Genomic DNA, 43,258 nt, shown 5'->3' on the forward strand with positions numbered 1-43,258 from the left:
CTGCTTTCTTTGGTGACTTTCTTTGCAGCAGCAAAGAAAGTTACCCCCGCCCCGGGGAGGGGCAGTGCTAATAGACCGACAACAAATCAAGTTCCACCCAAAACAAAAACCAAAAACCAAAAACCCTTCACCCCGCCGGCAGCGCCAAAACCTCCCTCTCCGCCAACAACCCATGAATCTGCGAAACCACCGCCGCGCCTTCCCCGACCGCCGCCGCGACGCGCTTAGTCGACCCCGACCTCACATCGCCGATAGCAAACACCCCCGGCACACTCGTTTCGAGCGCAAGCACGCCTTCCGTGCGTCCCTCATGCGCTTCAGGACCCGTCAACACAAACCCCTTCCCATCAACATTCACATTGCAATTACGCAGCCAGTCCGTATTAGGATCCGCACCGGTAAAGAGAAACAGATGCCGCGATTCGATCGTAAGCGGCCCCTCGGGCGTCTTGCAATTGACAGCAGTCAGTGCACGGCCATCGCCATCGAGCGAGGTAATCTGCGTATGCGTGCGCACCGTCACGTTCGGCAACGAGCCGATGCGCTCCACCAGATAATGCGACATGCTCGCCGAAAGCCCCGCGCCGCGAATCAGCACGTGCACATGCTTCGCATGCGAGGCGAGATACACGACCGCCTGCCCCGCCGAATTGCCGCCGCCGACAAGCACGACTTCCGAGTTCTTGCATAGCTTCGCCTCGACCGGCGACGCCCAGTAATACGTCCCGTGCCCCTCGTAACGGTCGAGACCCGCGATATCCGGCCGCCGGTACGCCGCGCCCGACGCGATCACGACCGTCTGCGTCGTCACGCGCGTGCCGTTTTCAAGCTCGATCTGAATCGGGTTGCAGTCGCAATGCAGCGCCTTGATCTTCGTCGGAATCGCGATATGCGCGCCGAACTTCTGGGCCTGCACGAACGCGCGCCCGGCGAGCGCCTGGCCGGAAATACCGGTCGGAAAGCCGAGATAGTTTTCGATGCGCGAGCTCGCGCCCGCCTGCCCGCCCGGCGCGCGGCAATCGAACACCGCCACCGACAAGCCTTCGGACGCCGCATACACCGCCGTCGCAAGACCGGCCGGCCCGGCGCCGACGATCGCGACATCGTAGATGTGCGCCGGATCGAACTCGGGCAGCCAGCCAAGCTGCGTCGCCACCTGATTCTCGTTGGGCGCGCGCAGCACGGTGCCGTCCGGGCAAATGACCAGCGGAAAATCGGAGGTCGAGGCCGAAATGCGTTCGAGCAGCGAAATGGCGTCCGGATCGGTGCAGGCGTCGATCACCGTGTGCGGATAACCGTTGCGCCGCAAAAAGCCCTGCAGCGACACGAGACGGCCATCGTCCGACTGGCCGAGCAGCACCGGCCCGCTGCCTTTTTCGATCAGACCGACGCGCCGCAGGATCAGCGCGCGCATGATGCGCTCGCCCAGTTCCGCTTCCGCGACGAGCAGCGCGCGCAGGCGCTCCGGCGGAATCACGATGCCCTCGACATCCTCGGCGGCCAGGCCATCGACGAGACAGGGCTTGCCCGAAAGCTGCGCCACCTCGGCCAGAAAGTGCCCCGGCCCGTGCTCGACGACGAGATGCTCCTGCCCGAGCGCATTGCGCCGCGTCACGCGCACGAGCCCGGCGAGCACGATCACCATGCCGCGCCCGGTTTCGCCCATGCGGAACATCCACTCGCCGCGACGCCACCGCGACACGGTGCCGAAACGGCTCATGCGCTCGATTTCGTTGTCCGTCAGGCGCGGGAACATCTGGTGCGCGCGCGTTTCGAGCGGCGAAAACGGCGCGCTGTCGTCGGCCGCGACGGGTGCGGCGGAGGGCGTCGGCACGACATTCGGATTCTCGATCGGCTCGCGCGCACTCCAGGGGACGACATTGGGCATGCTCTGTCCGTACTCGCCATTCGGGGTGGTGCTCATGCGCGATCTCCGTGTGGAAAACCAGCTTCATGCAAAGATGCCGGGGCGGCCGCCGATGCCCCCGCCGACGACGCCTTCACCGGCCACGGGCACATCGCCGCCATTTCCGCGACTTCCTCGGGCGTGGTGGCGACGAGGTCGCCGAACTCGGTCAGCGTGGCGACCTCGAAACCGGCGAACCGCCAGGCATCGAGCCCGCCGGTGAGCGGCACGACGTCGCGAAAGCCCGCGGTGCGCATCGTCTTCGCCATCCACGCCGCCGACACCTCGTTCGGGCACGAGCAATAAATCACGACCTTGCGCGACTTGTCGTAGTTTTCGATGATCTTCGCGAGATCGCGCTCGTCGGCAAAGAGCGAACCGGGAATCGTGAACGGATCGAGCATGCGTTTTTCCGGCGAGCGGATGTCGAAGATGACGGGCAGCGGTTCGTCGTTCATCAGCGCATAAAGCTCGTCCACGCTGATGCGCGCCTTCTCCAGCGTCGCCATGAGCGCGCGCCGCCGCCACCAGCGATACACGACATAGACCGCGAGCAGCGCGCCGACGACCATCACCGCCTGACGGCCAAGCTGCGAGATCATCGCGAAAACCATTTCCAGCTGCGCCGCGAAGATCACGCCGACGGTCAGCCCGACCGCGCCCCATAGCGCAATGCCCGCGCCGTCGTGTGCGATGAAACTGCGCAGGCGCACGCCCATCGCGCCCGCGAGCGGCACGGAGACGAGCGACAGACCGGGGATGAATTTCGCGACCAGCAGCACGCGCACGCCCCAGCGGCCGAAGAAGCGCTCGGTTTTCTTCACGCAGGTATCGCGCGAGAGCGAAAGCTTGCAGATGGTTTTGAGCGTCTTGTCGCCGTACCGGCGCCCGCCCTGAAACCAGACGAGATCGCCGAGCACGCCGCCCGCCACCGCGACGCACAGCACGCCGACGAGCGGCGGCCAGAACGCGCCGCCATCCACCGCCATCAGCGCAATGGACGCGCCGACGATGATCATCGTCGGCATCGCGGGCACGGGCAGCCCGAGCGCCGAGCCCATCACGTTGATGAAAACGATCGCCGGGCCGAATCGATCGACTAGCTGATGCAACAACATGGGAATCTCCCGTGCGGGAAAAGGTGTGTTCGCGAAGACGACGGGACGCGCGCCGCCGCAGGGGCGCGGCGCAGCGAAGGCGCAAGAAGCACGAAAGCGAGCGAGATACGAGCTGGCAACCGCTCGTGGTTCAACGCGGTGCACGCGGCGCCGGGCCGACGTTCGTCACATTTAAGGGGTAAGTGTAGCCCGGAAATGCAAATGCAAGCATGACCGGCGCGAGAGACGCGGGCATCGCGCGCGCGATGCCCGGATTGATTTAGCCGCGTTGGTCGGCCATATAGGCGCGGATCACGTCGGCGAAAGTCTTGTCGCCCGTGAGGCCCAGTTGTTCGGCGCGCGCGGTGTTCCACGCGCCCGGCCAACTGCCGACGATCTTCTTGATGCGCTCGTCGCGCTGCCAGTCGATACGCGCGACCGTCTCCTCGCCAGCCACCTCGCGCAGCGCCGCGATCATCTCGTTCACGCTCACCGACAGGCCCGGCAGATTGACGATCGGCCGGTTGCCGAGCTTCTCGCGATCGATCTCGCAGCCCGCGATCAGCGCCTCGACCGCGCTTTTCGGCGAGAGCAGCCACACGCGCGTTTCGCCATCGACGGGACACGTCGAGCGTTCGCCGTTGAGCGGCTCGCGGATGATGCCGCTCGCGAACGACGACGCCGCCGCGTTCGGCTTGCCCGGCCGCACGCTGATGGTCGGCAGGCGCAGCACGCGGCCATCGACGAAACCGCGCCGCGCGTAATCCGAGAGCAGCAGTTCGGCGATCGCCTTCTGCGTACCGTACGACGATTGCGGATTGAGCGCGGTGTCGTCCTGCACGACAGCGGGCAGCGTGCCGCCGTACACCGCGACCGAGCTCGTGAATACGACGCGCGGCTTGTGGCCCGCCGCGCGGCACACTTCGAGCAGCGCGCGCGACGCGTCGAGATTGATCTTCATGCCGAGATCGAAATCCGCTTCGGCCTGGCCCGACACGATCGCGGCGAGATGAAAGACGGCTTCGGTCTGCGTGTCGATATGGCGTTGCAGCACGGCCGGATCGGAAATATCGCCAGTTTCGGCACGCACGCGCTTATCGTTCAGTAGGCGCTCGTCCTGCGGGCGCGCCACGTCGAGCAGCACCAGTTCCGTGACCGGCTTGCCGTTCAGTTCGTTACGCTCCAGGAGGCGCTTCGCGAGACGCTGACCGATGAAACCCGCGCCGCCGGTGATGAGAATCTTCATGTGCGCTTCCTTTCCTTTTTCACAGATAGGGTTTGAGCCAGCCGAGCCCTTCGGAGGTGCCCGCCTTCGGTTTGTATTCGCAGCCGATATAGCCTTCGTAGCCGAGGGAATCGATCAGATCGAACAGATACGGATAGTTGAGCTCGCCGATGCTCGGTTCGTGCCGCTCCGGCACGCCCGCGATCTGGATATGGCCGATGCCCGCGTTCGGGCGTTTCATGTCGCGTTTCAGCTTGATCGCAATGTCGCCTTCGACGATCTGGCAGTGGTAGATGTCGAATTGAACCTGCAGGTTCGGCGCGTTGATTTCGTCGCAGATTTGCTGCGCCTCGTCCTGGCGGTTCAGGAAGAAGCCGGGGATGTCGCGGGTGTTGATCGGCTCGATCACGATGCCGATGTTCGCCTTTTGCGCTTCCTTTGCCGCGTAGTCGAGATTCTTCAGATACGTTTCCCGATGTTTGTCGCGAGGCTGGTCCTGGGCAATCAGGCCGGCCATCACGTGCAGCTTTTTGTTGCCCAGCACGGCGGCGTATTCCAGGCCTTTTTCGACGCTTTTTCTGAACTCGTCTTCACGGCCGGGCAATGAGGCGATGCCGCGCTCGCCCTTCGCCCAATCGCCCGGCGGGGCGTTGAAGAGCGCTTGCGTCAGGTTGTTGTCTTTCAGGCGTTGCGCGATTTCGTTTGCTTCGAAGTCGTAGGGGAACAGGAATTCGACCGCCTTGAAGCCGTCTTTCGATGCCGCGGCGAAACGGTCCAGGAACGCATGTTCCGTGTACATCATCGTCAGGTTTGCTGCGAATTTTGGCATTTTGCTTGGGCTCCTGTGGAATCCTGTTTTCGCGTCGGTCTATTTGCTCTGCCCCTGTGCGGGGCGGCACTCACTTTCTTTGCCGCTGCAAAGAAAGTAAGCAAAGAAAGCAGCTCGTCACGGCCCGCGGTCACACGCAGTTTGACCATGCTTGCCAGCCCGCCGTGACACTCGCCTAAGTGTCGCCCTCAAAGGCCCAATCGGGCTTGGATCGCGCACGGTCTGTCTCGCTTGTCCGGCTTAACTCGCTGGTGCAGCCCTTGCACGCTCCGGCACTGCGCTGCGCGCTGCCGTTGGGCATTCTTCGGTTGCTACCAGCGCGCGCCGAACGTCTTTCGTAAGTCCTCTATCGCCGCTTCCGGTAGCGGGTCGGGGCGCGGCATCGTCGAGAGATAGAGCTGCGCCGTTTCCTCCAGCTCCTCCAGCGCGTAACTCGCCTGCGATACCGTCTTTTCCCATACCACCGGCCCCAGGCGCTCCAGCAGCACCGCGCGCACCTTCGACGCCAACGCCGCCACTTCCTCCGCCACCGCCTCGTCGCCCGGCCGGCGATACGCGATCAACGGCACATGGCCCACTTTCATCACGTAGTACGGGGTGATCGGCGGCAAAACGTCTTCCGTCTTCCAGACGCCCGCCAGCGTCAGCGCGACCAGGTGCGTCGAATGGGTGTGCACGACGCCATTTGCATCCGCATTGTTTTCGTAGATGCGGCGATGCAGCGCCAGCGTCTTCGACGGCCTGCCGCCCGACACATGATTGCCCTGCCGGTCCACCTTCGCGATGTCGTTCGGGTCGAGCCGGCCCAGGCACGCGTCCGTCGGCGTGATCAGCCAGCCGTCGTCCAGCCGTGCGCTGATGTTGCCCGCGCTGCCGACCGTGTAGCGGCGCTCGTACAGACTCCTGCCCGTGACGCAAATCTCTTCGCGGATGCGGTTCTCGTTCGATGCCATCACAGTGCCTTCAACGCCTTCTCGAAGAAATCGGTCGCGCCGAAATTGCCGGATTTCAGCGCCAGGCCAAGCCGGTCTTTCGCGCTTTCGCCAATGGCCTGCGTCGCCGGCACGCCCGGATCGATCTGCGGCCCGATCCGCAGGCTGCGCACATCCAGCGCCTGAACGACCGCGCCCGACGTCTCGCCGCCCGCGACGACGAACTTCGTGCAGCCCTCGTCGCGCAATCTGCGCGCAATCGACGCCAGCGCGTCTTCGACCAGATGCCCCGCCTTCTCGACGCCCAGTTCCTTTTGCACCGCCTTCACTTCGTCCGGCGATGACGTCGCGTAAATCAGCACGGTCTCGTTCTTCGCGAAGTGGTCGCGCGCAAAGGCGACGGCCTCATCGACCACCGGCTCGCCGCGCGACAAGGCCATCGGGTCGATGCGCAAGCTCGGCTTCGATGCGCGCCAGTGCGCCACCTGCGCGTTCGTCGCCTTCGATGCGCTGCCCGCCAGCACCACCGACTTGCCTTCGAGCTTCGGCAGATCCGCGGCGTGTTCCGCGTGCGCGAGCAGATTCGCCGTGCGGAAGTTCTTCGGCAGTCCCAGCGCGATGCCCGAGCCGCCCGTGATCAGCTTCAAGTCGCGGCAAGCTTCGCCGAGCACATACAGGTCTGCATCCGAAACGGCGTCCGCAATGGCCAGACGCACGCCATCCTTCTTCAATTCGCCGATGCGCGCGCGGATCGCTTCCGCACCCTTCGCGATCGTGTCGTAGCGGATCAGGCCGACCTTCGATTTCGTCTGCCGCTGCAAGACGCGCACGAGGTTCGGATCGGTCATCGGCGTGAGCGGATGATGCTCCATGCCCGATTCGTTCAGCAGCACGTCGCCGACGAACAGATTGCCGCGAAAGATCGTGCGGCCGTTCTCGGGAAACGCGGGGCACGCGATCGTGAAGTCGTCGCCGAGTTCGTCGAGCAATGCGTCCGCCACCGGCCCGATGTTGCCCTGGTCGGTCGAATCGAAGGTCGAGCAATACTTGAAGATGAACTGGCGGCAGCCTTGCGCGCGCAGCCATCGAAGCGCGTCGAGCGACTGGCGCACGGCGTCGTCGGCGGGAATGGTGCGCGACTTCAGCGCGACGACGAGCGCGTCCGCTTCGATCTGCGTGCCCGCTGCCGGAACGCCGATGGTCTGCACGGTGCGCATGCCGCCGCGCACGAGCATGTTGGCGAGATCGGTCGCGCCGGTGAAATCGTCGGCGATACAGCCGAGCAGTGCCTGCGCCGCGTGCGTCATGCCTTCGCTCCCTTCGGGACTTCGATGCCCGGAAAAATCTTGATGACCGCGGAATCGTCCTCGCCGCCGTGGCCGGCGGTGGAAGCCATCATGAACATCTGATGCGCCGCCGCCGACAGCGGCAGCGGAAATTTCGACGTGCGCGCCGTATCGAGCACGAGGCCCAGATCCTTCACGAAAATATCGACGGCGGACAGCGGCGTGTAATCGCCGGACAGAATGTGCGGCACGCGGTTCTCGAACATCCACGAATTGCCCGCGCTATGCGTGATGACCTCGTAGAGCGCGTCGGGATCGACGCCTTCGCGCAGGCCCAGCGCCATTGCCTCGGCGGCCGCCGCGATATGCACGCCCGCGAGCAGTTGATTGATGATCTTGACCTTCGAGCCCGCGCCATGCGCGTCGCCCAGCCGATACACCTTGCCCGCGACCGCGTCCAGCACGTCCTCGCACGCGGCGTAGGCGTCGGCGGGACCGGATGTCATCATCGTCATTTCGCCGGAATTGGCCTTTGCCGCGCCGCCGGACAAGGGCGCGTCGAGCATCAGCACGCCCTTTTCGGCGATGCGCGCGCCCAGGTCGGCGGCGAACTGCGGCGACACCGTCGCGCACGCGAGCACGACGCTGCCGCGCTTCATCCCTTCGACGGCGCCGTTCTCGCCGAACAGCACCGCTTCTGTCTGCGCGGCATTGACGACGACCGTCAGCACGACATCGCACTTGCCGCCCAATTCGGCGGGCGTCGCGCACGCGATGCCGCCTTCCGCCGCGAACGCGTCGAGCACGGGCTGGCGCACGTCGCACGCATGCACGGCGAAACCCGCGCGCAGCAACGAACGCGCGACACCCATGCCCATCGCACCCAAGCCGATCACGCCGACGTTTCTAGTCATAACCCAAGTCCTTAGCAGATGCCCGCTTCCGTCAGACGGCGCGCGGCGTTGATGAGATGCGTCTGCGCGGCGGTGCGCGCGGCGGCGGGGTCGCGCGCACGGATCGCCTCGACGATCGCCGCGTGTTCGTCGCGCACCTGGCGCATGAAATCCTCGCGCAGCGCCTCGTTGCCGCGCGTGACGAGGGTGCCGGCTTCGAGATACTGGTTCAGAAAGGTGAGGGTTTTCAGGAAGTATGGATTGCCCGTCGCGTTGGCGATTTCGCGATGAAACGCCACGTCTTCCGCGACGCCGTCCTTGCCCGCACGCACCGCTTCGTCGATGCGGCCGAGCGCGGTTTCGATAGCGGCCAGATGGTCGTCGGTGCGGCGCAGCGCGGCTTCGGACGCGACTTCGGCCTCGATCGCGCGGCGCAGCGCGAGAATCTGCACGACGGCGCCCGGCTCGGCCGCCTGCGCATAATCGATGCGCAACGGCCGAATGCCCGCCCGCTCGACGATGAACACGCCGCTGCCCTGCCGCGGCTCGACCATGCCTTCGTTCTTCAGGCGCGAAATGGCTTCGCGAATGACCGTGCGGCTCACGCCGTATTCCTGCGCGAGCACGGCTTCGGTCGGCAGCTTGCCGGTCGCGGCGAAACTGCCCTTCTCGATCAGCTTCTGTAATTGCTGCGCGACGGTGTCGCTCAAGGCGCGCGGCGGAATCTTCTCGAACATGTGACTCGGCGAGGCTGTATGGTCATCGGGTCATCATACAAATTTTCGCGATAGATTTCGACCAAGGGATTTCCCTTGGTCCCGCGTTACTGCGCGAGCGGTTCGTCGATGAGCGCGAGCGCGTCGCGGATTTCCGAGGCGTCGCCGGGACGCACGAGGCGCGCGACTTCCTTGCCGCCGAGCATGAAGACGAGCGTCGGCCAGAGCTTCACGCGAAACGATCGGCCGAGCGGGCGGCCGGGGCCATCCTCGATCTTCATGTGCTTCACCGCGCCATGATCCTGAAACGCCTGCGCGATCAGCGGCTGCGCGGCGCGGCAGAAGCCGCACCAGTCGGTGCCGAACTCGACGACGGTCGGGCCGCTCAGCGCATCGACTTCCGCGCGCGCGGGCGCGGTCTTCGCGTATTCGATATTCATGCTCATGGCGTTCTTCCCAGCTCCTTTCGTTGCGGTGAAATCAGCAGAAACCTTGCCCGGCGGCATGGGCGGGCCGCATTGCGTCAGGCGCGTGCCCGCCGCGCCTCATACGCCTTCAAATGCGCGTACGCCACTTCCAGCATCGATGCGCCTTCCGGTTTCGTCCGGCGGCGCGCAATCAGATCGCCGACGATGTGATCCGCCTCGATCGCCGCGCCGTTTTCCAGATCGCGCAGCATCGATGCGGTCATCGTCGAGCTTCGATCCGTGAAGAAAGCACGCGCGCGTTCGAGTGCCGCTTCCGCGGGCGGATGATCGTTGTCCGCGGCGATGCCCTGACATTCCGTGAAGAGCCGCCGCAGCACGTCCTCGCCGCCGGGCGCGGCGAGAATGTCGCCGATCGGCGCGCGCATCAGGCAAGTGCCGGTGGCGAGCGTCGCGAGGAACACCCATTTGTCCCACATCGACTGCAGCACGTTTTCGCTGACGGTCAGATCGAAGCCCGCGCCGTCGAGCTGGCCAGCGACGGCGTCGATGCGAGGCGTGCGGCCGCCCGCGCGCTCGCCGAACACGAGCGAATGCAGGCTGCTCATCTGCACGATCTCGCCCTCCGGGTTGAGCGTCGCGGCAATCGAGCACTGGCCGCCGAGCACGTTCGCCGGGTTGAAACGCGCGTCGAGTGCATCGAGATGCGCCATGCCGTTCAGAAGCGGCAGAATCAGCGTGTCTTCGCCGACGGCCGGCGCGAAGGAGTCGATCGCGCCTTGCAGGTCGTAGGCCTTGCAGCTCAGCAGCACGAGATCGTAAGGACGCTCGATGTCTTTCGCGAGCACCATCGGCGGACAGGCGAATTCGAGATCGCCGTCGGGCGTCTTCACTTTCAGCCCGCATTGGCGCAGCCGTTCCGCGCGGCGTTCGCGCACGAGGAAGGTCACGTCACGGCCCGCATCGAGCAGCCGCGCGCCGAAATAACCGCCGATGGCCCCCGCCCCCACTACCAGAATCCGCATGTCTCGCTCCTTGTATCCCTTGTCGCTTGTGTCAGATGCACGGCTTCACGCCTGCCATACGCCATAGCCCGTTTCCCGCAAGCCGATGGCCAGTTCCACTTCCATGTCCCTCGCGCCGTCGTAGGGCATCGGGTTGTACATCTCATACAGATGCGGCAAGAGCCGCAGCCCGAATTCACGCACGAAGCGATTCGATTGAATGCCCGCCTTGTGTTTGTCGAAACGCACGTCCGGATCGATGCCCGTCATGCCGACGTACACGAACGGCATGCCGACCGCGTAGTCCGGATTCGCCCGGCGAAAACGTGCTTCGTTCCAGACCGCGCCGGACAATTCGACCACATAGACGGAGTAGTGATGACTGCGCGCGCGCCGGGAATGCGGCATGTCTTGGCTGGCCTTCGCGGCGTGCTCGATGCGGGCGTTCATTCTAAGGCGGCATCGCGCAAAGCGCTCATCCGGACGGCGCGCGGTCTGCCGATTGCGGCTCAAAGTGGTAAATTCGGGCGGTCTGCGCTCGCGCGAAATTCGCCTCGGCGCCCGGATCACCGACCTGATCCGGAGACGGCTGCACGCGCGGGCGCCGCTCCCATCGACACGTTTTCATCCCGAAGCCGCGCGCCACGAGCCGCGTTCGCTTCGGTCATTCGGAGATCAAGCAATGAGCAAACAAGCTATCGGCGTGGTGGGCCTCGCCGTCATGGGCCGCAATCTGGCCTTGAACATCGAGAGCCGCGGTCACGCCGTTTCGGTCTACAACCGCAGCCGGGCCAAAACCGACGAACTGATTGCCGAACATGCCGACAAGAAGCTCGTGCCCACCTACACGCTCGAAGAGTTCGTGGACTCGCTGGAAAAGCCGCGCCGCATTCTGATGATGGTGAAGGCCGGCGCGGGCACCGACGAGACCATCGCGCAACTGCGCCCGCTGCTGGAAAAGGGCGACATTCTCATCGACGGCGGCAACACGCATTTCACCGACACCATCCGCCGCAATCAGGATCTCGCGAAGTCGGGGCTGCATTTCATCGGCACGGGCGTCTCGGGCGGCGAGGAAGGCGCGCTGAAGGGCCCGTCGATCATGCCGGGCGGACAGAAGGAAGCGTACGAACTCGTCGCGCCGATCCTCACCGAGATCGCCGCGAAAGCGCCGGACGGCGAACCGTGCGTCGCGTACATGGGTCCGGACGGCGCGGGTCACTTCGTGAAGATGGTGCACAACGGCATCGAGTACGGCGACATGCAGTTGATCGCCGAAAGCTATGACGTGCTCAAGCGCGTCGCGGGCTTGTCGAACGAAGAACTCGGCAAGGTGTATGTCGAGTGGAATCAGGGCGAGCTCGATAGCTATCTGATCGAGATCACGTCGAAAATCTTTTCGAAGAAGGATGAAGAGACGGGCAAGGATCTCGTCGATGTCATTCTCGATCGCGCCGCGCAAAAGGGCACGGGCAAGTGGACGAGCCAGAACGCCCTGGATCTCGGCGCGCCGCTGCCGCTGATTACCGAAGCCGTGTTCGCGCGCGTGCTGTCGTCGCTGAAGACGCAGCGCGTGGCGGCGAGCAAAGTATTGAGCGGACCGGCGCCGAAGTTCGACGGCGACCGCGCGGCCTTCGTCGAATCGGTGCGGCGCGCGTTGTATCTGTCGAAGATCGTGTCGTATGCGCAGGGCTTCGCGCAGTTGCGCGCGGCGTCGGAAGAATACAAGTGGGATCTGCATTACGGCGAGATCGCGAAGATCTTCCGGGCGGGCTGTATTATCCGCGCGCGCTTCCTGCAGAAAATCACGGACGCGTATGCGAAGGATGCGCAACTCGCGAATCTGCTGCTCGATCCGTATTTCAGCGATATCGCGGCGAAGTATCAGGACGCATTGCGCGACGTTGTGGTTGCGGCGGTGAAGGCGGGCATTCCGGTGCCGGCGTTCTCGTCGGCGATCGCGTATTTCGATGCGTACCGGTCGGAACGCCTGCCTGCGAATCTCGTGCAGGCGCAGCGGGATTTCTTCGGCGCGCATACGTTCGAGCGGACGGATAAGGAAGGGAGTTTTCACGCGAACTGGGGGTGATCACCTCTGAGTCGATGAAAAAGGGGCGGCTTCGGGCCGCCCCTTTGTTTACCGGTCGTGAACTTCTCTCTTACGCGACCGCCACCCACTCCCCATTCCCCCCACTACTCCTCAACACCGCCTCCACGAACCTCAACCCCGCAACCCCATCCTCGACTGTCGTGAGCCAGTCGTCCCCTTGCGTCGTGCCACTCGCGATGCACGCCGCCGCATCCGTATAAACCTGCGCGAACGCTTCCAGATACCCTTCCGGATGCCCCGCCGGCACGCGCGTCGCGTGCAGCGCTTCCGGACTCTGCACGCGCCCGCGCGTGATGCGCTCCGACGCGCCGCCAATCGGCGTGAACCACAATTCGTTCGGCTTCTGCTGATCGAACGCGATGCCCGCCTTCGTGCCATACACACGCAAGCGCAGCGCATTCTCCTCGCCCGCCGCGACCTGGCTCGCCCACAGCATGCCGCGCGCGCCGCCGGCGTAACGGAACATCGCCTGAACGTGATCGTCCACGCGCCGGTTCGGCACGAACGTCGTCACGTCCGCCGATAACTCCGCCGGCCGCATGCCCGTCACGTATTCCGCAAGCTGATAGGCATGCGTGCCGATATCGCCGAGACAACCCGCTGGCCCCGCAAGAGCAGGGTCCGTGCGCCAGACGGCCTGACGATTCGATTGCGTCTCGACCGGCAAGGAAAGCCAGTCCTGCGCATACTCGACCTGCACGACGCGTATCTCGCCGAGCAAGCCGCGCCGCACCATTCCGCGCGCATGCCGCACGAGCGGATAGCCCGTATAGGTGTACGTCACCGCGAACACGCGATCCTTCTCGCGCGCGAGTTTCGCGAGCGCCTCGCCTTCGGCCAGCGATACCGCGAGCGGCTTGTCGCAGATCACATGGATGCCGGCTTCGAGAAACGCCGTCGCGATCGGCGCGTGCAGATGATTCGGCGTGACGATCGCGACGGCCTCGATGCCATCGGAGCGCCCCGCTTCGATGCGCGCCATCTCGCGATAATCGTCGTAGCTGCGCGCAAGTCCGATAGCCGCCGCGCTCGACGCCGCCCGCCGCGCATCCGACGACAAAGCGCCCGCCACGAGCTCGTAACGATCGTCGAGCCGCGCCGCGATCCGATGCACCGCACCGATGAACGCGCCCTCGCCACCGCCGACCATCCCCAGTCGCACGCGATTCATCGCCCGTCTCCGCCGATACCCAGTACGCCGCGCATGTGCTCGCGGCTCGCGCCGCTGCCGGCGAAGTCATCGAAGGCGCGCTCGGCCACGCGGATGATGTGGTCGCGTATGAACGTCGCGCCCTCGCGCGCGCCGTCTTCCGGATGTTTCAACGCGCATTCCCATTCGAGCACGGCCCAGCCGGGAAAATCGTATTGCGCCATCTTCGAGAAGATCGCCTTGAAGTCGATCTGGCCATCGCCCAGAGAACGGAAACGCCCCGCGCGATCGGCCCAGCCCGAATAGCCGCCGTACACGCCTTGCCGGCCGTTCGGCCGGAACTCCGCGTCCTTCACATGAAACGCCTTGATGCGCGCGTGATAGATATCGATGAACGCGAGGTAATCGAGTTGCTGCAACACGAAATGGCTCGGATCGAACAGGATGTTCGCGCGCGGATGATCGTCCACCGCCGCGAGAAAGCGCTCGAAGGTCACGCCGTCATGCAGGTCTTCGCCGGGGTGCAGTTCGTAACACACGTCGATGCCCGCGCGATCGAACTCATCGAGAATCGGCCGCCAGCGCTGCGCAAGTTCGTCGAATGCGGCTTCGACGAGACCCGCCGGCCGCTGCGGCCACGGATAGATATACGGCCACGCGAGCGCGCCCGAAAACGTCACGTGCGCGCTCAAACCCAGGCGTTTCGACGCCGCCGCCGCGAGCTTCAGTTGCGATATGGCCCATTCGGTGCGCGCCGCGGGATTGCCGCGCACGTGCGGCGCGGCGAAGCCATCGAAGAGCGTGTCGTAGGCCGGATGCACGGCGATCAACTGACCTTGCAGATGCGTCGATAGCTCGGTGATCGCGACACCCGCATCGTCGGCGGTGCGGCGTATGTCATCGCAATACGCATCGCTCGATGCGGCCTTCTCCAGATCGATCAGACGCGGATCGGCGGGAACCTGTATGCCTTTATAGCCGAGCGAGGCCGCCCACTTCGACAGGTTCGCGAGCGTATCGAACGGCGGCTGATCGCCCATGAATTGCGCGAGGAATATCGCGGGGCCCTTGATGGTCTTCATCTTTAGCCTCTGTAATGGCGCCGGTCAGCGCGTGACCGGCCATGCGCTTAGAACGGCGAGTTCGGGAAATAGAACTGCTTGGCGTTGTCCTTCGTGATGAGCACCGACGGGATGATCGTCGTTGCGGGCAGCTTCTCGCCCTTGAGCCGCGCCTCGGCGGTCAGCTTGATCGCGTCGTAGATGAACTTCGGCGAATACGACACATCGGCCTTCACGCGCGCATCGCCGTCGATGATACGCTTGACCGCTTCCTTCGATCCCGCGCCGCCGAACACGATCTTGATGTCGGTGCGCTTCGCCTGATCGATTGCCTTGAGCACGCCGACCATCATGTCGTCGTCGGCGGCCCAGACGGCGTCGATATGCTTGAAGCGCGTCAGATAATCCTGCATCACCTTGAAGGCGTCGTCGCGATTCCAGTTCGCGTACTTTGCATCGAGAATCTTGATGTCGGGATACTGCTTCAACACGCCTTCGAAGGCGGTCCAGCGTTCGTTGTCGAGCGTCGTCGGAATGCCGCGCAGCGCGACGATATCGCCCTTGCCGTTCAACTGCTTCGCGAGATACTCGGCGGGAATCTTGCCGAACGCGGTGTTGTCGCCGGCAACGTAGGCATCCTGCGCGCTGGTGTCGGTGAGGCCGCGATCGACCACCGTCACATACACGCCTTTCTTGTGAACCTGTGCGACCGGTTGCGTGAGCGAGGCCGATTCCTGCGGGAAAATCACGAGCGCATTGATCTTGTTGACGGTCACGAGATCCTGCAGCTGATTCGCCTGCTCCGGCGCGGTGCCCGCCGTTTTCACAATCACTTTCAGATCGGGATTCGCCTTCTCCAGCTCTTTCTTCGCCTCGTTCGCCCACCACACGATGCCGCCCGTGAAACCGTGATCCGCGGTCGGAATGGCGACGCCGAGCACGACCTTGTCGGCGGCGGACGCGGACGACGATGCAACGGCGAACGCACTCGCCGCGAGCGTGAGCGCGCCGAGCGCGCGAAGCATTTTCTTCATGACGTTGTCTCCATTGTCTTCGTTGAATTCCAGTCTATCGACGACCGCGCTGCAAGAATGCTACGAGGATGATCACGGCGCCCTGCACCGCCGCGTTCAGATACACGCTGATGATGCTCGTGAGATTCAGAATGTTGTTGATGACCGAAAGCAGAATCGCGCCGATGACCGTGCCGATCACGCGCCCTTCGCCGCCCTTGAGCGCCGTCCCGCCCACCACCACGGACGCGATCGCTTCGAGCTCCCACAAGAGGCCGGTCGTCGGCGTGGCAGAGCCCAGGCGCGGCACGTACAGAATGGTCGCCACCGCGACGCACATGCCGAGCAATACATACGTGACGATCTTCACGCGATCCACGCGAATCGCGGCATAGCGCGCGACCTGCTCGTTCGATCCGATCGCCTGCACGTGCCGCCCATACACCGTGCGATTCAACACGAGCGCACCGCCCGCCGCGACGATCGCGAACACCCAGATCGGCACCGGTATGTGGAGCAGGCTCGCGTAATACACCGGGCCGTACAGATCGACGAGCGAATTGTCGAGCGTGAGCGCGCCGCCATCGGCGAGCCATGTGAGAAGCGCGCGAAAGATGCCGAGCGTGCCCAGCGTGACGATGAACGGCTCGATGCGCCCTTTCGTCACGAGCACGCCATGCGCGAAGCCGAACAGCGCGCCGAGCACGAGCGCGAGCACGATGCCCAGCGCGATGATCAGAAGCGGCGGCACCGCATGGCCGTGAAAGCCCTGCAAGAGCGCGTTCATCGTGTAGATCATGCTGCCCGCGATCAACGCAGCCATCGAGCCGACCGACAAGTCGATGCCGCCGGAGATGATCACGAACGTCATGCCCACCGCGATGATGCCGATGAACGACGTGCGCGTGAGCACGTTCATCGCGTTGTCGACGGTGGCGAAGTCGCTGTTGAGCAAGGTGCCGCCGATGCACAGCGCAATCAGCCCGATCAGCGGTCCGACGCCGAACAGAAAGCGCGCGACAGTGGAGAGGCGGCTCTCGCTTTCGGTGTCTTCAGTGTGTGCCGGTCGCATGCGCGATCAACCTCTCTTCGGTCAAATGATCCATGCCGAGCGTCGTGACGAGCTCGCCCGCCCGCATCACCGCGACGCGATGACACAAGCCGATGAGTTCGATCAGCTCGGAAGAAATCACGATCACCGCGCGGCCTTCCGCGGCCAGGCGATGAATCAGAAAATAGATATCGCGTTTCGCGCCGACATCGACGCCGCGCGTGGGTTCGTCGAGCACGATCACGCGCGGGTCGGGATGCAGGAACTTCGCGAGCGCGAGCTTCTGCTGATTGCCGCCCGAGAGCATGCGCGCGCGGATCGACACATTGCCCGTGCGAATGCCGAAGTCCTTCACGGCCTGCTTGAGCGCATCGCGTTCCGCGCGCGTATCGACGAGCGGACGGGCGTAGCGTTCGAGCGTCATCATCGTGAGGTTGTCTTTGAGCGCCATGTCCACGTGCAGGCCGCGTCCCTTGCGGTCTTCGCTCAGGTACGTGAGGCCGTGGCGCATCGCATCGCGCGGGCTGTTCAGTCTGAGCGTTTTCGTATCGATGACGACGCGCCCCGCGCTCAATGCACGCAACCCGACGAGCGCCTCGAACAACTCCGTGCGCCCCGCGCCGACGAGCCCCGCGAAGCCGAACACTTCGCCCGCGTGCACCGAAAAACTCACGTCGTGCGCCCAGCCCGGCACCGACGCGCCCTCGACCTTGAACGCAACCGGCGCGTCGTCCGTCAAGGAAGGCTTGGGCGGAAACATGTCGGAGACTTCGCGGCCGACCATCAGATTCGCCATCTGCTGACGCGTGAGCTCGTCCGTCGGCGCGCGCGCGACGAAGCGGCCGTCGCGCATCACGATGACTTCGTCGGTCACGCGCTCCACTTCGTCGAGCTTGTGCGAGATATAGACGATGGTCGTGCCCGCCTCTTTCAGGCGCGCCATCAGCGCGAAAAGACGCTGCGTCTCGGATGGCGTGAGCGTCGCGGTCGGCTCGTCCATGATGAGCAGGCGGGACTTGCGCAGCATCGCCTTCGCGATCTCGACCAGTTGCTTCTCCGCGACGATCAGATCGCGCACGCGCGTGTCCGGATTCTTGTGCAGGCCGACGTCGTTCAACGCCGCGCGGGCGTCGTCGCGCATCGCGGTTTCATCGAGAAAGAAGCCTTTTTTCAGCTCGTGCCCGAGAAACATGTTCTGCGTGATGCTCAGGTGATCCGCGAGATTCAGTTCCTGGTGAATCAGCACGATGCCCGCATGCTCCGCGTCGCGCGAGCTCGTGAAGTCCGCTTCCCGATCGTCGATAAAGAACGCGCCCGCATTGGCGCGCTCGTAGCCCGCGAGGATCTTCATCAACGTCGATTTGCCCGCGCCGTTTTCGCCGAGCAGTCCGACGATGCGCCCCGGCGCGAGATCGAAGGTCACGCCGTGCAGCACGCGCACCGGCCCGAACTGTTTTTCGATTCCCTCGAAGCGCACGGCGAGGCTCATCGTCACGCGCTCCTTCTCTGAATCAGGCGATGCGGCAGCAACACGCCCGGCACGTCCGCGCGCGGATCGCGCAGGCGCTTGAGCAGCAACTCGGCCGCCGTTTCGCCGAGCAGTTGCATCGGCTGCGAGACGGTCGTGAGCGGCGGGTCGACATGCGCGGCCACGGCGATATCGTCGAAGCCGACGACGGCGACATCGTCGGGTACGGCATAGCCCGCGCCGCGAAAACCGTTCATCACACCGATGGCGAGCGTATCGGACACGGCGAACGCGGCGGTCGGCCGCTGATCCCCGAGTGCGGCGAGTTGCGCGGCGGCGCGTTCGCCCGCGTCGTAGTCGAGGCTGTCGAGTTCGATCAGCCACGCGGGATGCGGCTCGATGCCCGCGTCGTTAAGCGCGTCGCGATAGCCCGCGAGCCGCTGGCGTCCGTACAGATAACCCTGCCCCGAGTTGATGAGCGCGATGCGCCGATGCCCCTTGCCAATGAGATAGCGCACGACGTCGCCCGCCGCGAGATGATTGTCGATGCCGACATACGGCACGCCCGCCGATGGATCGAACTCGCAGCATGCGACCCACGGCAGTGTCGAGGCTTCTTCGGCGAGCGCTTTTTGCACGGCGGCGGGGTCGAGACAGATAGCGCCATCGGCGCGGCGTCCGCGCAGCAGATCGAAGTAGCTCCGCTCGCGCAGCGGGTCGGCGCCGGTATCGCACAACAGCATGAAATAGCCGTTCTGGCGCGCGACGCTGTCGATGCCGCGCACGATCGCCGCATAGAACGGATTGCCGAAATCGGGGACCATCGTGAGGAGCAGGCGGCTTTCCGCCGTGCGCAGATTGCGCGCGAGCTCGTTGATGCGATAGCCACTCGCCGCGACCGCCTGAAGCACTTTTTCGCGGGTTGCCTCGCGAACGTTCGTATGCCCGTTGAGCACGCGCGACACCGTGGCGACGGACACGCCCGCGCGTTCGGCGACGTCGGCAATCGATACTTCCTCGCGGGGACGAACCGGGTCTGACATCGGTGAAGTCGCTTGCGGCGATCGAGATGTAATGGATTACATTATTTGATCGGACGAGCGGGAAGGCAACAGTATTCGACTAGGGAAAAACGCCTAAGCATGTGCATGTCGATCTCGTGTCATGTTGCTCGTCGTGGTTGTGAGCGTGCCGATGACGCTCGAAAAATACACGAACTTCAAAGAGCAATCCACATGCGATTCATGATGCTGATGATTCCGCGCGGCTACGAAAGCGCCGAACCGGGCACAATGCCGTCCGCGGACGCCGTCGCCGCGATGATGAAATACAACGAGGAACTGCAAAAGGCGGGCGTGCTGCTTGCGCTCGACGGTCTGCATCCGCCGTCGATGGGGGCGCGCGTCACGTTTGCGGGCGGCAAGCCGCGCGTCACCGACGGGCCGTTCGCCGAGGCGAAGGAAGTGCTCGGCGGTTACTGGATGCTGCAGGTGAAGTCGCGCGAAGAGGCGATCGAGTGGGCGAAGCGTTGCCCGGCCTCGGACAACGAGATGATCGAAGTGCGCCAGGTGATGGAGATGGACGACTTCCCGCCGGACGTGCAGCAGGCCGCGGCGGGGTTCGAGGAGATGCAGAAGAAAGGGTGACGCGTCCGTCGCAGGATACCGAACGATATGCAAATCGATGTGGCGCCTACGCGCCACCCATCACCCGCCCCGCCGCTCAGCGCGGAATACCCGTCAGATAAATCGGCGTCTCGGTCGACAGCGATGCTTTCACCGCGCGCCCGGTTTCATCGACGGTCACTTCTTCCTGATTCCGCTCCACCGCCGCGAGCACTTCGTTCACGACATGCTCCGGCGACGACTTCGGCGCGGTGACTTGCTTCACCATGTCCGTATCGATGTAGCCCGGATGCGCCGACACCACCAGCGTGCCCTGCTCGCGCAGTTCCTCGCGCAGCGCATTGGTGGCCGCCCACGCCGCCGCCTTCGAGATGTGATACGCGCCGCCGGCAGGCAGCGACGCCCAGCTCAGCACCGACAGAATATTGATGACCGCGCCGCCGCCGTTCTTCTTCAAGACGGGCGCAAATGCCTGCGTCAGCGCGATCGGGCCGAACGTGTTGATTTCGAGCAGATCGCGAATGCCCTGGGTCGATGCCGGATCCACAAGCAGCCCGCGCGTCGTCACGCCCGCGTTGTTGACGATCACGTTAACGTCGCCATACGTGGCCGCGGCTTCTGCGATATCCGCGGCGTTGGTCACATCGAGGCGGATGGCTTCGACGCCGGGAATATCGACGCTCTTCGGGTCGCGCGCAGCCGCATAAACCTTCGCCGCGCCCGCTTTCAGCAGCGATTGCGCAAACTGCTTGCCGAGACCGCGATTCGCGCCGGTGACGAGTACCACTTTTCCTTTGATCTGCATGACCTGCTCCGGTTGACTGTGCATATACACTATAATGGCCAAACAAAGGGCCCACGCGATGCGGGCCCGCTGTGATCCGCTCACTCCATCGCCGTCAGTTCGAAGAGGGATTTGCGCAATGCCTTCGCGCGTTTCTCGCCGAACTTCGCGTCGAATTCCGCCTGCGCCGCGCGCCATTGCGCCGACGCCTTCGCGAGCGTGTCCTTGCCCGCCGCCGTGAGACGCAGCCCGACGGCACGCGAAGCGGCCGATTCCTGCGCCGCTTCGACAAGGCCGTCGCGCTGCAAAGGCTTGAGCGCCCGCACGAGCGTCGTGCGGTCCATCACCATGGCGTCGGACAATTCGGCCATCTGCACGCCGGGCTTGCGCCCGATCGCCGCGATGATCGTGAACTGCGCCGCCGTGATGCCGACCGCCGTCAGATGCCGCTCGTACATTTGCGACACGTAACGCGCAGCCTGACGGATCGCGAAACAGTTGCAGTCGAGAGGAGATGAGTTGGAGTTCATGCCCTGAAGGATATTTGTGCATATGCACTTTGTCAATCGGGGAAATTTCAATCGGGCCGATAGGCGCGCGGCGGGCATTGTCGGGAATCGTCGCGGGCGCGCGGGCGGCCAAACGCGCGAAGCCGCGCCCCGCTTGCGATAGCGGCGCGCCCGGGCTATGCCGAAATCCGCATCGCGCGCGCGACTTAACACCAAGACGCGCCGAAATTGGCTCCCTACATTGCGCATGTCCGCTGCCCGTGCCGGGCTTGAGCGCGAAGCGGCTGTTCTCGCCCCATGCATCGTCGGACGTTTGAGGGCAAGCCCGTCTTGCCGGCACGGAACCGGTCGCGTTTCAATCGATTGCAAACCAAAAAAGGAGAGCAAACCATGCGCGTTCGTACCAAACCTCTGGCGTGGCTCGTGGCATGCGCCACGGCGTCGCTCGGCGCGATGCCGCTATCGGCGAGCGCCGATGATCTCGCGGTGAAAGTCGGTTTCGCGGCGCCGCTCACCGGCGCGAATGCGGGCTATGGCAAGGATCTTCAGAACGGCGTGCAACTCGCGCTCGACGAAGCCAACGCGAAAAAGATCGCGATCGGCGGCAAGACCGCCAAGTTCGAAATCTACGCGCAAGACGATCAGGCCGATCCGCGCATCGGCGTGCAGGCGGCGCAGAAGCTCGTCGACGACGGCGTGGCTGTTGTCGTCGGCCACTTCAACTCGGGCACGACGCTACCCGCCTCGCCGATCTACAACACCGCCGGCATCCCGATGATCGATCCCGCCGCGACCAATCCGACCATCACCACGCGCGGTCTGGAAAACGTCTTCACGGTGATTTCGAGCGATGCGCAGAACGCCGGCAACGCGGGCGTCTATGCGGTGACGACGACGAAGGCGAAGCGCATTGCGATCATCGACGACCGCACGGCCTTCGGGCAGGGCGAAGCGGACGAATTCGAAAAGGCGGTGAAAGCCAAAGGCGGCACGATCGTCACGCGCGAATACAGCGACAACCAGACCGTCGATTTCAGCGCGCAGCTCACGCGCATCAAGGCGGCGAATGCGGATCTGATCTTCTTCGGCGGTCTCGATCGCCAGGCGGCCGCGGTCGTCAAGCGAATGAAGCAGCTTGGCATGAACGCGCAATTCGTGGGCGGCGGCGGCGTGATGGATGCCGATTTCCTCAAGCTCGCCGGCGACGCCGCCGAAGGCGCGCAGGCATGGGAGTACGGCAGCCCGCTCGACAAGCTGCCCGACGGCAAAGCCTTCAGCGACAAGTTCCAGAAGCGCTTCGGCGTGGCGATTCTCTCCTACGCGCCGTTCGGCTACGACGCCGCGTGGGCCGCCATCAACGCGATGCAGAAGGCCAATTCCACCGACCCGAAGGTGTACCGGGCGGTGCTGAAGTCGAACAAGTTCGACGGTATCACCGGGCCGATCGCGTTCGACAGCAACGGCGCGCTGAAAAACGCTTCGTCGACGCTGTATCAGGTGAAGAACGGACAGTGGGAATCGGTCGTGACCAAGCACGGCATGTAAAGCTCGATATGCACGGCGCGCCGCGGCGGCGCGCCTTTTTATCCCACTCAAGCCGCATCCGGTTGCTGCGCCCGCACGGCTTCCGCGATGAATTTTTCGAGGCGCTCGTTGCACGCGATCACGTCCGCAAGACGCACCTCGCGCAATTGCCTGTCGTGCTCGTTGACGATGGCGGTCAGCGCCGGCAGACTCGCCTCCGGAATACGCCACTGACCGGTTTGCGCGCCGCCCTCCAGCATCGACAGCATGTCTTCCTCGGCCTCCAGGATGACATCCGGGTCGAGCCTTCCGTAGCCCGTTTCGGACAGTAGCCGCGTGAGCAAAACGGCATGCGCGATGCACTGCGCATCCGTCTGGCTTGCATCACCCTTGCGGATGACCTCCAGCGCGAGACGGCATTGAAGGATGATGGTATCGGCGTCGCTTTGCGGCATCGGCAGCCAGTAGGCTCTCGCGGCGCGCGGCCGGCTACTCTTCGCACACTTCTTCTTTCTGGAATGCGGCATTTCTTTTCCGGAGTGAGATCAGCGCTTCACTGATTCAGAGCAAAACGACGAGCGCGAGCGCGGACGTCAACGCGAGCCACGTATTCAGATGGATGAACCAGGTCGATCTGAGAAACGGAAACATCGATTGCGGCGGCAGGAGCTCGCCCTTTTCGTCGAAGCGCCAAAGGTCCATGTACATCGAAATCATGCTGCAGAACATTGCGAAAGCCGCGCTCGCCAGTACGGCGATGAAGACATACGTGGCCCAGTCCCCGATATAGATTGCCGTGTGCTCCGCGCGCATATCCCCCTCCGTCGAATCGATTGCCGCGTGAATTTCTTTTGTCGAAACGTAGGCGTTTAGCCATCCGAATGAACGCCGACAAGCCCATGCTATCGAATCGAACCCTTCATCGCGCTATCACGGAACAATCGTGTGACTCAGTACTTCTACCCATACGGCGGCGGTGCTCATTCCACACGCGTGCGCAACACGTAGCCCAGGCCGCGCAAGGTCATGATCTGCGCGCGCGAGGATGACAGGTGCTTGCGCAAGCGGTGAAGATAGATATCGATGGCATCGTCGCTCGGCGCGTCGTCGAGGCTGGATATGCTGTCCGCGAGCATCGCCTTCGACACCGTCTTGCCCTGGCGCAACATGAGCGCTTCCAGAATGGCGTGCTCGCGCCGCCGCAACGAAAGCATGTCGCCGTGCAGGAAGAATTCGCGCGTGTCGAACCGGTAGTGAAGATCGCCGCACGCCAGTTCGAGTTCGCGCTGACCGGTCTGACGCCGCACCAGTGCCTTGATGCGCGCGACCAGTTCACGCGCATCGACGGGCTTGACCACGTAGTCGTCGGCGCCTGCGTTGAAGCAATCCACCTTGTCCTCGACGGAACCGTGCGCGGTCAGCATCAGCACCGGCATGTCCTTGCCACGGCGCCGAAGCCGCACGAGCAGATCCTTGCCGCTCATCGATGGCAACCGGATATCGAGCAGCACGACGTCGTAGCCCTGCTGATTGAGCATCACCTCGGCCCGTTCCGCGTCTGGAACGTAGTCGATCACGAAGCCTTCGGTCTTCAGCAGTCTGACGAGCCACTCCGACAGTTCGGCGTTATCGTCGATCAGCAGCAGCTTCATCGCCGGCCCCCTGTCCGCGCGACGCGGGCAATATGACCGTGGCGGTCACTCCCTGACCATCGACGCCCGTGGCCAGGCGCACGTCGCCGCCATGCCGGCGCGCGATTTCCCTCGCGATCGGCAAGCCGAGGCCCGTACCCTCCGTCGATGCAAAACCGCGCACGAAGCGCTCGAAGACGCGTTCGCGGATATCGTCTGGAATGCCCGGCCCGTTGTCCATCACCCGTGACACGATTCGGTCTGCTTCGCGTTTCGCGACTACTGTCACCCGTCCTCCTGTCTGCGTATAACGAATTGCGTTGTCGATGAGGTTGCTCACGAGCGCCATCAATAGCTCCGCATTGCCTTTCACCCATAGTCCGTCGCCGATCTCCGCACCGAGATCGATGTTGCGCTGCTGCGCCGCCGCGAGCCTCTCTTCGAGCGCCGACGCCAGCACCGCGCCGAGGTCCATTTCGGTGAGCGCCGGCTGCGGCGTCGACTCCGCCTGCGCCATCATCAGCAGCTGATTGGTCATCTCGGTCAGCTTGCGCGTGCTGCGGCATGCGCCGACGAGCGCGGCGTCCCGGGCGGCGGCGTTTTCGTCGACGCGGCGCGCATACTGGAGTTGCGCGTCGAGCAGCGCGAGCGGCGTGCGCAACTGATGCGCGGCGTCCGCGATGAACTGCCGCTGCGCCTCGCTGTGCAGCTTGAGTTGCGCGATGCACTGGTTGATCGCATCGACGATCGGCTGCAACTCGCGCGGCAGGCCTTGCGCGCACATCGGTTCGAGCTGCATCGGCTCGCGCCCGGCGACCTCGTCCTTCAGCTTCATCAGCGGTTCGAGCTCGAACCTCAGGCCCAAGGGCACCAGCACCGCGACCAGCAGCAACATGAGCGAGCCGACGACCAGTTGCGGACGCCAGAGCTCATCGAGCATCGCGCAGCGCGACCCTTCCGTCTTGGCGACGATCACCGTCACCGGAACGCTCCTTCCCGCGTCGTAAAGGAGGCGCCGGTAAGCGACCGCGCGCACGGGCATGTCGGCGAGACTGGCGTGATAGAACACGGGCCCGTCGGCTTCCGTTGGCGGCGCGGGCGGCGCGGGCAGATCGGGCCGCCCGCCGAGCAAACGCCCGTTCCCCGCTTCGACCTTATAGAACACGCTGTCGCGATAAGGCGATTCGAAAATTTCCAGCGCGGCGGGCGGAACGTCGGCGACGGGCGCGCCATCGCTCCAGTCCACCTCTCCCGCGATCATCCGCGCGGAGGACAGCAACAGTTTGTCCTGCAAACGATCCGCGGTACGTCGCGCATTGTCGTAGCCGGTGATGACCGCCATTGTCACGAACAACGCAAGCGGCACGAGCAGCCACAGCATGAGCCGCGCGCGCAGGCCGGGTTGCACGGCGGCATCGCGGGCGAGTGCCGGTTTCATCGGGCCGTCGGCGGGCGCGGACTGCGGGGAGGCATCTTCCGGTGCGTGACGGCGATTGTCAGGTGTCTCTATCTCATATCCGTGCATATCCAGCCGTGACGATTGCGCGCGTGGCGAAGGATCCGAGTCGCACTCAGGCATCTCCGTCGGTTGATGAGCTGCGCGATGCAGCCTCTGATAGCGCGGATTTTATGTGATCAAATCCTTCGCGCCGCTTTCGCGCATTCACTTAGGCGTGGGGAAATACCATGATGATGGTCAAAAAAGCGCGGCGGTCGTATCGCATCTGAGTTGACGATTGTCAGTGATGCGCACAGATGGTTTGTCGCGTAATTCGCGCCTCGCCGTCAAGCCAATGCACAAAATTTTGCAACGCCTGCGACGGCGCGGGCCGCTCCGGATAGACGAGGTAGTAGGCGGCCCCGCTCGCGACGCGCAGCGGAAACGGCGCGATCACGCGCTTCGCACGCAGATCGTCTTCGATCAGCGAGACATCGCCGATCGTCACGCCGAGGCCTTGCATCGCCGAGGAAATCGCCAGATCGAGTGTGTCAAAATGTTGCGCTTTCGCCGATGGCAGACCCGCGTAGCCGTACGCGCCGAGCCACAACAGCCAGTCGCGGCGGTCGCGCGTGGGATGCAGAAGGGTTTGGCCCGCGAGGTCGTCAGGGGTCGGCGTGACGCTTTTTCCCGGCTTCCACAATTCCGGCGCACAGACCGGCGTCAGCACTTCGTCGAACAGATGGTGCACCGTCACGCCCTTGAGCGACGGCGCCGCGCCGAATACGATGGCCGCGTCGAACTGCTCCGCGCCGAACTCGACGCCGTGCGAGACCGATGCGGTGACCTCCACCACCAGGTCCGGCCGCTCGTTCTGCAGCCGGATGACGCGCGGGAGCACCCAGCGCATCGCGCAGGTCGGGCACTTCACGCGCAGAATGCCGGATTGCGCGCCGCCTTTCGCGAGCGCATCGCCGATCTGCGCGAACGCCTGCTGCAGCGGCGCGACGAGCAGCGCGCCCTGATGCGTGAGCGCGAGCCCGCGCGCCTGCCGCGTGAAGAGCGCGTAGCCAAGATGCGCCTCCAGCCCCGCGATCTGGCGGCTGACCGCGCCCTGTGTGATATTCAGGGCGTCGGCGGCGCGCGTGAAATTCAGTTTCTGCGCCACGACCAGGAACGTTTTCAGGACATCGAGGGAAGGCAGTGGTTTCATCGGGTTTTTGACCGGGTTTGCGGCTATAGCCATGATCTGAAAGCATGGCTAGTATGACAAAGTTTCGATTGTCCGCACTTTATGGCTGCGGTTGAATCGTCGGCGGCGGTTCATCTTTCAATCGCCGAACTGCCATTCCGGAGGCCCCGCCGTGCAAAGCGCCTGCATTCCCGAGTCGAAGCTGCCGAAAGTCGGCACGACCATTTTCACCGTCATCGGCCAGTTGGCCGACGAGCATCACGCGCTCAATCTGTCGCAGGGTGCGCCGAACTTCGCCTGCGACCCGAAGCTCATCGAAGGCGTCGAGCGAGCCATGCGGGCAGGACATAACCAGTACTCGCCGATGTCGGGCGTGCTCGCGCTGCGCGAGGCGATCGCCGTCAAGACGCAGACACTGTACGGCGCGACCTACGATCCGGGCACGGAAGTCACGGTGGTGGCGAGCGCGAGCGAGGGCCTGTACGCAACGATCAGCGCGCTCGTGCATCCCGGCGACGAGGTCATCTACTTCGAGCCGTCGTTCGACAGCTACGCGCCCATCGTCCAGTTGCAGGGCGCGACGCCCGTCGCGATCAAGCTGTCGCCCGAGGATTTCCGCATCGACTGGGACGAGGTCGCCGCCTCGATCACGCCGCGCACGCGCATGATTCTCGTCAACACGCCGCACAATCCGACAGGCAGCGCGTTCACGTCCGCCGACATCCAGCGGCTGACGGCGCTCACGCGCGGCACGAAGATCATCGTGCTGTCCGACGAAGTCTACGAGCACGTCGTGTTCGACGGCGCGCTGCATCACGGCATGGCGCGCTATCCCGAACTGGCGGAGCGCAGCGTGATCGTGTCGTCGTTCGGCAAGTCGTATCACGTGACGGGATGGCGCGTCGGCTACTGCCTCGCGCCCGCCGCGCTGACGGCGGAGATCCGCAAGGTTCACCAGTTCATGACCTTTTCCGCCGACACGCCCATGCAGATGGCGTTCGCCGAAGCGCTCGCGGACGCATCGAGTTACCTGAATCTCGGGCCGTTCTATCAGCACAAACGCGATTTGCTCGCCGAGTCGCTGAAAGAATCGCGCTTCGAACTGTTGCCGAGCGCGGGCAGTTTCTTCATGCTTGCGCGTTACAGCGCGATTTCGGACGAAAGCGACAGCGACTTCGTGCTGCGCCTGATCCGCGAGGCGCGCGTCGCGACGATCCCGCTGTCGGCGTTCTATACCGACGGCACCGACAACCGCCTGATCCGTCTTTCCTTCGCGAAGGACGACGACACGCTCATCGAAGGCGCGCGCCGCCTTTGCTCGATCTGACGACTTTTCTGGAGACCACACGATGAAACTGAACCACATCGCCAGTGCATTGCTTGTCGCGTGCACGTTCGCGAGCGGCGCCGCGCTCGCCGCCGACACCTTGCGCTTCGGGCTGGAGGCGCAATATCCGCCGTTCGAGTCGAAATCGTCGACGGGCGAGCTGCAAGGGCTCGATATCGACGTGGGCAACGCGGTGTGCGTCGCGGCGAAGATGCAGTGCAAATGGGTCGAAACCTCGTTCGACGGGCTGATTCCCGCGCTGCAGGGCCGCAAGTTCGACGCGATCAATTCGGCGATGAACGCGACCGAGCAGCGCCGCCAGGCGATCGACTTCACGACGGTCGTGTATCGCGTGCCGACGCAATTGATCGCGAAGAAAGGCAGCGGTCTCGAACCGACCTCGGCGTCGCTCAAGGGCAAGAGCGTGGGCGTGCTGCAAGGCTCGATTCAGGAGACGTTTGCCAAGGCGCACTGGGAAAACGAGGGCGTGAAGGTCGTGCCGTATCAGGACCAGAACCAGGTCTACGCCGACCTGAAGTCCGGCCGACTCGACGGCACGCTGGTGCTCGCGCCGGCGGGACAAAGCGGTTTCCTGTCGAAGCCGGACGGCGAAGGCTACGCGTTCGTCGGCGCGCCGGTGCGGGACGACAAGATTCTCGGCAGCGGCATCGCCTACGGCGTGCGCAAGGGCGACGATGCGCTCAAGGCCAAGCTCAACGCGGCGATCGAGAAGGTCAAGGCGGACGGGACGATCGACAAGTACGCGAAGAAGTATCTCGGGAACATCGACATTTCGGCGAAGTAAGGCGCGTCGACGGCGCGCGGCGGCTCGAATGCCGGCGCGCGCCGCGCGTCACAATTGCAGGAAAGCGCGGATCGCGTATTTCGCGGCATCGAGTTCGTCGTCCGTGACCGTCTCGCCGCGAAATGCGACTTCGCGATGAACGTGACTCCACGTTCGAATCTGATCGATCAGCGCGACGCCGGGTCGCTCCAGACTGCTGACCGGCACTTCGGTTTCCCATCCGCGGATGGTCGAGGTGATCGGCAAGCCGGTGAAACGGCCGGTGATCTCGTTCATCACGACGTCGGAAATAACCAGCACCGCGCGATATCCGTTCTGCTCGTTGCCTTTCGATGGGCCGACGTGCAAACGCACGACGTCGCCCGCATCCGGAATGCCGCGTTTCATTGCAAGTCCTCGCGCGTCGGATCTTCCGGGCCGCCCCACTCGTCGCCGGCGGGCGCGCCGAAATCGATCTCCTCGTGATGTTCGATTCTGCCGTCGCGGAATTGTTGAACGAGGCGTTCGCGCGAAAAGCGCCGAATCGCCCGATGTGGCCGCACGCTGACGCAGCCGTCGATGACTTCCACATGCACTTCCTGCCCCTCCTCTAAAGAAAGCTCACTGGCAATGCTCGCAGGAATGCGCACGGCAAGGCTATTCCCCCAACGCTTTAAGACTTGTCTTGGCATATTGCCCCCGGATGACGTAGATACGTGTAGATACAGAGATCGTACCGCCCGAACTGTCTATGTGTCAACGTGTAGATACACGCTCCGAAGCGTGCCGAAAGGATGCCCTCTGCCGTTCGGCCAAGCAGCTTTTCACGAGCACGGGCACACTGGCGGTTTGATCTGAACCGGCCGCGCGCGTTAGTCGCGATGCAGCGGCCCCGAGCACGGAATCCGCATGAGCACGCCGAGGACGCCCACGCCCGCCGCCGCACCCCCGCCGCCGCTCAAAGGCGGTCAACTCGTCCTCGCCACCTTCGCGGTGGCGCTCGCGACCTTCATGAACGTGCTGGATTCGTCGATCGCCAATGTCGCGATTCCGACGATCTCCGGCAATCTCGGCGTATCCGTCAACGAGGGCACATGGGTCATCACGGTGTTCGCGGCGTCGAATGCCGTCTCGATTCCGCTGACCGGCTGGCTCACGCAGCGGCTCGGTCAGATCCGCCTTTTCGTCGGCGCGATCCTGATGTTCGTGCTGTCGTCGTGGCTATGCGGGCTCGCGCCCAGTCTGCCGGTGCTGCTGTTCGCGCGCGTGCTGCAGGGCGCGGTCGCCGGGCCGCTGATTCCGCTGTCGCAGGCGATCCTGCTCGGCTCCTATCCGAAAGAGAAGGCGTCGATGGCGCTCTCCCTCTGGGCGATGACCGCGACCGTCGGCCCGATCGCCGGTCCCGCGCTCGGCGGCTGGATCACGGACAGCTATTCGTGGTCGTGGATCTTCTACATCAACATTCCGGTGGGCCTGTTCGCGGCGGGCGTGACGTGGCTCATTTACCGCGAGCGCGAATCGCCGACGCGCAAGGCGCCGATCGACGTCGTCGGCCTGGTGCTGCTAGTCTCGTGGGTCGCGTCGCTGCAGATCATGCTCGACAAGGGACGCGATCTCGACTGGTTCTCGTCGCCGCTGATCGTCGTGCTGGCGATCGTCGCGGCGATCTCATTCGCGTTCTTCGTCGTGTGGGGATTGACGGACCCGAATCCCGTGGTCGATTTGCGGCTCTTCGCCGGACGCAATTTTTTCGGCGGAACGGTAGCCATTTCCGTCGCCTACGGCGTGTTCTTCGGCAATCTCGTGCTGTTGCCGCAATGGATGCAGCAGTACTTGAACTACCGTTCCGTCGATGCCGGGCTCGTCACCGCGCCGCTGGGCATTTTCGCGGTGATTCTTGCGCCAGTGATGGGCAAGGTCCTGCCGCGCAGCGACGCGCGCATCATCGCGACGATGGCGTTCGTCGGCTTTGCGTTCGTGTTCTGGCTGCGCTCGAAGTACGTGATCGAGATCGACACATGGCATCTCGTGCTGCCGACGCTGCTGCAAGGCATCCCGATGGCGATGTTCTTCGTGCCGCTCACCGCGATCGTGCTCTCGGGCCTGCCGCCTTCGAAGATTCCCGCGGCGGCGGGCTTATCGAACTTCGCGCGGGTCTTCTGCGGCGCGGTGGGCACGTCGCTCGCGGGCAATGCGTGGGATAACCGGATCGCGTTGCATCATGAACGGCTGACCGAGCAGGCGAACATCTACAACCCGGCGTTCCTGCAATCGCTCGGCCTGTCGCGATCGACGCTCGATGTCAGCGAAGCGCAAGCGCGCGGCATGTTCAATTTCACCGTCAATTCGCAAGCCGCGATGATGGGGCTGAACGATATCTTCCTGATTTCGGCGGTGATCTTCATTTTGATCATTCCGCTGATCTGGATTACGAAGGTGGCGAAGGGTGGCGGCGGTGGGGCGGCTTCGGGGGCGCATTGAGGCGCGAGCCGGGTGGCTCGCGCGCTGACTGCTACTCAGGCAAAAACTCCTCCTCCAGCACCGAAAACATCGGCCACGGACAGGTCGCCGGAAACGCATCGAAATCGATGCCTGTTTCCGCTTCGGCCTGAGTCCGCGCTCTCGACCAGACCAGATCGACCCACTTAGTGTCATCGAACCGTCGCCGCAAGCTCGGCGCCTCATCCAGTACAGACAACGCTTCCTTACGCTGCGTGCGGATCGTATTCGTCCAGCTTCTGCTTCGCCGCTCCTGCTGGAACTGCCACTTCAGCAGATGTGCCAGCAGCACCGCCAGCCTGCTTTGCAGTTCACGTGATTCCGTTTTCCCCACGTCCTCGATTTCCTCTGCGATATGCTCGATATCGATGGACGCAAGCTTCCCTGCTCGCAGCAGCGCGGCCTGTTCTTCGGCCCACGCCACCACGTCCTTCTCATAAGGTGTTCCCATCGGCTGATTCCCGTCTTCCTTCGGATTGTCGGTATCGCCGATATTAATTTTCGTTTCCTTGGTCATTCAGTCGTCCAAACGGCCAACGCCGCTCACTTCAATCCCAGTTCGACACGCGAACCCGCGCCCTTGTCCTTGATATCGTCGGCGCTCATCTTCGGCGCGACGACGAAAACGCGCGCGCTGTCGATCTTGCCGTCGAAATACTCCTGCACCGCCTGCGCGCGGCGCTGCGCCAGATCGCGCAGGGCATCTTCATTCACCGGCGCATTTTTGGTCAGCGCGGCCTTCATGTCGGCGTCGGGCAGCCCCTTCGTCATGCCGATGAAATTGGTCGGCTTCTTGAAGTCCGACGACTTGTACACCTTCGTCAAATATTTGTCGTAGTCGGCATCCGATATCTTGATCGCATTCCAGTCCACGTTCTCGCCGTTGTTCGCCATGTCGCGCACCTTCGCGCGCTTGACCTGGCTCTCCACCCATGCGGCGCGCAATGCGGGCTCGTCCGTCTTCGGATCGACGCGGCCTGTCACGTCCACGCGCACCGACGGCTTGTCCGCCAGCGCCTTTGCGATGGTGTCGAGCTTCTTCTGCGCGGCGTCGTTCAGGCTGGCCGAGCCCGCATCGAATTCGACGTAGTTCAAATCCTCGCCGCCGCCGCCGAACGCATGCGCGAGCAGCGTGAACGGGGCAGTCACCGCCTTCTGCACGAGGTTCACGATAGCCTGCCACACGAGCCCGCCGATCGAAAATTCCGGATTGTCGAGCGAGCCGGAAATCGGAATGTTCACGTCGATTTCGCCGCGCGAGTTCTTCAGCAGCGACACCGCGAGCCGCACCGGGAGCTTCGTCGCCGTCGGATTGTCGACGCGATCGCCGAACGTCAACTGATCGATGAACAGGTGATTGTTCGCCGTGAGCTTGTTGTCCGCGAGCATGTAGTGAAGATCGACGTTGAGCTTGCCCTTAGTAATCGGATAGCCCGCGTATTTCGACGAATACGGCGTGAGGTTCGTCAGCTCGACGCCGTGCGCACTCGCGGTGAGATCGAGCGCGGGCTTGTCGATCAGCGGATTGACCTGCCCCTTGATCGACACCGGGCCGTTCGCCGCCAGTTTCGCGGTGACATCCACGGGCGCGGGCGTGGTCGAATGCGTGCCGAACGCGCCGATCGTGCCGTTGATCGCGACGAGATTGGCCGTGTAGTTCGGCTTGATGAAGTTGTCGGTGTAGCTCACGCGGCCGTTTTGCAGGACGAGCTGCCCGAAACGCATGTTGAGCGGCGGCCCCGACTTCTCCGCGGTCTGCGCCGGCGCGGAAGCGGGCGCGGGCGCCGCGGCTTTCGTCTTTTCCTTCGTGACCGGCTGCGTCGTGCCGCCCTCGTCCGCGACCACGCCCTTCAGATTCAGCCTGCCCTGCGAATCGAGCAGCACGCGGCCGTAGAAGTTCGCGAAGGTCACGCGCGCCGCATCGACATCGGTGCCGCGCTCGCCGTAGTTCACCTTCACATTGGTGAGGCCGAGCAGCTTCCAGCCCGCGAAGCGGTCGTTGGTGAGCTTGTCGATCATGCGCACGTCGGTGAGCGAGACGTCGCCCTTGTAGGTGGCCGCGAGCGTCTTGCCGCTGCCCGACATCGCGACGTCGCCGTTCGCGTTCACATATGCGCTCTGCACATCGACGTTGAGCTTGTCGCCGAAATACGGCTCGAACGCGGAGGCATCGACCTGATCGCCCTTCACGTGCAACGCGAGCCTGAGCGGCGTCACCGTGACATTGCCGCCGATCGCGAGCGCGCCCTTGCCGTTGAGCGTAAGCGTGCCGTCCACGGCGAGCGGCTTGGTCAGGTCGTCGCTGAATTGCTTCACGTTCACCGAAAGCGGCGCGACGCGCAGCTTGACGGGCCGCGCCGGCGTTTCGTCGGTGATATTGGCCGATGCGCCATCGAGCGAAATCTGGCCGATCCGGTAACGCCACGCCGGCCCCGCTGCCTGCGCCTTCTGGATCTTGTGCGCCGCGGTCTGCTCGGGCGCGGCCTCGTGCGGCCCCGCGAGCGCGGCGAGATCGATGCTGCCGTCCTTGCGGCGCGTCGCGTCGAGCGCGAGCCCGCGCAGTTGCACGCTGTCGAGCGCCGCCTGGCGCGCGGAGACATCGACCTTGCCGATCTTCGCCGCCGCCGACGCCAGCTTGACCGGCGCGCCGCCGCCCGAATTCGGCACGAGCGTCAGCGCGTCGAGCGTCACATCGCCCGCGCCGACCTGCACGCCGCCATCGGCCTTGCTCCAGTCGACGGACACGGGCAGCTTCGCGCCCAGCGTGCCGCTCGTCACGCGCGCGGCCATCACGTTCGCGAGATACGGTTGCAGCGGCGGCAGCGCGAGCGCATCGAGCGCGAGTTTCACATCGGCGGTTTTCGCGGCGAGCGTCACGTTGCCCGATGCATCGAGCGCGCCGCCTTTGTCGAACGCCGTTTTCAGTGTGTAGCGCGCGGGCGTCTTCGACAGCGTCGAGAAGCCGTCGAGCGTCACGGCGAATCCGGTCAGCGCGCCCTGCACGCGCGACTTGAGCAATTGATCGTCGAGCCCGATCGTGCCGTCGCTGATCGCGAGATGGCGGATCGCGAGGTCCAGGGGCGGCGTCTCTTTCGCGGCAGGCTTCGCTTCCTGGGCTTTCGGCTCGGGACCGGCCAGCTTCTGCACGTTCAGCACGCCGGCCGAATCGCGCACGAGGCGCACGTTCGGACCCGCGAGCGTGACTTCGTCGAGATGCCAGATATCGCGCAACGGCTGTGCGTCGGCAATCTTCACGTGCAGCGCGCGCGCGGCGACGAGCGGCGCGTCCGCCTTGTCGGTGACGGCGAGATCGGCGAGATCGGCTTCGCCCGTGATGCGGATCGTCGGCGTATCGCCGGCAATGGCGAAGCTCACGTTGAGATCCGTCGAGAGCTTGCCGCTCTTCACCGCGACGGGCACCGAGGCCGGCGCATAGGACGCGATCTTCGGCACGTCGAGCCCGTCGAGCGACAGCGCGACTTCCGACTCGCGCGACGCCGAGAACGGCTTCGTGCGCCCCTTCACGACGAGCGGCGAGCCGTCGATGCGCGCCTGTAACAATGGCGTCACGAAGATATCGGTGGCGGAAGGCAGCGTTGCGATGAACGGAATGCCGAGCGCGAAGCGGTCGATCACGTGCTTCGCCTTCAGAAGCCTGTCATCGAACGTGATCTGGCCGTTCTCGAGCCGAATGTTCGATACCGAGAAACGCGCGGGCTTTTCCGACGGCGCGGGCGACGGTTTCGCGAACTTCGCGATGAGATCGGAGAAATTGAAACGCTCGCCATCGAAGCGCACGATGTTGATGCGCGGCGAATCGATCTTCAGTTCGTTGACGACCGGCGCGAGCCTGAAGACGGACGCCCACGAGGTGCGCACGACGAGCCGCGACACATCGATGAAATCGGCCGCACTGCCCGGCGCGCTCGCGAGATTCGCGGGCGACTCGCCGATATGCACGCCATCGGCTTCGGCATCGAGCGTATAGGGATTGAGCGAAATGCGCCGGATCGACACGGGCCGGTCCAGCAGCTTCGCAAGCTGTTGCTCGGCGATATGGCGGATAACCGGCGGCGCGACGAAGAAGCCGAGCGCGCCGATGACCAATATCGCAATCAGCAAGCCGATGAAGATGCGCCGCGTGCGGCGCGCGTGCACGACGCCGCGCAGTGTTTGACCGGCGGAGGCGAGAGAAGACCTGCTGATGCTTGACATTCGATGCGTGGCGACGAGCCGCCCGTATGAGCGCCGCCCGAGCTTCGCCGTCCCGGGAAAGATGAGCTTCGAGTATACGACGATGCGACGCGCAAACGTTGGCCGAACGGTGCATGAAAAGCACGAAGGCCGCGAAAAAATCGCGGCCTTCGTATCTTTCTATCGCGGTCTTTCGATCGCTTTACTGGCGCTCGACGGGCGGCGGCGCCCACGAACCATCGCTCGCCTGCGGCTTGGGTGCGTAGAGACGCATCGCGATCTGGAATTCGCCTTCGGGCGCGGGCAGCCAGTTGGCATCGCGCGCGCGTCCCGGCGGTTTCGCCGACACGATCACGTCGATGGAACCATCGCGATTCTTCCTGAAGCGATCTCGATCCGAGATCGACAGGCGCGGCAGCTTCGACGCGTCCGTGAGCGCGCCGTCCTTCGTGTAGGCGGTGATGGTCCAGAAGCCGCGCACCGGCGGAAGCTGGTCGGGCGCGAAATGCAGCGTGTACTGGTTCGCGCCGTTGAGCGCGTGGCCTTCGTCGTCCACGCGCGCGACAGGCTTCACCTCGCCTTCCTTCGTGCTCGTCGCGACCTGCCGGCGCGCGAGATAGGCGCGCAGCGTGTAGTCCGTGCCGTAGACGCCGACGCCATCGCCGAACCAGGTCCAGCCGTTCTTCGTGATCGCGTTCGGCGGCGTCGTGGCGAGCCGCTCGTGCGCATCGGTGAGGCCGGATGCGAGCAGCGGCGCGTCGGTCTTCCGGAATTGCACCGGCTCGCCCGGCTTCACGCCGAGATCGGCGAGCTGGCTCATCGCGTGGGCGTCGTCGGTGGCGGCGGGATTGTCGTCAAGCGAGCGGGCGAGGCGCGCGAAGAACGCGTTCGCATCGAGCGCCTCGGCCTGCGCGCCCGGCGTGGCCGCCGCGAGCGCGCCGGACAGCGGCGGCACCGCGGGCTGCTTCGCGCCGCTCGGGGGCCACGCGCCGGCGACAGCCGGTGTCGGGTCGGACACGGAACCCTTCGCGGGCGTGAGCGTGTCGATGCGCATCGCGGTCTGCAGCTTGCGCGCCTCGCGCACGTCGCGTGGGCCGTTCACGCGCACGCGCACCGAGAGCCATACGTAGCGCGTGCGCGTCTCCACGCGCGTCGCATTCGGCGGCAGCGTGCCGGTCCAGCCCGCGGGCACGAACGCGATCAGTTGCATCTTCGGATACGGCGTCGTGTCGGCGCTGGAATAGAGCGCGTTGGTCCAGGCATCGAACGCGCGCGCGTCGAGATAGCGGCCGCGCGGCGCGGCGGGCAAGGACACGACGACGGGATCAGCCGATACATCGAGCCACGCGGTGGAATCGAGCGTATCGACGCTCGGCGAGCCGCTCGCGCCGGCCGGCGGCAGCGCGCTCGCGTGGCGGAACGTGTTGAGCGGCGCCTGGCCGGACTGCCCGCCGCTCGCCCGCTCGCGCGCGATATCGGTGGCGACGAGCGGAAAGCCGAACGTGTAGGCATCCGCGACCTGGTTTTTCACCCAGCCGGCGCTGGCCGGTTTCAGCTCGGGCGCTTTGGTCGCACAGCCGGAGAGGACCGCGATTCCGGCGAGGCTCACGCTCATCCAGAGGGCGGCGTGATGCGGAAACGTCCAGCGTCGGTTGTTCTTCATTCGAATGGAAATCCGGTTCTTCTATCGATTTGAGTTCGCGGGCGACTTGGCTCGCGATTTTTTCGGGGACGCGCCCGCCTGCCGTCGATCGCCGCGTCCAGCCCCGCGCGGCGCGCCACGAGCGCTCTTTCGAAACTCGGGTTTTAACTTATCCGCTGCCTATAGGCAAGAAAAAGGCAAGGCAATTGACGTACCGATGCGAATAAAACAGCGGAGCGTTTCGAAGCATGCACCAAACGCCCGCCGAAAGCACGCATGACGCGCCACCCGCGCTTCTCGCGTACCATCGGTGTTCGATTGTCATTCCAGAACATTTCCCCGCCGAGTCTGCCCGATGTATTTGCCCGCCCATTTCGAAGAAAACCGCGCGGAAGTGCTCCACGCGCTGATCGCCGCGCACCCGTTCGGCGCGCTCGTCACGCACGGCCCCGCCGGGCTCGACGCAAACCATGTGCCTTTCGAGTTCGATGCCGCCGCGGGCGCGCAGGGCACGCTGCGGGCGCACGTCGCGCGGGCGAATCCCGTGTGGCGCGAAGTCGCGCGCGGCGACGAGGTGCTCGTGATCTTCCAGGGCGAGCACGGCTACATTTCGCCGAATTTCTATCCGAGCAAGCAGGAGGCGCATCGTCAGGTGCCGACCTGGAACTATCTCGTCGTGCATGCGCATGGCCGCATCGTGATTCGCGACGACGAAGCGTACGTGCGTGGCGTCGTCGCGCGGCTCACGCGCAAGATGGAAGCGGGAGAGCCCGCGCCGTGGAAAATGGGCGACGCGCCGCGCGATTACATCGATCAGATGTTGAGCGCGATCGTCGGCATCGAAATCGAGGTGACGCGGCTCGTCGGCAAGGCGAAGCTCTCGCAGAACAAGGCGGACGCCGATCGCGCCGGGGCCGTGAAAGGCCTGCGCGAGCGCGGCGGCGACGCGGCCGACGCCCTCGCCGACGCAATGGCCGGCGCCATGAACGGCGCGCCGCGCGACTGAATTTCGACATCGCACGACACGATGCACGCCGCCCTTGACCTTCCAATCATTGGAAGGTCGATACTGGTCTCGTGAGGGATTCGCGCACTTTCCATTTCGCGCGTTCCCAGCCAGACCGGAGCGTTTCACCATGTCCACAGCCACATCGTCCGAAAATCCCAGAACTGCCGAGTTCGCCGTCAGCGGCATGACGTGCGCGTCGTGCGTCGCGCGCGTCGAGAAAGTGCTCAAGCGCGTGCCGGGCGTCGAAAGCGTCGCGGTCAACCTCGCGACCGAAAAGGCGACCGTGCACGTGAGCGCCGCCGTCACCGACGATCAGCTCGTCGCCGCCGTCGCCAAAGCGGGCTACGAAGCCGCGCCGATCCTGCCCGAAGCGCCTGTTTCCGTGGAACCGCAGACGTTCGACCGCGAGCTGATCGCCGTTGTCGTCTGCGCGCTCGTCACCCTGCCGCTGCTCGCGCCGATGTTCGGCCTCGCGCTGAATCCGTGGCTCCAGCTCGCGCTCGCGAGCGTCGTGCAGTTCGGCTTCGGCGCGCGCTTTTATGTCGGCGGCTGGCGCGCGGTGCGGGCGTTCGCGGGCAACATGGATCTGCTTGTCGCGCTGGGCACGTCGGCGGCGTGGGGCTTGTCCGTCTGGCAGATGGCCGCGCACGGCGGCATGACGGAGCATCTGTTCTTCGAGGCGTCGGCGGTCGTCATCACGCTCGTGCGCTTTGGCAAATGGCTCGAAGCGCGCGCGAAGCGGCAGACCACCGACGCGATCCGCGCGCTCAACGCGCTGCGTCCGGACAAGGCGCGCGTGCGCGACCGCGACGACCCGGCGCGCGAACGCGAAGTCGCGCTCGCGGACGTGCGCATCGGCGATATCGCCATCGTGCGGCCGGGCGAGCGCGTGCCGGTCGATGGCATCGTGCGCGAGGGCCGCACGCATATCGACGAATCGCTGATCACCGGCGAAAGCCTGCCCGTCGCGAAAGAGCCGGGCGCGCGCACGACCGGCGGCTCGATCAACGGCGAAGGCGTGATCGCGATCGAAACCACGGCGATCGGCGCGGAAACGACGCTCGCGCGCATCATCCGGCTGGTCGAATCGGCGCAGGCGGAAAAAGCGCCGATCCAGCGGCTCGTCGATCGCGTGTCGGCGGTGTTCGTGCCGGCGATTCTGGCGATCGCGCTCGTCACGCTCGGCGGCTGGCTGCTGCACGGCGCGGATGCCGAAAGCGCGCTTCTGAACGCGGTCGCGGTGCTCGTGATCGCGTGCCCCTGCGCGCTCGGGCTCGCGACGCCGACCGCGATCATGGCGGGCACCGGCGTCGCGGCGCGCCAGGGCATTCTGATCAAGGACGCGCAGGCGCTGGAGCAGGCGCACGCCATCAAGATCGTCGCGTTCGACAAAACCGGTACGCTGACCGCCGGCCGCCCGAGTCTCGTCGCGTTCGAGGCCGCGCCGGGTCAGGATCGCGATGCAGCGCTCGCGCTCGCCGCCGCCGTGCAGCGCATGAGCGAGCATCCGCTGGCGAAGGCCGTCGTCTCGGCGGCAAGCGATGTCGCGCGGCTCGATGCGAGCGCGGCGCGCGCGGTCGCCGGGCGCGGCGTGGAGGCGAAGGTCGGGGAACGGCGCATCGCGATCGGCAGCGCGCGCTGGCTCGCGGAATTGCACTTCGACGTGCCACCGACGCTCGCCGCCCGCGCGCACGAACTCGAAACGCAAGGCAACACGATTTCCTGGCTGATCGATCTCGACGCCGGCGTGCTCGCGCTTTTTGCCTTCGGCGATACCGTCAAGCCCACCGCGCGCGCCGCCATCGAACGGCTTGCGGGCATGGGCGTGGCGAGCGCGCTCGTCACCGGCGACAACGCGGGCAGCGCGCAGGCCGTCGCGCGCGCGCTCGGCATCGCGCCGGAACTGGTGTTCGCGCAAACGCTGCCCGACGACAAGGCGCGCGTCGTCGCCAGCCTGAAAAACAGGGGCGTCGTGGCGATGGCCGGCGACGGCATCAACGACGCGCCCGCGCTCGCCGCCGCTGATATCGGCATCGCGATGGCGAGCGGCACGGACGTGGCGATCGAAGCGGCCGGCATCACGCTGATGCGCGGCGACCCGGCGCTCGTCGCGGACGCGATCGACATTTCGCGGCGCACGTATCGCAAGATTCAGCAGAATCTTTTCTGGGCGTTCGTCTACAACCTGATCGGCATTCCGCTCGCGGCGTTCGGCATGCTCGATCCGATGTTCGCGGGCGCGGCGATGGCGTTTTCGAGCGTGAGCGTCGTGACCAACGCGCTCTTGCTGCGGACCTGGCGCGTTCAGGCCGGCGCGGCCGTCGAAGCGCGCGCCGGCAAGCCGATCACGCGGCCCGCGTAACGCGCGTCTTTCGCGGCGACGCGCGGCTCGGCGGCGATGCGCGCGGCGATGTCTTCATCGAACGATGCGGACTTCGGCGCGCCGCTCGAATCGATGTGCAGCATCATCTGCTCGCATGCCGAGACCGGCTCGCCCTCATTGCCCTCATCGCCCTCGAACATCTCCATGTAGAGATGCACGCGCTTTTTGTCGTGCGCGATCACACGCACCTCGACGCGCACGGCCGCGCCCTCCTTGATCTCGCGCAGATAGCCGATGTGCGCTTCGAGCGTGTAGAGCGTGCGTGCTCGCGCGCGGCGGCCGGCGTCGTCGAGACCGATGCGGTCCATGAACGCATCGGTCGCGAGGCTGTAGATCAGCATGTAGAACGCGTCGCGCAAGTGGCCGTTGTAGTCGACCCATTCGGGTTTGACCGTGTCGCGATAGATCATCGTCGTGTCCTCAGTCTTCGATGCCGTGGCGCGCCTTCGCTTGCGCGATCGCTTCAATCACGCTCGCGATGCAGTCGTCGCGATAACGCTCCAGTTCCTTGATGCCGCGCCCGTCGGTCTGCTTCGACGTGCCGTCCACCACGCGGTCGATGAGCGCGTCGGTGAGCGTTGGCGCGGCGAGCCGGGTCCACGGCAATTCGAGCGCGGGGCCGAACTGCTGCATGAAGTGTCGCATGCCGGCCTCGCCGCCCGCCAGGGTATAGGTAAGGAAGCTGCCCATGAACGACCAGCGGATGCCCGCGCCGTAGCGAATGGCGTCGTCGATTTCGCCGGTCGTGGCGACGCCGTCGTTCACGAGATGCAGCGCCTCGCGCCACAGCGCTTCGAGCAGACGGTCGGCGATGAAGCCCGGCACTTCCTTTCTGACGCGCAACGGCCGCATGCCGATGGACGCATAGAAACCGATCGCGGAATCGATCGCCTCTGCCGAGGTCTGTTCGCCGCCGAGCACTTCGACGAGCGGCAGCAGATACACCGGATTGAACGGATGCCCGACGACGCAGCGTTGCGGATTCACGGCGCGCGCGTAGAAATCGGTCGGCAGAAGGCCCGACGTCGACGATGCGATGATCGCATCCGGCTTGGCCGCGCGGCTCACGCGCTCGTGCAGCGCGAGCTTCAGTTCCTCGCGTTCGGGCGCGCTTTCCTGGATGAAATCGGCATGCTCGACGCATTCCTCGACGGTCGCGACGATCCGCAGTCGGTCCTGCGATGCGCCTTTCGCGAGGCCGACGCGTTCGAGCGCGGGCCACGCATTCGCGACGTTCGCGCGCAGTTGCGCGCCAGCGTTGGGCGCGGGGTCCCACGCCGTGACGTCGAGACCTGCGCCGAGCGCGCGCGCCACCCAGCCGCTGCCGATCACACCCGCGCCGAGCGCGGCGAATTGCTTGACTTGCATGTCGTGATGTCCTTTCGAGTTCAGGCGAATTGTTCGAGCGTGCGTTTTTCGAGGCGGCGTTCGCCGCGCGGCGGCAGGCCGAGCTTCTTGCGTCCTTCGGCGGGCGTGAGTGCGCGTGCGCCGAGACGTTCGATGATTTCGACCGCGCGCTGCACGAGCGCGCCGTTGGTCGCGTGCACGCCGCGGTCGAGCCACAGGTTGTCTTCGAGGCCGACGCGCACGTGGCCGCCGAGCAGCATCGCTTGCGCGACCATCGGCATTTGCATGCGGCCGATGCCGAAGCCGGCCCAGTGCGCGCCCGGCGGCAGGTTGTCGACCATGGCTTTCATCGTGCCGGTGTCGGGCGGCGCGCCCCACGGAATGCCCATGCAGAGCTGAAAGAGCGGCGGGTTATCGAGCAGGCCTTCTTTAAGCAGTTGATTCGCGAACCACAAATGGCCCGTGTCGAAGATTTCCAGTTCGGGCTTTACCCCGAGTTCCTGGATGCGTTTCGCGCCGGCTCTCAACTGCGCGGGCGTGGAGACGTAGATGTAGTCGCCATCGCCGAAGTTGAGCGTGCCGCAGTCGAGCGTGCAGATTTCGGGCAGCAGTTCTTCGACGTGTGCGAGGCGCGTCAGGCCGCCGACGAGATCGGTGCCTTTGCCGAAGCGCATCGGGTCTTCGCCCGGACCGATTTCCAGGTCGCCGCCCATGCCTGCGGTGAGGTTGATGATCACGTCCGTGTCGGATGAGCGGATGCGGTCTACCACTTCTCGGTAGAGCGCGGGGTCGCGGCTGCCTCTGCCTGTCTTGGGATCGCGGACGTGGCAGTGGGCGACGGTTGCGCCCGCTCGGGCCGCTTCTATTGCTGCTTCGGCTATTTGTTTCGGGGTTACGGGGACTGCGGGGTGTTTGCCGGTGGTGTCGCCGGCGCCGGTTACTGCGCAGGTTACTATTACTTCGTAGTTCATGGTGTTCTCTTTGATGGTTAGGGTTACTGTGTTTTTTGCTTTTGTTTTGTGTCTTTGAATCCTGATTTCGTGTCGGTCTATTAGCACTGCCCCTCCCCGGGGCGGGGGTAACTTTCTTTGCTGCTGCAAAGAAAGTCACCAAAGAAAGCAGCTTTGTCACCGCCCGCGGTCACACGCACGTTGGCCATTTTTCTCCTCCGGGAACGGCCCTCGCCTAAAGAGTGCCCTCACAA

The 43,258-nt window shown here is 64.7% G+C and carries 40 protein-coding genes; 8 read left to right on the plus strand and 32 right to left on the minus strand.

From position 1 onward, the window contains the following. Positions 1 to 127: 127 nt before the first annotated feature. The 11 genes from AWB70_RS36260 to AWB70_RS36310 form a co-directional block, all read right to left on the minus strand. A complete protein-coding gene (locus AWB70_RS36260; protein WP_374730275.1) occupies positions 128 to 1,888 on the minus strand; it encodes an FAD-dependent oxidoreductase in 1,761 nt (586 codons plus the stop codon). Between the two features lie 32 nt (positions 1,889 to 1,920). Then, positions 1,921 to 3,021: a DedA family protein/thiosulfate sulfurtransferase GlpE gene (locus AWB70_RS36265; protein ID WP_374730276.1), complete on the minus strand. Its 1,101-nt coding sequence runs from the start codon at positions 3,019 to 3,021 to the stop codon at positions 1,921 to 1,923. Positions 3,022 to 3,283: 262 nt separating this feature from the next. Next, positions 3,284 to 4,249: a D-erythronate dehydrogenase gene (gene denD / locus AWB70_RS36270; RefSeq protein ID WP_053569644.1), complete on the minus strand. Its 966-nt coding sequence runs from the start codon at positions 4,247 to 4,249 to the stop codon at positions 3,284 to 3,286. Between the two features lie 19 nt (positions 4,250 to 4,268). Next, positions 4,269 to 5,057 carry a 2-oxo-tetronate isomerase gene (gene otnI, locus AWB70_RS36275; RefSeq protein WP_053569645.1) on the minus strand — a complete coding sequence of 263 codons (789 nt, stop codon included), beginning with the start codon at positions 5,055 to 5,057 and terminating at the stop codon, positions 4,269 to 4,271. 311 nt (positions 5,058 to 5,368) lie between these two features. Next, positions 5,369 to 6,010 carry a 3-oxo-tetronate 4-phosphate decarboxylase gene (gene otnC, locus AWB70_RS36280; protein WP_053569646.1) on the minus strand — a complete coding sequence of 214 codons (642 nt, stop codon included), beginning with the start codon at positions 6,008 to 6,010 and terminating at the stop codon, positions 5,369 to 5,371. Beyond that, positions 6,010 to 7,296, minus strand: a complete 1,287-nt coding sequence (otnK, locus tag AWB70_RS36285; protein ID WP_053569647.1) for a 3-oxo-tetronate kinase — start codon at positions 7,294 to 7,296, stop codon at positions 6,010 to 6,012. The genes otnC and otnK overlap by 1 nt, the downstream gene beginning before the upstream one ends. After that, on the minus strand, positions 7,293 to 8,189 hold the full coding sequence (ltnD, locus tag AWB70_RS36290) for an L-threonate dehydrogenase (protein WP_053569648.1): 897 nt from the start codon (positions 8,187 to 8,189) through the stop codon (positions 7,293 to 7,295). Before ltnD ends, otnK begins: the two co-directional genes overlap by 4 nt. An 11-nt stretch (positions 8,190 to 8,200) precedes the next feature. Continuing rightward, positions 8,201 to 8,905, minus strand: coding sequence for a FadR/GntR family transcriptional regulator (locus AWB70_RS36295; protein ID WP_014251450.1), 705 nt, complete (start codon positions 8,903 to 8,905; stop codon positions 8,201 to 8,203). 86 nt (positions 8,906 to 8,991) lie between these two features. Further along, positions 8,992 to 9,330, minus strand: a complete 339-nt coding sequence (locus AWB70_RS36300; protein ID WP_045455228.1) for a thioredoxin family protein — start codon at positions 9,328 to 9,330, stop codon at positions 8,992 to 8,994. 77 nt (positions 9,331 to 9,407) lie between these two features. After that, on the minus strand, positions 9,408 to 10,334 hold the full coding sequence (gene panE / locus AWB70_RS36305; protein ID WP_053569649.1) for a 2-dehydropantoate 2-reductase: 927 nt from the start codon (positions 10,332 to 10,334) through the stop codon (positions 9,408 to 9,410). Between the two features lie 45 nt (positions 10,335 to 10,379). Beyond that, positions 10,380 to 10,721, minus strand: coding sequence for a hypothetical protein (locus tag AWB70_RS36310; RefSeq protein ID WP_041732301.1), 342 nt, complete (start codon positions 10,719 to 10,721; stop codon positions 10,380 to 10,382). Between the two features lie 274 nt (positions 10,722 to 10,995). Here AWB70_RS36310 and gnd point away from each other — a divergent pair, with 274 nt between their 5' ends. After that, positions 10,996 to 12,402, plus strand: coding sequence for an NADP-dependent phosphogluconate dehydrogenase (gene gnd / locus AWB70_RS36315; RefSeq protein WP_053569650.1), 1,407 nt, complete (start codon positions 10,996 to 10,998; stop codon positions 12,400 to 12,402). A 70-nt stretch (positions 12,403 to 12,472) separates the two neighbouring features. Here gnd and AWB70_RS36320 read toward each other — a convergent pair whose 3' ends face one another. From AWB70_RS36320 to AWB70_RS36345, 6 genes are read right to left on the minus strand one after another with little or no spacing between them, the layout of a single operon-like run. Continuing rightward, on the minus strand, positions 12,473 to 13,594 hold the full coding sequence (locus AWB70_RS36320; protein WP_014251455.1) for a Gfo/Idh/MocA family protein: 1,122 nt from the start codon (positions 13,592 to 13,594) through the stop codon (positions 12,473 to 12,475). Next, complete coding sequence (locus AWB70_RS36325) at positions 13,591 to 14,655, minus strand: sugar phosphate isomerase/epimerase family protein (protein WP_053569651.1); 1,065 nt, start codon at positions 14,653 to 14,655, stop codon at positions 13,591 to 13,593. Before AWB70_RS36325 ends, AWB70_RS36320 begins: the two co-directional genes overlap by 4 nt. Before the next feature lie 47 nt (positions 14,656 to 14,702). After that, positions 14,703 to 15,668 carry a substrate-binding domain-containing protein gene (locus AWB70_RS36330; protein WP_014251457.1) on the minus strand — a complete coding sequence of 322 codons (966 nt, stop codon included), beginning with the start codon at positions 15,666 to 15,668 and terminating at the stop codon, positions 14,703 to 14,705. 34 nt (positions 15,669 to 15,702) lie between these two features. Continuing rightward, the gene (locus AWB70_RS36335) at positions 15,703 to 16,719 is read right to left on the minus strand and encodes an ABC transporter permease (RefSeq protein ID WP_014251458.1); all 1,017 of its coding nucleotides are present in this window, start codon (positions 16,717 to 16,719) and stop codon (positions 15,703 to 15,705) included. Then, positions 16,700 to 18,187: a sugar ABC transporter ATP-binding protein gene (locus tag AWB70_RS36340; protein WP_053569652.1), complete on the minus strand. Its 1,488-nt coding sequence runs from the start codon at positions 18,185 to 18,187 to the stop codon at positions 16,700 to 16,702. The genes AWB70_RS36335 and AWB70_RS36340 overlap by 20 nt, the downstream gene beginning before the upstream one ends. 2 nt (positions 18,188 to 18,189) lie before the next feature. Beyond that, a complete protein-coding gene (locus tag AWB70_RS36345) occupies positions 18,190 to 19,209 on the minus strand; it encodes a LacI family DNA-binding transcriptional regulator (RefSeq protein WP_053569653.1) in 1,020 nt (339 codons plus the stop codon). 192 nt (positions 19,210 to 19,401) lie between these two features. Between AWB70_RS36345 and AWB70_RS36350 the strand changes: the two genes are divergently transcribed. Continuing rightward, entirely contained in the window at positions 19,402 to 19,812 is a 411-nt protein-coding gene (locus tag AWB70_RS36350) for a YciI family protein (RefSeq protein ID WP_053569654.1), read from the plus strand. Between the two features lie 76 nt (positions 19,813 to 19,888). On the opposite strand, the gene AWB70_RS36355 is transcribed toward AWB70_RS36350, so the two are convergent. Together AWB70_RS36355 and AWB70_RS36360 are read right to left on the minus strand one after the other, a co-directional pair. Continuing rightward, positions 19,889 to 20,596 (minus strand): SDR family oxidoreductase, encoded by a 708-nt coding sequence (locus AWB70_RS36355; protein ID WP_045455245.1) that lies wholly within the window; start codon positions 20,594 to 20,596, stop codon positions 19,889 to 19,891. Between the two features lie 80 nt (positions 20,597 to 20,676). Beyond that, positions 20,677 to 21,105 (minus strand): MarR family winged helix-turn-helix transcriptional regulator, encoded by a 429-nt coding sequence (locus AWB70_RS36360; RefSeq protein ID WP_053569655.1) that lies wholly within the window; start codon positions 21,103 to 21,105, stop codon positions 20,677 to 20,679. A gap of 369 nt (positions 21,106 to 21,474) precedes the next feature. Here AWB70_RS36360 and AWB70_RS36365 point away from each other — a divergent pair, with 369 nt between their 5' ends. Further along, positions 21,475 to 22,629, plus strand: coding sequence for a branched-chain amino acid ABC transporter substrate-binding protein (locus tag AWB70_RS36365; protein WP_014251464.1), 1,155 nt, complete (start codon positions 21,475 to 21,477; stop codon positions 22,627 to 22,629). Positions 22,630 to 22,676: 47 nt separating this feature from the next. Here AWB70_RS36365 and AWB70_RS36370 read toward each other — a convergent pair whose 3' ends face one another. The 5 genes from AWB70_RS36370 to AWB70_RS36390 all read right to left on the minus strand — a co-directional run bounded on the left by AWB70_RS36370 (position 22,677) and on the right by AWB70_RS36390 (position 26,890). Next, positions 22,677 to 23,135, minus strand: coding sequence for a hypothetical protein (locus tag AWB70_RS36370; RefSeq protein WP_053569656.1), 459 nt, complete (start codon positions 23,133 to 23,135; stop codon positions 22,677 to 22,679). A gap of 34 nt (positions 23,136 to 23,169) precedes the next feature. After that, positions 23,170 to 23,421 carry a hypothetical protein gene (locus AWB70_RS36375; protein ID WP_041731948.1) on the minus strand — a complete coding sequence of 84 codons (252 nt, stop codon included), beginning with the start codon at positions 23,419 to 23,421 and terminating at the stop codon, positions 23,170 to 23,172. 167 nt (positions 23,422 to 23,588) lie between these two features. Beyond that, a complete protein-coding gene (locus AWB70_RS36380) occupies positions 23,589 to 24,260 on the minus strand; it encodes a response regulator (protein WP_014251466.1) in 672 nt (223 codons plus the stop codon). Next, complete coding sequence (locus AWB70_RS36385; RefSeq protein ID WP_087086393.1) at positions 24,235 to 25,647, minus strand: sensor histidine kinase; 1,413 nt, start codon at positions 25,645 to 25,647, stop codon at positions 24,235 to 24,237. The genes AWB70_RS36380 and AWB70_RS36385 overlap by 26 nt, the downstream gene beginning before the upstream one ends. 331 nt (positions 25,648 to 25,978) lie before the next feature. Further along, on the minus strand, positions 25,979 to 26,890 hold the full coding sequence (locus tag AWB70_RS36390) for a LysR substrate-binding domain-containing protein (protein WP_082378108.1): 912 nt from the start codon (positions 26,888 to 26,890) through the stop codon (positions 25,979 to 25,981). A gap of 151 nt (positions 26,891 to 27,041) precedes the next feature. On the opposite strand from AWB70_RS36390, the gene AWB70_RS36395 reads away from it, so the two are divergent. Together AWB70_RS36395 and AWB70_RS36400 are read left to right on the plus strand one after the other, a co-directional pair. After that, positions 27,042 to 28,196, plus strand: a complete 1,155-nt coding sequence (locus AWB70_RS36395; RefSeq protein WP_053569658.1) for a methionine aminotransferase — start codon at positions 27,042 to 27,044, stop codon at positions 28,194 to 28,196. A gap of 22 nt (positions 28,197 to 28,218) precedes the next feature. Continuing rightward, complete coding sequence (locus AWB70_RS36400) at positions 28,219 to 29,001, plus strand: ABC transporter substrate-binding protein (RefSeq protein WP_053569659.1); 783 nt, start codon at positions 28,219 to 28,221, stop codon at positions 28,999 to 29,001. Between the two features lie 48 nt (positions 29,002 to 29,049). Here AWB70_RS36400 and AWB70_RS36405 read toward each other — a convergent pair whose 3' ends face one another. Then, complete coding sequence (locus AWB70_RS36405) at positions 29,050 to 29,388, minus strand: type II toxin-antitoxin system PemK/MazF family toxin (protein ID WP_053569660.1); 339 nt, start codon at positions 29,386 to 29,388, stop codon at positions 29,050 to 29,052. Next, on the minus strand, positions 29,385 to 29,672 hold the full coding sequence (locus tag AWB70_RS36410) for an AbrB/MazE/SpoVT family DNA-binding domain-containing protein (RefSeq protein WP_053569661.1): 288 nt from the start codon (positions 29,670 to 29,672) through the stop codon (positions 29,385 to 29,387). The genes AWB70_RS36405 and AWB70_RS36410 overlap by 4 nt, the downstream gene beginning before the upstream one ends. Positions 29,673 to 29,889: 217 nt before the next feature. Here AWB70_RS36410 and AWB70_RS36415 point away from each other — a divergent pair, with 217 nt between their 5' ends. Further along, the gene (locus AWB70_RS36415) at positions 29,890 to 31,461 is read left to right on the plus strand and encodes a DHA2 family efflux MFS transporter permease subunit (RefSeq protein WP_053569662.1); all 1,572 of its coding nucleotides are present in this window, start codon (positions 29,890 to 29,892) and stop codon (positions 31,459 to 31,461) included. A 31-nt stretch (positions 31,462 to 31,492) separates the two neighbouring features. On the opposite strand, the gene AWB70_RS36420 is transcribed toward AWB70_RS36415, so the two are convergent. The 3 genes from AWB70_RS36420 to AWB70_RS36430 all read right to left on the minus strand — a co-directional run bounded on the left by AWB70_RS36420 (position 31,493) and on the right by AWB70_RS36430 (position 37,336). Further along, positions 31,493 to 31,930, minus strand: coding sequence for a DUF29 domain-containing protein (locus AWB70_RS36420; RefSeq protein WP_053569869.1), 438 nt, complete (start codon positions 31,928 to 31,930; stop codon positions 31,493 to 31,495). Between the two features lie 92 nt (positions 31,931 to 32,022). Next, positions 32,023 to 35,694 carry a DUF748 domain-containing protein gene (locus AWB70_RS36425; RefSeq protein WP_053569663.1) on the minus strand — a complete coding sequence of 1,224 codons (3,672 nt, stop codon included), beginning with the start codon at positions 35,692 to 35,694 and terminating at the stop codon, positions 32,023 to 32,025. A gap of 181 nt (positions 35,695 to 35,875) precedes the next feature. Continuing rightward, positions 35,876 to 37,336, minus strand: coding sequence for a DUF1254 domain-containing protein (locus AWB70_RS36430; RefSeq protein WP_014251476.1), 1,461 nt, complete (start codon positions 37,334 to 37,336; stop codon positions 35,876 to 35,878). Between the two features lie 334 nt (positions 37,337 to 37,670). Between AWB70_RS36430 and AWB70_RS36435 the strand changes: the two genes are divergently transcribed. Together AWB70_RS36435 and AWB70_RS36440 are read left to right on the plus strand one after the other, a co-directional pair. Continuing rightward, positions 37,671 to 38,321 carry an FMN-binding negative transcriptional regulator gene (locus AWB70_RS36435; protein WP_053569664.1) on the plus strand — a complete coding sequence of 217 codons (651 nt, stop codon included), beginning with the start codon at positions 37,671 to 37,673 and terminating at the stop codon, positions 38,319 to 38,321. A 130-nt stretch (positions 38,322 to 38,451) separates the two neighbouring features. Further along, positions 38,452 to 40,686, plus strand: coding sequence for a heavy metal translocating P-type ATPase (locus tag AWB70_RS36440; protein ID WP_082378109.1), 2,235 nt, complete (start codon positions 38,452 to 38,454; stop codon positions 40,684 to 40,686). Here AWB70_RS36440 and AWB70_RS36445 read toward each other — a convergent pair. Genes AWB70_RS36445 through cdhC form a run of 3 tightly spaced genes read right to left on the minus strand, consistent with a single transcriptional unit; the run spans position 40,629 to position 43,025 of the window. Continuing rightward, on the minus strand, positions 40,629 to 41,117 hold the full coding sequence (locus tag AWB70_RS36445) for a thioesterase family protein (protein WP_045455295.1): 489 nt from the start codon (positions 41,115 to 41,117) through the stop codon (positions 40,629 to 40,631). The genes AWB70_RS36440 and AWB70_RS36445 overlap by 58 nt on opposite strands. A 10-nt stretch (positions 41,118 to 41,127) precedes the next feature. Then, the gene (locus AWB70_RS36450) at positions 41,128 to 42,075 is read right to left on the minus strand and encodes an L-carnitine dehydrogenase (RefSeq protein WP_053569666.1); all 948 of its coding nucleotides are present in this window, start codon (positions 42,073 to 42,075) and stop codon (positions 41,128 to 41,130) included. Positions 42,076 to 42,095: 20 nt separating this feature from the next. Next, positions 42,096 to 43,025, minus strand: coding sequence for a 3-dehydrocarnitine:acetyl-CoA trimethylamine transferase CdhC (cdhC, locus tag AWB70_RS36455; protein ID WP_014251483.1), 930 nt, complete (start codon positions 43,023 to 43,025; stop codon positions 42,096 to 42,098). Positions 43,026 to 43,258 lie beyond the last annotated feature (233 nt).

Source organism: Caballeronia cordobensis (assembly GCF_001544575.2).
Lineage (GTDB): Bacteria > Pseudomonadota > Gammaproteobacteria > Burkholderiales > Burkholderiaceae > Caballeronia > Caballeronia cordobensis.

Bases quoted from the DNA above. Each gene is read 5' to 3' on its own strand.
- AWB70_RS36330 (WP_014251457.1), bottom strand. From the start codon at position 15,668: ATGAAGAAAATGCTTCGCGCGCTCGGCGCGCTCACGCTCGCGGCGAGT.
- AWB70_RS36260 (WP_374730275.1), bottom strand. From the start codon at position 1,888: ATGCCCAATGTCGTCCCCTGGAGTGCGCGCGAGCCGATCGAGAATCCG.
- AWB70_RS36405 (WP_053569660.1), bottom strand. From the start codon at position 29,388: ATGAAACGCGGCATTCCGGATGCGGGCGACGTCGTGCGTTTGCACGTC.
- AWB70_RS36335 (WP_014251458.1), bottom strand. From the start codon at position 16,719: ATGCGACCGGCACACACTGAAGACACCGAAAGCGAGAGCCGCCTCTCC.
- denD (WP_053569644.1), bottom strand. From the start codon at position 4,249: ATGAAGATTCTCATCACCGGCGGCGCGGGTTTCATCGGTCAGCGTCTC.
- AWB70_RS36320 (WP_014251455.1), bottom strand. From the start codon at position 13,594: ATGAATCGCGTGCGACTGGGGATGGTCGGCGGTGGCGAGGGCGCGTTC.
- AWB70_RS36310 (WP_041732301.1), bottom strand. From the start codon at position 10,721: ATGCCGCATTCCCGGCGCGCGCGCAGTCATCACTACTCCGTCTATGTG.
- ltnD (WP_053569648.1), bottom strand. From the start codon at position 8,189: ATGACTAGAAACGTCGGCGTGATCGGCTTGGGTGCGATGGGCATGGGT.
- AWB70_RS36450 (WP_053569666.1), bottom strand. From the start codon at position 42,075: ATGCAAGTCAAGCAATTCGCCGCGCTCGGCGCGGGTGTGATCGGCAGC.
- AWB70_RS36345 (WP_053569653.1), bottom strand. From the start codon at position 19,209: ATGTCAGACCCGGTTCGTCCCCGCGAGGAAGTATCGATTGCCGACGTC.
- AWB70_RS36420 (WP_053569869.1), bottom strand. From the start codon at position 31,930: ATGGGAACACCTTATGAGAAGGACGTGGTGGCGTGGGCCGAAGAACAG.
- AWB70_RS36440 (WP_082378109.1), top strand. From the start codon at position 38,452: ATGTCCACAGCCACATCGTCCGAAAATCCCAGAACTGCCGAGTTCGCC.
- AWB70_RS36295 (WP_014251450.1), bottom strand. From the start codon at position 8,905: ATGTTCGAGAAGATTCCGCCGCGCGCCTTGAGCGACACCGTCGCGCAG.
- AWB70_RS36360 (WP_053569655.1), bottom strand. From the start codon at position 21,105: ATGAACTCCAACTCATCTCCTCTCGACTGCAACTGTTTCGCGATCCGT.
- AWB70_RS36380 (WP_014251466.1), bottom strand. From the start codon at position 24,260: ATGAAGCTGCTGCTGATCGACGATAACGCCGAACTGTCGGAGTGGCTC.
- AWB70_RS36390 (WP_082378108.1), bottom strand. From the start codon at position 26,890: ATGAAACCACTGCCTTCCCTCGATGTCCTGAAAACGTTCCTGGTCGTG.
- AWB70_RS36410 (WP_053569661.1), bottom strand. From the start codon at position 29,672: ATGCCAAGACAAGTCTTAAAGCGTTGGGGGAATAGCCTTGCCGTGCGC.
- AWB70_RS36355 (WP_045455245.1), bottom strand. From the start codon at position 20,596: ATGCAGATCAAAGGAAAAGTGGTACTCGTCACCGGCGCGAATCGCGGT.
- AWB70_RS36435 (WP_053569664.1), top strand. From the start codon at position 37,671: ATGTATTTGCCCGCCCATTTCGAAGAAAACCGCGCGGAAGTGCTCCAC.
- AWB70_RS36325 (WP_053569651.1), bottom strand. From the start codon at position 14,655: ATGAAGACCATCAAGGGCCCCGCGATATTCCTCGCGCAATTCATGGGC.
- AWB70_RS36375 (WP_041731948.1), bottom strand. From the start codon at position 23,421: ATGCGCGCGGAGCACACGGCAATCTATATCGGGGACTGGGCCACGTAT.
- AWB70_RS36370 (WP_053569656.1), bottom strand. From the start codon at position 23,135: ATGCCGCATTCCAGAAAGAAGAAGTGTGCGAAGAGTAGCCGGCCGCGC.
- AWB70_RS36365 (WP_014251464.1), top strand. From the start codon at position 21,475: ATGCGCGTTCGTACCAAACCTCTGGCGTGGCTCGTGGCATGCGCCACG.
- AWB70_RS36425 (WP_053569663.1), bottom strand. From the start codon at position 35,694: ATGTCAAGCATCAGCAGGTCTTCTCTCGCCTCCGCCGGTCAAACACTG.
- AWB70_RS36400 (WP_053569659.1), top strand. From the start codon at position 28,219: ATGAAACTGAACCACATCGCCAGTGCATTGCTTGTCGCGTGCACGTTC.
- otnI (WP_053569645.1), bottom strand. From the start codon at position 5,057: ATGCCAAAATTCGCAGCAAACCTGACGATGATGTACACGGAACATGCG.
- AWB70_RS36445 (WP_045455295.1), bottom strand. From the start codon at position 41,117: ATGATCTATCGCGACACGGTCAAACCCGAATGGGTCGACTACAACGGC.
- panE (WP_053569649.1), bottom strand. From the start codon at position 10,334: ATGCGGATTCTGGTAGTGGGGGCGGGGGCCATCGGCGGTTATTTCGGC.
- AWB70_RS36340 (WP_053569652.1), bottom strand. From the start codon at position 18,187: ATGAGCCTCGCCGTGCGCTTCGAGGGAATCGAAAAACAGTTCGGGCCG.
- AWB70_RS36300 (WP_045455228.1), bottom strand. From the start codon at position 9,330: ATGAGCATGAATATCGAATACGCGAAGACCGCGCCCGCGCGCGCGGAA.
- gnd (WP_053569650.1), top strand. From the start codon at position 10,996: ATGAGCAAACAAGCTATCGGCGTGGTGGGCCTCGCCGTCATGGGCCGC.
- AWB70_RS36415 (WP_053569662.1), top strand. From the start codon at position 29,890: ATGAGCACGCCGAGGACGCCCACGCCCGCCGCCGCACCCCCGCCGCCG.
- AWB70_RS36430 (WP_014251476.1), bottom strand. From the start codon at position 37,336: ATGAAGAACAACCGACGCTGGACGTTTCCGCATCACGCCGCCCTCTGG.
- otnC (WP_053569646.1), bottom strand. From the start codon at position 6,010: ATGGCATCGAACGAGAACCGCATCCGCGAAGAGATTTGCGTCACGGGC.
- otnK (WP_053569647.1), bottom strand. From the start codon at position 7,296: ATGACGCACGCGGCGCAGGCACTGCTCGGCTGTATCGCCGACGATTTC.
- AWB70_RS36350 (WP_053569654.1), top strand. From the start codon at position 19,402: ATGCGATTCATGATGCTGATGATTCCGCGCGGCTACGAAAGCGCCGAA.
- cdhC (WP_014251483.1), bottom strand. From the start codon at position 43,025: ATGAACTACGAAGTAATAGTAACCTGCGCAGTAACCGGCGCCGGCGAC.